The sequence below is a fragment of the Castellaniella hirudinis genome (genome assembly GCF_047468865.1).
Classification (GTDB): domain Bacteria; phylum Pseudomonadota; class Gammaproteobacteria; order Burkholderiales; family Burkholderiaceae_B; genus Castellaniella; species Castellaniella hirudinis_A.
The window spans coordinates 224474-282007 of sequence record NZ_JBLGTV010000002.1 but is presented as its reverse complement, the minus strand read 5'-3'; the positions used below and the strand labels follow the sequence as shown (position 1 = coordinate 282007).

Sequence of the window (57534 nt, the reverse complement as noted above, 5' to 3'; positions counted from 1 at the left end):
ACCCACAGCCCCGCGCCCACGTACAGCAAGGCCCACAGGCGCACCGCCAGCCAGGCCGCCGCCCCGGCACGTTCGCCGGCAGGGGAAAAAAGGATTTCCGCCCCCCCCGACAGCCACAGGCCGGCAGCCAGCGTCAGGCCGGCGGCCAGCAAGCGGACGGCAAACTGCGGCACCCCGACATACGCCAACACCCCCGCCCCCAGCACCACCGGCCAGCGCCAGGCCCGATCCGCCTCGGCCGCCATCAGGAACAGCGCGGCCGCCATGCACAGCAGCACGCCCAGCACCACCAGGACGGCCCCGATATCCCGCCCCCACACCCCACGCGCCCAGCGCGCCAGTCCCAGCCCGGCCAGCAGCGCGACCGCCCCCACGGCCAGCACATCGCCCGCCGAATCCAGCTCAAAGCTGAATGCCAGCCACACGCCCAGCAAGACCAGCGCCGGCAACAAGGCCCCCACCCGCAGCAGCGTGAAATACCAGGGCGGCGACACCAGCAACGCATTGGCCGCATCGCCCGCAGCCGCTGCGCGCGCCACAGCCACCGCCGCGCCCGCCATGTCCATCGCATCGGCCGCATCGGCCCGTGGAGCGGATCGGCCCTGGCGCAGCGCATGCAACAGGTAACGCCCCGCCAACGAGGCCAGCGCCAGCATCAGCAAGGCCACCCCTAGCACGCCTTCGAAGGTGTCCAGGTCATGCAGCAGCCACACCCCGACGATGCCGATGGCGGCCAGCAGGGCCAAGGCCACCACCGCCAAATCCTGCCGCCAATGGCGATATACCGCCGCCAGCACCAGGGCGGGCAGCCCACCGGCCAGCGCCCAAAGCCCCCCATGCGCCGGCTCGAAGGCCCAGGCCCCCTGCACCGCCAGCGCAAAAGCCCAGCCCAGCAGCAGCGCGACCAATGCCCGGCGCAGCAGATGCCAAGGATCCGTCCAACACGCGGCCACCCACTCCGCCAACACCAGCAAGCCGGCATTCAACCCCAGCAGTGCCAGCAGGCCCCACGACAACCCGTGCGACGCCGGCCAGAACCCGGTATCCATCCCCCCGCCAAAGGCCCACAGCCAGGCGGCCAGATTCAACAGCAACACCCACAACAAGGCCAGAAACACCGTGCGCAGCAGAGCCAGCCAAGGCAGAATCAAACCCGCCCAAAGCAGGAACATTTGCCAGCGATCCGCGCCGGTTTGATATATTTGACCCACGAGGGCCAACACCGCGCCTGTGGCCAGCGCGGCAAACCCAGCCCATGGGCCCGCCCAGCGACTGCCGCGCCCGGCCAGGCCAGCCGCCAGCAGCACCCCCAGCATCAACCCCCCTTGAGCCATCCACAAACGGGCCTGGGGGCCGATCCGGGGCCAGTTGGCGGCCACCCAGAACACCAGGGCGCAGCCCGCCAGCACGGCCGCCAACAGGCCGAGCGCCTGGGCCAGCTCACGGCCCCACCGGCTTGGATAAACCGCAGGCTGCCCTGCCGGACTGACTTGCATGGTACGGTGCCCCCTCGTATGATCCGCGCTATCGCGGTCAAAAAAATGGCCGCCACTGGAATCACATGACTAAAACTCTGATTATTGCCGAAAAACCTTCCGTGGCCCTGGATATCTCCCGGGCGCTGGGCGGCTTCACCCGCGAAGGCGACTACTTCGAAAGCGACCAATATGTGCTGTCGTCCAGCGTAGGGCACCTGCTCAGTCTGGTGGCCCCCAACGACCCGGTGCGCGGCAAATGGAGCTTCGCCCACCTGCCGGTGATTCCGCCCCAATTCGAACTCGGCCCCACCGACAAACGCTCGGCCGAGCGCCTGAAGCTGCTGGTCAAGCTGCTCAAGCGCAAGGACGTGAGCGGCGTCATCAACGCCTGCGACGCGGGGCGCGAGGGCGAGCTGATTTTCCGCTATATCGTGCAATACGCCGGGGTGAAAAAACCCATCCAGCGCCTGTGGCTGCGATCCATGACCCAGGCCGCGATCCGCGATGCCTTCGCCAACCTGCGCGACGACGATACCATGAAGCCCCTGGAAGCCGCCGCCCGCTCGCGCGCCGAGGCCGACTGGCTGGTGGGCATCAACGGCACCCGGGCCATGACCGCCTTCAACAGCAAGGATGGCGGGTTTTTCAAGACCCCCGTGGGCCGGGTGCAAACCCCCACGCTGGCCATCGTGATGGAACGCGAAAACCGCATCCGATCCTTCGTCAGCCGCGATTACTGGGAAGTCCACGCCACGTTCGTGGCGGCGGCGGGCCTGTACGAAGGCCGCTGGTTCGACCCCGAATTCAAGAAAAACGAGCAAGACCCCGATGCGCGGGATTCGCGCCTGTGGTCGGCCAGCGCCGCGCAAAGCGTGGTCAGCGCCTGCCGCGAACAGCCCGGCACGGTCACCGAAGAATCCAAGCCCAGCACGCAGCAGTCGCCCGCCCTGTTCGACCTGACCACGCTGCAGCGCGAGGCCAACTCGCGTTTCGGGTTTTCCGCCAAGACCACGCTGGCCCTGGCCCAGACCCTGTACGAACGCCACAAGGCCCTGACCTACCCGCGTACCGATTCGCGCTACCTGCCGCAGGATTACGTCGGCACGGTGCAGCACACCATGCAGGTGCTGGCCGACAGCGAATCCGGCGTGGCCGCCTCGGTCAAACCCTTTGCCGCCCAGGTGGTGGCGCAGCACTGGGTCAAGCCCAACCGCCGCATCTTCGACGACAAAAAAGTCTCGGATCACTTCGCCATCATCCCCACCCTGCAAGTGCCCCGGGATTTGTCGGACGCCGAATTCAAAATTTACGAACTCGTCGCGCGGCGCTTCCTGGCGGTGTTCTTCCCCGCCGCCGAATTCCGCGTGACCACGCGCATCACCCAGGTTTCGGGCCACCGCTTCAAAACCGAAGGCAAGGTGCTGGTGTCCCCCGGCTGGCTGGCCATCTACGGCCGCGAAGCCCAGGGCGACGAGGCCTCCCTGGCCGCCGTGGCCGAGGGCGAAACCGTGCGCACCGAAGACATCGAGGCCCGCGCCCTGGCCACCAAACCGCCCGCCCGCTTCAACGAAGCCACCTTGCTGTCCGCCATGGAAAGCGCGGGCAAGCTGGTGGATGACGAGGCCCTGCGCGAAGCCATGTCCGAACGCGGCCTGGGCACCCCGGCCACCCGCGCCGCCATCATCGAGGGCCTGATCAACGAAACCTATCTGCGCCGCGAAGGGCGCGACCTGATCCCCAGCGCCAAGGCCCGCCAACTGATGACGCTGCTGGCCGGCCTGGGCGTCAACGAGCTGACCTCGCCCGAACTGACCGGCGGCTGGGAACACCAGCTGAAACTGATCGAACAGCGCAAGCTGGACCGCGAGTCCTTCATGCGCGAAATCGCCCAGATGACCCAGGTGATCGTCAAGCGCGCCAAGGAATACGAACGCGACACCGTGCCGGGCGACTACGCCACCCTGGCCACGCCCTGCCCGAAATGCGGCGGCGTGGTCAAGGAAAACTACCGCCGCTACGCCTGCACCAGTTGTGATTTTTCCATCGGCAAACACCCGGGGGGCCGCACCTTCGAAGTACCCGAGGTCGAAACCCTGCTGACCGAGCGCACCCTGGGGCCACTGACAGGTTTCATCAGCAAGATGGGCCGCCCCTTTGCCGCCGTGCTGCGCATCACCGACGAGTTCAAGCTGGAATTCGACTTCGGCCAAAAAGAGGACGAAGACAGCGAACCCGTGGATTTTTCCGGCCAGACCCCGGTGGGCCAATGCCCCAAATGCCAGGGCCGCGTCTTTGAACACGGCATGAACTACGTCTGCGAACACACCGTGGGCCCCAACAAGACCTGCACCTTCCGCACCGGCAAGGTCATCCTGCAGCAGGAAATCCCCGCCGCCCAGGTCGGCAAGCTGCTGGAAACCGGCAAGACGGATCTTTTCGACAATTTCGTGTCCAGCCGCACCAACCGCAAATTCAAGGCCTACCTGGTGCTGCAGGCCGATGGCAAGGTGGGTTTCGAGTTCGAGGCACGCGCGCCCAAGGCCGGGGCTAAAGCAGCGGCATCCAAGGCGGCGGGCACGGGCAAGACCAGCGCCACCAAAGCCAGCGCAAAAACCACCGCCGGCAAAACAAGCACAACCCGTGCACGCAAGGCCCCCGCAACGGCATCCGACAAGGCGGGGGCGGCCGCAAAAACCACGGCGGCGACAAAACCCACCCGCAAAGCCCCGGCCAAAAAGGCCGCCGCGCCGACAGAAGACGACGGCCCGGCGTTTTAGCGTGCTGTCCGGTTAATCCATACATTTAAAATCGGACAGCACACTAAGGGCCTATCGGCCGCCCTTAAGTAGCGAAGGGCACCAGAATGTCATTCAAGTCGTCCAGCCCCGTCAGGCCGGCCAGCTGAATCAGCGTGTCGGCCGCCGTCAGGCCGCTGGTGCCGTCGCTTTGAAACACGTAGGTGTGGCCGTCATGCTCAAACGCCACGGCGGCCTGGCTGGTGGTCAGTTCATCGGCCAGGGCCTGCAGGATCGTGTCCAGTTCTCCGATATCGTTGGTGCCGACCACAATGCCTTTGTCATTGATCGCATAGATGTCGGAATCAACCGTAATACTGCCCGCCGTGACCACGGTATGGCCGTCCTCCAGCAGAAGATGATCCTGGTTCACCGTAAACCCGGTAATCACATCCCAGCCATTGTCGATGGCCGGAGATTCCGAAACGTCCCGGGCGTCCTCCGGGCATTTGGTGATGTCGATTGTCTCAAGCTGGTCGGACGTCGACGTCACGCTGAAGGCGCCAGCCAATCCAGCCTCCGCGGCGACCAACGTGATCCGGCCGCCGTCCAGATCAGCCGGGAAAAGGCCCACTATTTCAAGCACACTCCGCAGCGCTAAAGACGAGTTGATCGCGCCAGCTAAATCAACAAGGCTTTTGCCCATCCCCAATGGCGAAATTGGGCTGCTGACCGTGACGGCGGCAGCCAGGCCGCCGGCTTCAATGGTGAGACTCAGTTGATCCCCCACCACATAGTCGCCACCATCGGTGCTGAAACTCAGGGTGGTTTCCTGCGCGACGACCGGCCTGGCCCCGCCGACGATCACGATGTCCTCGCCGCCGCCCAGGGTGATCTGGTCGGCCCCGAGGCCGCCGGCGATGAAATTGGACGCACTGCCCGTCGTGCTCACCGTCAGGGTTTGCGCGCCATCGGAACCGAAGATTGTCGCATTGCCAGCGCCGGAAATCGGCCGACCATCCGCCTGGGCTGCAGTCAGGGTCAGGTGGTTTTCACTCCAGTCATAGGCATCCACCGCATCCAGCGTAGTATTGGCAGAAATATCCTGATTGGTCTTGCCCCGGGCTTCGACGGTCAGACTATCGGCCAAACCGGACAGATCGGAGTCGCTGGTCAGTGTCTGCACAGACACCTGGCCGTCCCCGACGACCTGGACACCCTTCAGGGCGACGGCCACCCTGAAATCCAAAGCGACATCATCCGGCACATGAAGGGTGGCCGTGCCCAGATGCACAGGCGCTGTCCCAGTTGAACGGACAAAAACCGTTTTAACGCCGCTGTCGCTATTATAGAAAAAGACCGAGGCCGAGCCCAACAGAGCCCCATTTGAGATGTCTCCATTCTGGGCGGCGTCATAATAAGCAGAAACCTGGGCAGTATCCAAGCCGCTGAGGTCGGCGTCCATAAAGCCATTGCCGGCCTTCTTCTCATGCAAATCACGAACCACGACACCGCCCGTGCCCGTGGCGGACATCCCACTGAGCACCACCGCCGTGCCGGACAGGCTGATGTCGTTGACGACCAGGCCGGCGACGTCCGTGACCGGCACGCGCACCGCCGTGCCCGTGGCCGGCGTAAAGACATAATCATCGCCATCCACGGTGATCACGACGTCGCCGTGCAGAACGCCCACGGTAAAGTGGCCGCTGCCGTCGTCCGTCACGGTAAAACCGGCGCCGCCACCTCCCCCGCCTCCGCCGGAATGATCCTGCTCGAACGTGTCGGGCAGCGGCAGCAGGTCATCCGGCACCACCACGCCGGGCGGCACCACCAGTTTGACGCCTGCGGGCGGCACGAAATCAACGGGAATCGGCGTGTCGGGCGCGGGCGTCCAGCCATCGGGCGGCTGAAAACCGGGCAAGAATGGCGCCACCGCCGCCATGCGCGCCAGCGCCAGGTCGTGGTTGCCAACGCCCAGCGCATCGGTGAACACGGGGTCGTTCTGGAAAATAGCCAGGTCGATGCCGTTGCCCAGATCGCGGCCTTCCAGCACGCCGTAGTTCATCAGGTGCTGCAGCGCGGTTAACTGCCCAGCGGCCACCGCGCCCGCCACATCGGGGTTGGCCGCCAGATACGCGGCCAGGTCGATAAAGGGCGAGATGGCGCGGGTTTCGTTGCTGCCGTACTGCAAAAAATGCTGCACCGCATTCAAATCCGCGCCCAGCACGGCGGCCACGTCGGGATTCAGCGCCAGATAATAGTCGGGATCGAAGATGATCAGTGGCGAACGGTCTTCCGGGATGCCATGCAGCAGGAAATGATCGTAGGCGGTGATCAGGCCGGCCAGCACGGCGTCGGCCACGTCCGGGTTGACGGCCAGGTAGTATGACGGATCGAACAAGGGGCCGGGGGCGCGGCCTTCGGCATTGCCGTACAGATTGAAGTGCTGTTCGGCGGTCAGGCCATTGCCCTGCAGGAGGGCGGCGGCCACATCCGGGTTATAAGTCAGGTAATAGTCTTCGTTGAACAGGTTGTATGCCATGGGTGGGTCTCCGGGTTGCGCAATGCCGCAGGGGGCAATCCAGGCCCACGGGGACCATCCGGGCAGCCTGTTGTTTGCCATTGAAACAATGACGGACGTCGCAGGTTGTCGTGTATTCCCAGATATTACAGGCTTACAACAAATATTTCATCCAATCGCCACCCGGCGGCGGGGCGCACAGAAAATAGGCAGCGGATTCCGCACGGCCCGGCGCGTACCGGCGCCACCGCACGGCAAAAGACGGGTTCAGCTGCTGGCCCGGGCTTTCAATTCAAAGCCCAGATCCAGCACGGAGCGGGCTACCGGCTTGCCGCGCATCATCTGCAGCAGCATTCGGGCGGCGGCTTCGCCGACCTCCCGGCGCGGGGTGCGCAAGCTGCTCAGGGGCGGCAGCATTTGCGCGTTGCCCGGCAGGTCATTGAAGCCCACCACGCTGACTCGGCCGGGAACGGCCACCCCCTGACGCAGGGCCTCCAGCAAACCGCCATGCGCCAGGTCGTCGTTGCAGAAAAACACGGCATCGACGTCCGGGTGTTCCCGCAGCAGCCGGCGAAAGATTTCCGCCCCCAGCGCGGCGGACGAGGGCCGCGCATCCAGGATTTCCAAGCTAGGGTCGTAGCAACCCGCCGCGCCCAGCGCGTGGCGAAACCCCGCCGCGCGCTCCAAGGTGCGGGGGTCCAGCTGGGCCCCCACGAACGCAATGCGCCGCCGTCCCCGATCCAGCAGGTGCCGGGCCACGGCGCGGGCCGCCTCGACCTGGGAAAACCCCACGCAATGCACCCCCGGTTCGTCGCGCAATTCCATCACGTGGACGCAGGGCGTGCGGCTGTCGGCGATCAGGCGGCGCGCGGCTTCATCCCGGTCGAAGCCGGTAAGAATCAGGCCGGCGGGCCGGTGCGACAGATAGTTTTCCAACAGCGCCGCCTCGCGTGCCGGCTGGTACTGCGTGATGCCGACAAAGATGGGATACCCGGCCTGCCACATGACTTCCTGGATCGCTTCCAGCAGTTCCGTGAACAGGGTATTGGACAGCAGGGGGATCAGCACCACGACGTGGTTGCTTTTGGCCGACGCCAGCGCCCGCGCCGACGGGTCGGGGCGATACCCCAGGCGCGCCACGGCATCGCGCACCCGATCCGCCAGCTCCGGCTTGACCGTGGTCTTGCCCGCCACGACGCGAGAAGCCGTGATCGGGCTGACCCGGGCCAGGGCCGCCACATCCGCCAGCGTGACCCGGCCGGTCGACCGGCTATGGCCTCGACCCGTCCGGTTCTGTCCAGCCCGTTTTGCCGGGACATCATGCGTCATACAGGAATTCCCTAATAGTCGTTCAACTAAAGATAGCGCTATCTTAACGCTTCATCAGGCACATCGAAAGCAATCCCCCACTTCAGCGGCCGCTGTGGCTTGCCGCCAACCCCACAAGCATTTCTTTTATACCAGACTTTTTTCCATGCAAAAGATAGCGCTATCTTCTTTCAGTACCGCCCCAGAGCCTCCGGCCTGTCCGCCCCAGGCCGTCGTCGTCATGGGCGTTTCCGGCAGCGGCAAATCCACTGTCGGCGACATGCTGGCCCAACGCCACCGCTGGGTCTTCGTGGAGGGCGATGCCTTCCACAGCGAACAGAACCACGCCAAAATGCGCACCGGCATCCCGCTGGACGACGAAGACCGTCACGCCTGGCTGGAAGCCCTGGGCCAGGAGCTGGTGCGCCACGCCGCCGACGGCGTCGTCCTCAGTTGCTCGGCCCTGAAACGCGCCTATCGCCAACGGCTGCGCGCCCACGTCCCCGACCTGGCCTTCATCTGGCTGGAAGTGGGGCGGGACGCCGCCCAACAGCGGGTGGCCGGGCGCGGCGCCAGCCACTTTTTCCCCGCCACCCTGATCGACAGCCAATTCGCCGCGCTGGAACCCCCGCTGGATGAAGCCGGGCTGCTGCATCTGGACAGCGAACAAGCCCTGGATCAGATTCTGGACAGCGCCAGCGACTGGCTGCAAAGGAGACCGCATGCATCCCGCTAACCCCACCGGCAAACCCCTGATGCGCAAAGCGGCCGAAGCCTTCATGGCCGTCACGCTGGCCCTGATGGTCGTGGCCGTTTTCAGCAACGTCGTGCTGCGCTATGCCTTTGGCACCGGCCTGGTGATCTATGAGGAACTGTCCCGCCTGCTGTTCGTCTGGCTGGTCTGCATGGGCACCGTCGTGACCGCCTACGAAAAAAGACACCTCAGCTTCGACCTGCTGATCGACCGCGTCGGGCCACGCATGCGGGTCGTCCTGGATGCGCTGGCCGCCCTCATCAGCGCTATCGTGCTGGGCATGGTGGTCAAAGGGGCGTGGGATCAAGTGATCGCCGGCCTGCACAGCCACAGCCCGGTCATGGGCTACCCCCTGTCCATCGCGGCCGCCGCCACATTGTTCATGGCCGCGGCCATGGAAGTCCTGCTGTTCAAGCAGGCCATTCTCGACCGCCTGCGCGGCTGAACAAGGACTCACACATGGAAACCACCCTGCTGTTCCTCGCCGTGCTGTTCGCCGCCATGGCCATCGGCATTCCCATCGCGGTCGCCCTGCTGGTCTCCGGCGTGGCCCTGATGTGGCAACTGGACTTTTTCAATACGCAATTGCTGGCGCAAAACCTGCAAGCCGGCTTCGATAGTTTCCCGCTGCTGGCGGTGCCGTTTTTCGTGCTGGCGGGCGAACTGATGAACGCCGGCGGCCTGAGCCAGCGCATCATCGACATGGCGCGCGCCTTCGTGGGCCACATCCCCGGCGGGCTGGGCTACGTCACGGTCTTCGCCGCCGTACTGCTGGCCTCGATGAGCGGCTCGGCCATCGCCGATACCGCCGCCCTGGCCACGATCCTGATCCCCATGATGCGCCAGCAGAACTACCCCATGGGATACAGCACGGGCCTGCTGGCCTCGGGCGGCATCATCGGCCCGATCATCCCGCCGTCGCTGCCCTTCATCATCTACGGCGTCACCACCAACACCTCGATCAGCAAGCTGTTCATCAGCGGCATCGTGCCCGGCATTCTGATGGGCGGCGCCCTGCTGATCGCTTGGCGCATCGTGGCCCGCCGCCGCCAGCTGCCGGCCGCGCCGCGCGCCACGGCCGCCGAGCGCCGCCAGGTCATCCTCGACGGCACCTGGGCCATTTTCATGCCGGTCATCATCCTGGGGGGCATCCGCTTCGGAGTCTTCACCCCCACCGAGGCCGCCGTGGTGGCCGCCGTCTACGCCTTCCTGGTGTCCCGTTTCATCTACAAGGCCCTGTCCTGGAAAGCCACCTACGACGTCCTGGTGGCGTCCAGCATCACGACGGCCGTGGTGATGTTCCTGTGCGGCGCCGCCACGGTGGCGGCCTATATGATCACGCTGGCCGACCTGCCCAACCAGTTGGCGGCGCTGTTCCAGCCGATCCTCGCGCACCCGACCCTGTTCATGGCCTGCATGGTGGTCTTCCTGCTACTGGTGGGGACGTCCATGGATTTGACGCCCATCATCCTGATCTTCGCCCCAGTCTGCCTGCCGTTGGCCATGAAGGCGCACATCGACCCCATCTACTTTGGCTTCATGTTCGTATTCACCGGCTGCCTGGGCCTGATCACGCCGCCGGTGGGCACCGTGCTGAACGTGGTGGCCGGCGTGGGCGGCGTGCGCATGGAGGAAGTCGTCAAGGGCATCGCCCCCTTCCTGCTGGCCTATATCCTGCTGCTGATCCTGCTGATCCTCTTTCCCCAAATCGTCATCGCCCCGGTCCGCTGGCTGGGCTGATACCCCCCACCGCCCCAAAACGGCACGATTCACCCCACCAAGGAGAACCCCCATGAAACTGAAAACACTCTTGCTCGCCGCCACGGTCGTGGCCGGCACCCTCAGCCTCTCGGCCCAGGCCGCCGACACCCGCCTGATCCGCTTCGGCTACGGCTTGAACCAGGATTCCAACCAGGGCCGAGCCGCCCAGGTCTTTGCCGACGAGGTCGCCCGGCTGTCGGATGGCAAGATGAAAATCCGCGCCATCGGCGCCGCCGCCCTGGGCTCGGACATCCAGATGCAGCAGGCGCTGATCGGCGGAGCGCAGGAAATGATGGTGGGCTCCACCGCCACGCTGGTCGGCATCACGCCCGAAATGGCCATGTGGGACACGCCCTTTCTGTTCAATTCCGGCGAGGAAGCCGATAAGGTTCTGGACGGTCGCGCCGGCCAGATGCTGATCGACAAGCTGGAGGAAAAGGGCCTGGTGGGCCTGGTCTACTGGGAAAACGGCTTTCGCAACCTGACCAACAGCCAAAGGCCCGTCACCCGCCTGGAAGACTTCGATGGCCTGAAACTGCGCGTGATGCAGAACAACGTCTTCCTGGAAACCTTCCAGCGCCTGGGGGCCAACGCCGTGCCCCTGCCGTTTTCAGAGCTGTTCACCGCCCTGGAAACCAAGACCGTGGACGGCCAGGAAAATCCCTACAACACCATCCTGTCCAGCAAATTCTATGAAGTCCAGAAATACCTGAGCATCACCAATCACGTCTACAGCCCCTGGATCGTCACGGCCAGCAAGAAATGGTGGGACAGCCTGAGCGCGGACGAGCGCGACGTGCTGATGCAGGCCGCCATCGCCAGCCGCGATTTCGAGCGCCAGGACACGCGCAAGGAAGCCGACGAAGCGCTGGCGCAACTGAAGGCCGATGGCATGCAGGTCAATGAGGTCGCGCCCGAGGAAGTCGAGCGCATGCGCGAAACGATCAAGCCCGTCAATGAGCAGATCAAGCAAGACGTCGGCGCCGCCGTCTGGCAAGCCGTGCAAAACCAGCTGAAAGCCATTCGCCAGGGGACGGACAAGCCGCGCGGTTAAGCGGCTGCGCAGGTGCCGCTCCAAGCCCTGGCTTGGGGCGGCAGGGCGGCGAATAGATCATCTCTTGTTGAAATTCACTAAAAAACACACTAGACTTGTACCATAAATAGGACAACTAAGCGGTGTTTTATCATGCGTATCGTCAGTTTCTCCGAAGCCCGAAAAAACCTGAAAAATGTCATCGACCAAGTGACTGACGATGCCACTTACACGGTCATTACCCGCCGTAACGCCCCAGACGCCGTTGTCATGTCGCTAGACAACTTCAACGGCCTGATGGAAACCGTACACTTACTCAAGTCTCCCGCCAATGCGGCCCACCTGGCGCGTTCCATCAGCCAATATCGCCAAAGGCTGGTCAAAACACAGGCACTGGTCGATGCCGACTGAGCCCCAATTACTTAATATCAGTTGGACCTTGGCAGCATGGGAAGACTATGAATACTGGTTGGGCCAAGACCGCAAAACGCTCAAGCGAATCAACAAACTGATCAAAGACTGTGTACGACACCCTTTCCTGGGAATCGGCAAACCGGAACCACTGAAAGAAAACCTGTCGGGCTTTTGGTCTCGCCGCATCGATGACACCCATCGGCTGGTATATTGTGTTGATGGGTCGGCCTTGGTCGTCATCGCGTGCCGCCACCATTATTAACCGATTCAGCTGAATGCAGCCGCTTCCACTGATAAAGGCCAAGACGTTTGCAGCCCCCGATCTGTCAGCGATACACCAAATCCCTGAAATACAGCGATAAATCGGGCCAGTAGGTAATCACCATCAGGCACATCAGCACCACCCCCACGAATGGCAGCAAAGGCCGCACCAGGCGCTCGATCGGCACCTTGGATACGGTGCAGGCGGCAAACAGGTTGACCCCGAAAGGCGGCGTCACCATGCCCAGCGCCAGGTTGACCACCATGATCACCCCAAAGTGCGCCGGATCCACCCCGAACTGCATGGCCACCGGCAGCAGCAGGGGGGCCAGCACCACGATGGAGGCCGAGGTCTCGATGAACATGCCGATGAAGAACAGGGCGATATTGACCCCCAGCAGGAACGTGAATTCGCTGCCGAACAGCTGCCCCAGCCATTGCCCCAGGGCCATGGGCACCCCGGCGCGGTTCAGCAGAAAGCCGAACACGCCCGCATTGGCGATGATGAACATGATGACGGCGGTGGACACCACCGAGCGATGGAAGGTTTGCCCCAGCGTGGCAAACGACAGGCGGCGATAGATGAAAACCCCCACGAACAGGGCATAGACCACCGCCACGGCGGAGGCCTCGGTGGGGGTGAAGATGCCGCCATAGATCCCGCCCAGGATGATCACCGGCATCAGCAGCGCCCACCACGCCCGCTTGAACGACGCCCACAAAGGCAGCCGGCCGTCGCCATCGTGCTTGCCCAGGCCATTGCGCCGGGCATACAGCCAGACGTAGATCATCAAAGCCACCACAATCAAAAGCCCTGGCCCGATACCGGCGATAAAGACCTCGCCCACCGAGGTGTCCGTGGACACGGCAAACAGAATCATGGGCACGGAAGGCGGGATGATGACGCCGAGTTCCGCCGCCGAGGCCTGCAGCGAGGCCGCAAACGGCGCGGGATAGCCGACCTTGACCATGGCGGGGATCAGGATCGCCCCCACGGCGAAAGTGGTGGCCACGCTGGAACCCGCCACGGCGGCAAAAATCATGCAGGTCAGCACGCAGCTGCAGGCCAGCCCGCCCTGCACCCCGCCCACCACGCTTTTGGCGAACTCGACCATGCGGTCGGAAATGCCGCCGGCTTCCATCAGGTTGCCGGCCAGGATGAAAAAGGGCACAGCCACCAAGGGGTATTTGTCCAGGGCGGCATACAGTTGCTGGGCGATCACCAGCCACGTCATGTGGCCATCGAAGCCCACCCCCGCCATGGTGGCCAGGCCGATGGACACCGCCACCGGCACCGTCAGGCCAAAAAACAGCAACATGGACACGACCATGAGTTGCGACATGATCTAGCCCCTAAACAGTTTCAACATAAGGCACGCGGGAATCCTCGGCCCAATAGGCCAGCGCGCCAAGCAAGGACAAGGCGGCCCCGATGGGGATGGATAGATAAATCCAGGAAATCGAGATCCCCAGGCTGGGGGTGGACTGGAAACGCACGCGCCACGTCATGTCGATGCCAATCCAGACCAAAAAGCCCAGGAACCCCACCACGATCAGCAAGACCAGGTGTTCGAGCAGCCGGGCACGGCGCGGGGCCAGCAGGTTATGCAAAAGATCGACCCCCAGCATGGCCCCCTGGCGAAACGCCAGCGATACCCCCAGCATCACCGCCCAGATGATGGCGGCGCGCGTCCAGGCCTCGGACCACGCCGACGGCGACTGCAGGACAAAGCGCGCCAGGACTTGGTAAAAACCCGCCGCCACGGCGGACCACAGCATGGCCTGGGCCACCCAGGACACCAAGCGCGACAGCCCCCGATCAATCCGCCCCAGCACGCGCATGATTATTACGTGTTCTGGATGGATTCGACCAGTTCCTGGCCGAACTGCTTGTAATACTGCGGATAGACGGGCTGCACGGCCTTGACGAAGGCGGCGTGATCCACCGTATTGACCTGCATGCCGTTTTCCTTAAGGGTTTCGAGGCCGTCTTTTTCGACCTTGTCGACAAACTGGCGCATGGCCACCGCCCCTTCGTGGGCGGCTTTTTTCAGGTTTTCCTTGTCGGTGTCGGACAGGCCGTCGTATACCGCGGGCGACATCAGGATCAAGGCCGGCGCATACACGTGGGCCGTCAGGGACAGGTATTTTTGCATCTGCCACATCTTGACCGACACGATCACGGACAAGGGGTTTTCCTGGCCGTCGATGGTGCCTTGCTGCAAGGCCGTGGCGACCTCGGGCCAGGCCATGGGGGTGGCCAGCACGCCCAGTTCGCGGAAGGCTGCGATGTGGATGGGGTTTTCGGTGGTGCGGATTTTCAGGCCCTTGATGTCGGCGGGCTCTTTAACCGGGCGCACGTTGTTGGTCAGGTGGCGGAAACCTTGTTCGCCCCAGGCCAGAGCCACCAGGCCGCGCTTGGGGAATTCGGCCAGCATGTCCTGGCCGATCTGGCCGTCCAGCACCTTGCGGGCGTGATCCAGGTCGCGGAACAGGAAGGGGATGTCGAACACGCCGGTTTGCGGCACAAAATTAAGCGTGGCCCCGGTGGACACGATGGCCAGGTCGATGGTGCCCAGTTGCAGGCCCTCGATGACTTCGCGTTCGCCGCCCAACTGGCTGTTGGGAAACTGCTGCACCTTGAATTCCGGGCTGCTGGCTTCCAGCGCTTTGACAAAGGCATCGGCCCCGGCCCCGTAATGCGAGTTTTCGGACAGCGCGTAGGCCATTTTCAGGGGGGTTTCGGCCTGGGCCGGAACGGCCGCACCAAAACCTGCGATGGCGACGGCCGCTAACCAGCCCGCCATTTTTTTGGATTGAAACATCTTGTCTCCCGATTGTCTTGAAACGCGAAACCATTATAAAGGGGGTCGAACCCGAATGGCGCTGCGTTAAGCGCCATTCGAAACGAAAGCCCACGCAGTGAGGGGCCGCACGGGGCGCTGTTGGAGACCGTCGGCCAGAGGATGCTCATTGGGGAGGCAAGTGAGCCACCGTTCAAGCGGGACGCTTGTGGACAGTCTAGTAGACTGTCCACCCCGCGCGTTTGGCGAACGCCCCAATGAGCATCCTCTGGCCGAGCAGTCCCGGCAAAGCCGGGACCGGCCGACCAGCGCCCCGTGCGGCCCCTCACTGCGTGGGCGTGTTTAGAACCCAAAAGTTAACGCAGCGCCATTCGGGTTCGACCCATTTATTCTTCAACATACCAGGTGTCTTCGGACAGCATCACCTGCTGGTGCCCGTAGCCGGCGGGCATCATGGGAAAGCAGTTTTGCAGCGGCACCACGGCCACATCCAGGAAATACGGGCCATCGTAGGCCATGCAGGCGGCCAGCGCGGCATCCAGCTCGTCCGGGTGCTCCACCCGGGCGCCGCCCCACCCGAAGGCGGCGGCCAGGGCGACAAAATCGGGGATGGACGCGTTATAGCTGTGGCTGTAGCGGCCTTCGTGGATGAGTTCCTGCCACTGGCGCACCATGCCCATGTGGCCGTTGTTGCACAAAATGACCTTGACCGGGGCCTTGTGCTGCATGGCGGTGGCCAGTTCCTGGATATTCATCAGCACCGAAGCATCGCCGCTGATGCAGACCACGGGTTTGTCGGGGTGGGCCACCTGGGCGCCAATGGCGGCGGGCAGGCCATAACCCATGGTGCCCGCGCCGCCGGACGTCAGCCAGCGGTTGGGGCGATCCAGCTGGATGTACTGGGCCGCCCACATCTGGTGTTGGCCCACGTCCGTGGCCACGACGGCATCGCGCCCGGCCAGCAAGCGATTGACGCGCTGCATTAAATCCTGCGGCAAGATGACATCCGGGGCGGGGGCCACCTTCAGGCAATCGCGCGCCTGCCACACCCCGATGCGCTGCCACCAGTCGTCCAGGCGATCGGCGGGCAGGGGGTATTGCCCCAGTTCTTTGTGCAAGGCCCGCAGCAGGGGATAGCAATCGCCCACCAGGGCCACGTCGGCGCGCACCACCTTGTCGATGGAAGCCGGGTCGATGTCCAGGTGGATTTTGTCGGCATGCGGGCAAAAGTCGGACAGACGCCCGGTGATGCGGTCGTCGAAACGCGCCCCCACACAGATGATCAGATCGGCGTGGTGCATGGCCAGGTTGGCCTGCAGGGTGCCGTGCATGCCCAGCATGCCCAGAAACTGATCATCGGCGGCGGGGTAGGCGCCCAGGCCCATCAGGGTCAGGGTGCAGGGCGCGGCGGTGGCCTGCACCAGGGATCGAAACGCATGGCAGGCATCCACGCCTGAATTGATCAGCCCGCCCCCGCCATAGAACACCGGGCGGCGGGCGCGGGCGATCAGGGCGGCGGCGCGCTTGATTGCCGCCTCGGTGTGCGGCGTGAAAGACTCGGCCTGGGGCTCGGGCTCCGGGGCCGCCGCAGCGTGTTCGGCGGGCACCGCCGCAATTTGCAGGTCTTTTGGAAAATCCAGCAGCACCGGGCCGGGCCGCCCGGATTGGGTCAGACGCAGGGCTTTGGCGGCCAGGTCGGCGATGTCCTCGGCGCGGCGCACCTGGGCATTCCATTTGGTGACCGGGCGGGAAATCCCCACCGCGTCGCATTCCTGGAAGGCATCCGTGCCGATGGCCCCGGTGGCCACCTGGCCGCTGATGCACAGCACGGGGATGGAATCGCACAGCGCATCCAGCAAGCCCGTGGTGGTGTTGGACATGCCCGGCCCCGACGTGACGAAGACGACGCCGGGCCGTCCCGTGGTGCGGGCATAGCCTTCGGCGGCGTGCATGGCGGCCTGTTCGTGGCGCACCAGAATATGGCGTATGCGGGGTTCGGCATACAGCGCATCGTACAGGGGCAGCACCGCCCCCCCGGGGTAGCCGAACACCGTGTCCACCCCCAGGGCCAGCAGCGTATCCAACAGGGTTTCGGCGCCATTGCGGGTGGCGGAGGCAACGGCGCGCACAGGCGCGAGGGAAGGGGCATTCACGGCGGAACCTGTCCATGGCAAAAGAGAAGTTTCAAGTGTATCCCTTTCCCGGCGCGCCTTCCCGTACCACGGGATGTCCCGTACAGGCAAAAAAGCCAATCCGCGCTAGTATCGGCAGGCTGTTGTCGATGTCGAATCCATTGTTCATGCCCGACCCTACGCCCCCCGACCTGGCCGCGATACTGGCCGACACAACCCCCGCCGATCCCCCCGTGCGGTTTTCCCTGCGCCTTGAAGACTGGCTCACGGTACTGAGCCTGGCGGTGCTGGCCGGCATCACCATGGCCAATGTCATCGTGCGCTATCTCACCGACGAATCCTTCGCCTGGACAGAAGAAATTTCGGTTTTCCTGCTGGTGGTTCTGACCCTCAGCGCGGGGTCTTCGGCCTTTGTGCGGCGGCTGCACATCCGCATCGAACAGCTGGCCGACGGCGGCCTGCCCGCCCGCCAGCGCCGCTTCGCGCTGGCGGGCGACGCGATCTGCCTGTTGTTTTTCGGTGTGCTCACAATCCTGTTGGGACGCATGGCGCTGGACGAATTCAACTGGGGGGATACCTCGCCCGCCATTGGCGTGCCCACCTGGTGGTATTCGATGTGGCTGCCGCTGCTGTCCGGGCTGATCACGCTGCGCCTGGCCGGCATGCTGCGCCGCACCTGGGGGGCTGCGCGATGATCGCCGCCCTGCTGTTCGGCCTGTTCACCGTCCTGATGGCCATCGGGGTGCCCGTGGCCGTGGCGCTGGGGGGCGCGGGCACCCTGGCCATCGCCCTGGCCAATACCGACACGCACTGGTTCGGCCTGATGGCGGTGGCCCAGAGCTTTTACGCCGGGCTGGCCAAATACCCCCTGCTGGCCATCCCCATGTTTGTGCTGGTGGGCTCGATTTTCGACCGCTCTGGCGTGGCGGCCAAGCTGGTGCGCCTGGCGCAATCCATCACCGGCAACGGCCCCGGCATGCTGGCCGTGGTAGCCATTACCGTGGCCATGTTCCTGGGCGGGATTTCCGGCTCCGGCCCGGCCTGCGCGGCGGCGGTGGGGGCCATCATGATCGGCGCGATGAACCGCGCGGGCTACCCGCGCGCCTATTCCGCCAGCGTGGTGGCGGCCGGGGCGGCCACCGACATCCTGATCCCGCCGTCCATCGCCATGATCGTGTATTCCGTCCTGGTGCCCCAGGCTTCGGTGCCCGCGCTGTTCGCCGCCGGCATGCTGCCCGGCATCCTGGCGGGCATCGGGCTGATCATCCCGGCGGTCTGGCTGGCGCGCCGCCACAAGATGGGCGCCGCAGCGCGCCGCGAGCCCCGCCCGCCCTTCTGGCGCAGCCTGTTCGAGGCCATTCCCGGCCTGGCCGCCCCGGTCATCATCCTGGGGGGCATGCGCATGGGGTATTTCACCCCCACCGAAGCCGCCGTGGTGGCCGTGTTCTACGGCCTGTTCATCGGTATTTTCGTACACCGCACCATGAAGTGGCGGGATTTGTTCCCCATTTTCCGCGAGGCGGGCGAGTTGTCCGCCGTCATCATGCTGATTGTCACCCTGGCGGGGATTTTCGCCTGGTCGCTGTCCACGCTGTCGATCATCGACCCCATCACCCACGCCATCGTCGGCTCGGGCCTGGGCGAATACGGGGTGCTGACCCTGCTGATCCTGCTGCTGATCGTGGCGGGCATGTTCCTGGACGGGATTTCCATCTTCCTGATTTTCGTGCCCCTGATCCAGCCCGTGGCCATGGCCTTCCAGTGGGATCTGGTCTGGCTGGGCGTGGTGCTGACCCTGATGGTGGCGGTGGGGCAATTCACCCCGCCCGTGGCGGTCAATCTGATGGTGTCCAGCAAAATCGCGCAAATCCCCATGGAGTCCACCGTGCCCTGGGTGCTGTGGCTGGTGGCGGGGATGCTGTGCACCCTGGTGCTGGTGGTGCTGTTTCCACAAATTGCGCTATGGTTGCCGCATTACCTGGGGTATTAGCGGATACTTCTTGAATCCATCATTTCACACAGGAGACTGACCATGCGCATCATGAAATTCATCGGGGCCGCCGCCCTGTCCGTCACGGCCTTGGCGTCCGCCTTTTCCGCCCAGGCCGCCGATTACAAATCCGAATACAAGCTGTCCATCGTCGTGGGCACCAACTTCCCCTGGGGCCAGGGGGCGGTGATCTGGTCCGACCTGGTGCGTGAACGCACCGATGGCCGCATCAACATCAAGGTCTACCCGGGGACATCCCTGGTGCAGGGCGACCAGACCCGCGAATTCACCGCCATTCGCCAAGGGGTGATCGACATGGCCATCGGCTCCACCATCAACTGGTCGCCGCAGGTCAAAGAACTGAACCTGTTTTCCCTGCCCTTTCTGATGCCGGACTACCCCGCCATCGACGCGCTGACCCACGGCAAGGTGGGCGAAGAACTCTTTGCCATCCTGTCCAAAAAAGGCGTGGTGCCCCTGGCCTGGGGCGAAAACGGCTACCGCCAGCTGTCCAATTCCGTGCGCGAGGTCAAGACCCCCGAAGACATCAAGGGCATGAAACTGCGCGTGGTGGGTTCGCCCCTGTATATCGACACCTTCACCACCCTGGGGGCCAATCCCACCCAAATGAGCTGGGCCGACGCCCAGCCGGCGCTGGCCAGCGGCGCGGTGGACGGCCAGGAAAACCCGCTGTCCATCTATGCGGGGGCCAAGCTGTATGACGTCGGCCAAAAATATCTCAGCCTCTGGAACTACGTGGCCGACCCGCTGATCTTCGTGGTCAACCAGGACGTCTGGGCATCCTGGTCGCCCGAAGACCAGAAAATCGTGCGCGAAGCCGCCATCGAAGCCGGCCAGAAAGAAACCGTGATCGCCCGCCAGGGCGTCACCAACACGGACGATTCCCTGCTGAAGGAAATCGAAAGCCACGGCGTCACGGTGACCACCCTGTCGCCCGAGCAAATCGGCGCCTTCGCCCAGGCCACCCAGCCGGTGTTCGACAAATGGGCCAAGCAAATCGGCCCGGATCTGGTCAAGCAGGCTCAGGAGGACATCGCCAAGCGATAATAAGACGCCAACGCCCATTACCCGCCCAAAAAGGAATCCCGCATGCCCATCGTCAAAGTCCTTGATACACATGTCGCGTATGCCGTCAACGGTCAGGGGCCGGCGCTGGTGCTGGTCGCGGGCACGGGCGGAAACCTGGAAAGCAACTGGGCGCACCTGGTCGCCCCCCTGGCCGCCCATCGCACGGTGATTCGGCTCGATTACTCCGGCTCGGGCGAAACCACCGACCCAGCCGGGGAACTGAGCCTGAATCTGCTGTCGGCTCAGGTGCTGGGGGCTGCCCAGGCGGCGGGCGCCGACCGATTCGACCTGGCCGGCTTTTCACTGGGTGCCTGCGTGGCGGCGCAACTCGCCGCCACGCACCCCGACCGCGTTCGATCGCTGACGCTGCTGGCGGGCTTTCCCCATGGCCAGAGCCCCCGCATGCGGATGCAATCCGAACTCTGGCTCAATCTCATCCGCAACGATCCGCACGACTTCGCCCGGCTGATTCTGCTGACCGGCTTCAGCCCCGCTTTTCTGGATCGCATGGACGAAACGCAACTGGCGCAATGGGCCGATGCCGTCGTTGTATCCAACCGCTGGGAAGGCATCACCCGTCAGATCATGCTCGATATGCGCCTGGACATCCGCGCGCTGCTGCCGCGCATCACGGCGCCCACCTTGGTCATTGGCTGCGCCCACGATGCCATGGTGCCCAAAGCGCATGCCCGCGCCCTGGCAGACGCCATCCCCGATGCCCGCTACGCCGAACTGGACAGCGGCCACCTGGCGCCATTTGAACAGCCCGAGGCATTCCTGGATCTGCTGACCACTTTCATTGATACCCCCCGGGGCTGATCAAACGGCCACGGCCCCATGGAAATCTCCTTCGACGTTGTCGTCTTGCTATTCTTCGCGGCCCTGATTGCCGGCACCATTGATGCCATTGCGGGGGGCGGCGGGCTGATCACCATCCCGGCGCTGCTGGCCGCGGGCCTGCCGCCCGGCGCGGCCATCGCCACCAACAAAGTCGGCGGGATCGCCGCATCGGCGGCCGCCACACTGCATTTTCTGCGCATGCGCCAGATCGACCTGAAACGCAGCCGATGGATGATGCTGGGCGCATTCCTGGGGTCGTTGGCGGGGGGCTTCGCCCTCACACGCATCGACAGCGGCATGCTGCGCCAATTGATTCCCATCCTGCTGATCTGTTTCGCCCTGTACTTTCTGCTGTCGCCGCGCGTCGGGGCCGAAGACCGCACCCAACGCATCACCTCCGCGCTGTACGCGGCCATCCTGGCGCCACTGATCGGGTTCTACGACGGTTTCTTCGGCCCCGGCACCGGCACATTCCTGGCGATCTCTTGTGTCACGCTGCTCGGCTTCAATCTGGTCAAGGCCACCGCGCACGCCAAGCTGCTGAACCTCTGCAGCAACTGCGCCGCCCTGATCTTCTTTGCATGGCACGGCAACATCGCCTGGGCCTTTGGGCTACCCATATTGGCCGGCCAATGGATAGGCGGCACCATCGGCGCACGCCTGGTGGTCAAACGCGGCCACCAGCTGATTCGGATTCTGATGGTGATCATGGCCACTGTTGTCTCAGTAAAAATGCTGCTGGAATAAGCTGTGTGCTTTGCTGGGCGATTTCGGGCGCTTATATTCGGACATCGTCCCGCAGCACGCGCACATCCAGACTGACATCGCCCTGATCGCAGGACACCCAGGCACTGGCGTCGGTGATATTGATGCTGAGATTCATATTGCGGCCGGCCAATGCCGCCAGGGCCTTGGTGGCCTCGGCATCCAGGGCGAACACCTGCAGATTATTGGCCCGGGCGACCTTATGCCGCACCCCGGCCCACCAGACATCCACCCCGCGCCCATAAGCCATGACCAGCACCTGATCGGCCCGGCCACAGGCCTTCAAAAGCCGTCGGTCATCCGGCAAGCCGACCTCTACCCACTGCTGCACCGCGCCGGTCAGATCCAGATTCCACAGATCGGGCTCGTCGGTATCGCTCAGGCCTTTAGTGAACACCAGCCGTTCGTCGGCCTGCACCCACAGGGCATAGGCCAGCAAACGCACCATCAGGCGTTCGTCGGTTTCAGACGGATGCCGCGCCACGGTGACGGCATGGCTGCCGTAATAGCCCCGGTCGTTGTCGGCGATGTTGAGGTCTGCTTTGTAGATGGTGGCACGCAAGGCCATAGGAAATCCCGGACGCGAAGACCGCGTGAAAACAATAGAAAAGGGTATGGTATCCCAAGCGGCTACTTGAACGCGGTTTCGATAAAACTACGCAATTTACGCGAATGCAGGCGTTCGCCGGGCATGTCGCGCAGACGCTCCAGCGCCCGGATGCCGATGTGCAGGTGCTGGTTGACCTGGGTGCGGTAAAACGCGCTGGCCATGCCGGGCAGTTTCAGCTCGCCATGCAGGGGCTTGTCGGATACGCACAGCAGCGTGCCATAGGGCACCCGGAAGCGAAAGCCATTGGCCGCGATGGTGGCCGATTCCATATCCAGCGCAATCGCCCTGGACTGCGACAGGCGTTGCACGGGCTCTTGCTGATCGCGCAGTTCCCAGTTGCGGTTGTCGATGGTGGCCACGGTGCCGGTGCGCATGATTTTTTTCAGTTCCCAGCCCGACAGCCCGGCGACCTCGGCCACGGCATCTTCCAGGGCCACCTGGACTTCGGCCAGCGGCGGCACCGGCACCCAGATGGGCAGGTCGTCGTCCAGGACATGATCTTCGCGCACATAGCCGTGCGCCAGCACATAATCGCCCAGGCGCTGGGTGGTGCGCAGGCCGGCGCAATGCCCCAGCATCAGCCAGGCCGACGGGCGCAGCACCGCCACGTGATCGGTGATGGTCTTGGCATTGGACGGCCCCACCCCGATGTTGACCAGCGTGATGCCCGTGTGGCCTTCGCGCTTGAGATGGTAGGTGGGCATCTGCGGGGTAAAGGCCAGGTCGGGGGCCCGCTGCGCGGCGGTTTCCCGGGTGACGATGTGGTTGCCGGGCCCGACCAGGGCGGTATAGCCGCCGCTGCCGGCCACCAGGGTGTCGCGCGCCCAGCGCACGAATTCGTCCACATAAAACTGATAGTTGGTGAACAGAACCAAATCCTGGAAATGCGTGGGCGAGGTGCCGGTGTAGTGCTGCAGGCGCTGCAAGGAATAATCAATGCGCGGGCCGGTGAACGGCGCCAGGGGCCGAGGCTGGCCGGGTCGCCCGCGCCAGGTGCCGTTGACGATGGCGTCATCGGTCACGGCCAGGTCGGGCACGTCGAAATGGTCGCGCAGCGTATGGCCGGGGACTTCGGAGTATTCCCCCTGGGCGTATTCGCCTTCGGGAAACGCGAAGTGCAGGGGGATGGGCAAATCGGATTCGCCGATTTCCACCGGCACGCCGTGGTTGCGCATCAGCAGCCGCACCTGTTCGCGCAGGTAGTCATGAAACAGCGTGGGCCGCGTGACCGTGGTCATGTAGGCGCCGGGCTCCACCAAGTGCCCGTAAGATAGACGGCTGTCGACTTCGGGATAGGTGTTGATGCGGATGCGGATGGCGGGGTAGCAGGCGCGCACCCGCTGGCCCATGGGCAAGGCGCCCGCGCCGTATTCTTTGAATGCCTCGCGGATAAAGGCCGTATTGCGCCGATACAGGTGAATCAGTTGATCGACGGCGGCATCGGCATCGTCAAAGCCGGCGAACGGCACCAGCGGCGGCAGGCGCGTGGGACGCGCGGGATCCATGAATTTTTCCATGCCTGATTATGGCAGGTCTTTGTGACGAATGGAGGTCACCTGGCAGCCCATCCCAAGGCTTCCATCTCAAAGGCACGCCAACAGATCTCGGCGCCCCCGTCACACCGGCAATTCAGTGGTGTACTTGACCTGCTTCAACGCAAAGCTGGACGAAGACGTCGCCACCGCCTCGTGGATCAGGAAATGCTCCATCAGCAAGCGCTCGTAGCCGCGCATGTCCTCGACGACCACCCGCAAAAGATAATCCCATTCGCCCGACATCGAATAGCATTCGATCACTTCTTCGTGGCTTTCGATGAAGTGTTCGAACTCTGTGCGGATTTGCCGATTGTGTTCTTTCAAGCGGATATGGCAAAAGACATTCAAGCCCCGTCCAACGGCGCCCGGGTCGACCAGCCGGACAGCGGGGCCCAGTATCCCGGCGGCTTCCAGCCGGCGGATGCGCCGCCAGCACGATGCCGGCGACGCGCCCACCTGTTCCGCCAACGCGGCCTGGCCGATATCGGCCTGACGTTGCAAGATGCGCACGATGCGGCGATCAATCGAATCCAGATTGGGGTTTTCCATAACTTTGCTTGGATATGAAATAAACGTTTCAATATTAACGAAAAACCTGCGGAAGTTGAATGATTTCAATCCGTTCATCATGATAGGATTTTCACCTATAAACCATTGATAAAAAAGGTGGAGACATGCTGCAGGCGCTATCCAAACAGGCCCCCGATCCCTCGCCCGCCACCGCGATCGAGTGGGAAAAGGTCGCCTACCTGACCTTGTTGTCACGCGAACTGGATCACCTCGAAGAAACCGAACTGATCCCGGGCAAACAGATGCTGTATCAGTTTTCGGCCCGGGGCCACGATATGGCGCAAATCCTGCTGGGCCTGCAGCTCACCGGCCGGCACGACGCCGCCAGTGGCTATTACCGCTCACGCCCGCTGCTGCTGGCGCTGGGCGTGGATCCCGCCGAAGCGCTGGGGTCGGCCCTGGGGCGCGCGGGCGGCTATTCCAACGGACGCGACATCGGCGTCGTCTTCAACTACCCCAACCCCCACGGCGCCAGCGCCTTGCCCATGTCGGGCGGGGTGGGCGCCCAGTACACGCCTTCAGCGGGCTGGGCCCAAGCCCTGACTTACTATGCGGATCAGCTGGGCCGCTTGGACTACGCCAGCGATATCGCGGTCGTCCTGGGCGGCGATGGCTCGGTCGCCAGCAACGGCTTTTGGTCGGCCTTGACCATCGCCACCACCCAGCAGCTGCCCATGCTGTTCTACATCGAAGACAACGGCTATGGCATTTCCGTCCCGTCCACCACCCAAACCCCCGGTGGCAATATCGCCGCCAATCTGGCCGGCTGGCAGGGCCTGACGCTTTACGATGGCGACGGCACCAGTCCCCCAGAAGCCGCGCACCTCATTCAGACCGCCGTTCAGCACGTGCGCGAACGCCGCGCGCCCGCCCTGCTGCGGCTGACTGTCCCGCGCCTGCAGGGCCATAGTTTTCAGGATACGCAAGGCTATAAAGACGCCGATACCCTGCAAAAAGAATGGCAGCGCGACCCTTTGCCCAAGCTCAAAGCGCACCTCGTCCCTCATGTGCTGTCCGAATCCGCCTGGCAAGCCCTGGCCGACCGCGCCCTGGCCGACGTCAAGCGCGCCCGCACACAAGCCGAAGCCCGCCCCCTGGCCGAGCCTGAAAGCGTGCTGCAGCACCGTTTCCATGACGGCGACCTGCAAAAAATGGGCGGGCAATATCCCCAAGGCTATGTGGCTCCACCCACCACCCAACACGCGCAAACAGGCGGCCAGCGCATCAATATGGTCACCGCCATCCGCAAGACGCTGGATCACGAACTGTCCATCAATGACCGGGTCGTGCTGCTGGGCGAAGATATCGGCCCCAAGGGCGGGGTACACGCCGTCACCTTGGGCCTGCAACAAAAACACGGCGCCAGCCGCGTCTTCGATACGTCGCTGTCCGAAGAAGGCATCATTGGCCGGTCTGTCGGCATGGCCCTGGCCGGCTTGGTGCCCGTGCCGGAAATCCAGTTCCGCAAGTATGCCGAACCGGCCACCGAGCAACTGAACGACTGCGGCACCATCCGCTGGCGCACCCACAACCGCTTCGCGGCCCCCATCGTGGTGCGCATCCCGGGCGGCTTCTTCAAATGCGGCGATCCGTCGCACAGCCAAACCAACGAAGTGGCCTTCATCCACCAACCGGGCTGGAAAGTCGCCGTGCCCTCCAACGCCGCCGATGCGGTGGGCCTGCTGCGCAGCGCCCTGCGCGGCAATGATCCCGTCATCTTTTTTGAACACCGCGCCATGCTGGATCACAGCTGGGCGCGCCGGCCGTACCCCGGCGACGACTACGCGCTGCCGTTTGGCCAGGCCCATCGGTGCCGCGAAGGCGAGGACATCACGATCGTCACGTGGGGGGCGATGGTGCCGCGCTGCGAAGAAGCGGCCGAGGGCTATGGCGCCGATATCCTGGATTTGCGCACCTTGATGCCCTGGGATCGCGATGCCGTGCTGGCGTCAGTCCGCAAAACGGGGCGTTGTCTGATTGTGCACGAAGACCTGGGGACGGCGGGTTTTGGGGCGGAAATCGCCGCCGTCGTGGCCGACGAGGCCTTTATGGCGCTGGACGCCCCGGTGTCCCGACTGACGATGCCGGATGTTCCCAGCCCCCACACCCCGGCCCTGTTGGATTGGGTAGTGCCGTCGGTGCCCCGCATCCGCAAAAAAATAGCCGAACTGCTGGGGTTTTGACATGGATCGCCTGATCGACATCATCGCCCCCACCGAACAAGAAGGCACCAAGGCCATCGTGGCCCATTGGGTCAAGCAGGTGGGCGACACCATCACCTTGGACGAACCCTTGCTCGAACTCGAAACCGACAAGGTCACCCAAGAAATCCCCTCGCCCGCGACGGGCCGATTGGCTGAAATCCTATTGGCGGTGGGGGCGGATGTCCCCACCGGGGCCGTTTTAGGGCGCATCGACACCGCAGCCGGCGACACCGCAGCCGGCGACACCGACAGCCAATCCGGCGCCGACGCCCCCAAAACCCCTGACGCCGTCCACGCGGTTTCCCCGGACACAAGCGGCCCAGACCCGACCTCAAAAAGCACCGTCCAGCCCGCCGTTGCCGGGGCCGCATCGGCCCCGCCACACACGCCATCTCCTTCGGCAGCCGACCCGTTCAGCCATCGGGCCTTGGCGCGCTATTCGCCCGCCGTCCGCCAAGCGGCCCAGGCACTGGGCATCGACCCGGCGACCGTCCAGGGCACCGGACGCGGGGGCCGGGTGACCCGCGCCGACATGCAGGCCGCCGCTGCGCGGCAGACGGACTCAAGCATTGCGCTACCCATTGACGCAACCGTGGCGCCGGCAGCCCCTGCTGCACGGATAGCCCCGGCATCGGACGGGGCCACCGCCCCCCCGTCCGGCCGGTCGCATATCGTGCCGCACACCGCCATGCGGCAAGCCATCGCCCGGCACATGGCGGCCTCTGTCGCCACGGCCCCCCATGTGACCGCCGTATTCGAGGCTGATTTCACCCAGGTCATCCGCCACCGCGAACACCACAAAGCAGCCTTCGCGGCCAATGGCATCCCGCTTTCGTATACCGCATATCTGGTGGCCGCCAGTGTGGCCGCCATGCGCGCAGTCCCCGCCATCAACAGCCGTTGGCACGACGACGGCCTGGAAATTTTCGATGATGTCCATATCGGCATCGGGATTGCCCTGGACAATGACGGCCTGATCGTCCCCGTCATCCACCGCGCCCAAGAAGCCTCTCTGGCCGGCATCGCCCGCCGCTTGCAGGACATCACCCACGGGGCGCATCACGGCACATTAAGCCGTCAAGACGTGCAAGGGGGCACGTTCACGATTTCCAACCATGGCACGTCCGGGTCTTTATTCGCCGCGCCCATTATCATCAACCAGCCACAATCGGCCATTCTGGGCGTGGGCAAGATCGAAAAACGCGCAGTCGCGCGTGAAATCGACGGCATCGACACCCTGCAGATTCGCCCCATGGCGTATGTGTCCCTGACCATCGACCACCGGGCGCTGGACGGCCAGCAAACCAATGCCTGGCTGACGCGTTTCGTCCAGGAAATCGAACACTGGCCGCTCTAGTGTCCTGTTTGGTTAGTTCGTGTATTCAGATTCGGATGCATGGGCTTGCCAGACAAGGCGCAAACCGCAGCGATAGCCAGTGCTATCGCGAGGATTTGCAACGCAGTATGGCGAGCCCAGGCGCCGAAGATGAGTATTTGAATTAGCCAAACAGGACACTAGGCAACACCCCGTGCTGCTTAGAGCGGCCAGTCCCCGGCGCTTAAACCCTTACTGAACCGCCCCGCGCCGATGCACTTCGCGCCCCGCCGCATACGTCGCGGCAATGGCCCGGTCGTCCCCCAGCATGGCCAGGGCAAACAGCAATTCTTCCAGCGATTCGGCGCGGGCGCTGCGGCGTTCCAGCAGCGGCGTGGCCTGGGGATCCAGCACGATGAAGTCGGCTTCGGCGCCGGCCTCCAGGGTGCCGATCTGGCCGGTCAGGCCCAGGTGCTTGGCCGCCCCCTGGGTGGCCTGCCAGAACATGCGCCGGGCGGTCAGGTGGTGGCCGGACAGGCGCGCCACCTTGTGCGCTTCGTTCATGGTCTGCAGCATGGAAAACGACGACCCGCCGCCCACGTCGGTGGCCAGCGTCACCGGCATGCTGAAATCGCGCGCCGAGGCAAAATCAAACAAGCCGCTGCCCAGGAACTGGTTGGACGTCGGGCAATGCGCCGCCACCGCCCCGGCATCGCGCATGCGCCGGCGGTCATCGTCGTCCAGCCAGACGCAGTGGCCGTACACCGCGCGCGGGCGCAGCAGGCCGTAGTCGTCGTAGATATCCAGGTAGCTGCGATGGCCGGGGAACAGGCTCATCACCCACTTGACCTCGTCCTGGTTCTCGGACACATGCGACTGGATGAACACATCCTGATAGCGCTGCGCCAATTCGCGGCAGCGGCCCAGCTGTTCCGGGGTAGACGTGGGCGCAAAGCGCGGCGTCAGGGCATACAGCTGGCGACCCGTGCCGTGCCAGCGCTGCAGCAGCATTTCGCTGTCGCGCGCGCCGGTCTCGGCCGTGTCGCGCAGGTATTCCGGGCAATTGCGATCCATCATCACCTTGCCCGCCACCATGCGCAGGTTGCGGGCGTGGCTTTCCTCGAAAAACGCCTGGGCCGACCCCGGGTGCACGGTACAGTACACCAGCGCGGTCGTCGTGCCGCAGCGCAGCAGTTCGTCCAGGAAAAACTTGGCGACTTCTTCGGCATAGGCCGGATTTTCAAAGCGCCGCTCGGTCGGGAAGGTGTAGGTTTCCAGCCAGGGCAGCAGGCCCGGGGCGGGCGACGCAATCATGTCCGTCTGCGGGTAGTGGATGTGCGTGTCAATGAAGCCCGGGGTGATCAGGCGGCCGCGCCAGTCATGCACGGCAATGCCCGTCGGCAAGTCCTTGATCAATTGGTCGTACTCGCCACACTGCTCGATCTTGCCATCGCGCACCACCAGCAGGCCGTCGCGCAGCCATTCGCAGGCTTCATCCTCGGCCTTGGGGGTATCGCGGAAATACAGCAGCTGGGCGCGGTAAGCCTGCACATCAGGCACAGCGGGGGCGTTTGACGTCGAGGTCATGGGTGTCTCCTGGTGGGTTTTTATGGCTGGCCAAGCGCCAGCGAAACAAGATTTAAAAGGTGGCCGCGACGGGTTCATCCTGCGCCGCCGCAGCGGCCCGATGCGCCATCTGGGTACGCAGCCGCATCAGTTGCGCGGCCACCGACACGGCGATCACCGCCGGCTGCTTGCCTTCGATGCCCGGTTCGCCAATCGGACAGGTAATGCGGGCATAGCGTTCGGGCGCGATGCCACGCAGGGCAAAGCGCTGCTTGAATTTGTGCCATTTGGTGACGGATCCGATCAGGCCGATATACGCCGTATCGTCGCGCTTCAGCAGGTATTCGCACAGGTGCTGATCCAGCGCGTGATCATGCGTCATCACCAGATAGCAGCTATCGGGGGGCGCCTGGTCGATCACCGCTTCGGGGGTGTCGGTTGCTTCGATGGCGACGTTGGGCGCCACTTGATTCGGAAACAGATCATCCCGCGCATCGACCCAAACCACCCGGCAGGGCAAGGTGCCCAGGATGTTGACCAGTGCGTGGCCGACGTGACCCGCCCCGAACACCACCACCTGCAAGGCATCGGGCATGAGCGGCTCGGTCAGCACCGGGCAGCCGCGGGCATCGGCCTTGTCCAGCAAGCGATTGACCTGGAAGCGGTCGGGCGGCGGCAGACCCGCCGGGCTATCCCGCAAACACACCCAGGCGGCCACCCCGGGCCCGCCCACGCCGACTTCGCGCAGGAAAGACTGCTGCCGGCGCAGGCGCTCCTGGGCCTGCAGCAGCCACGCCCGGTCGGTTTCGCGCAGGCGCTCAAACAGCAAAGTCACCAGGCCGCCGCAGCACTGGCCCAGCGACGCGGCCAGCGGCATGTCCCGCACCCAGCGGTCGGCATGGCCGGCATCCCGCAGATGGGTGCGCGCCAAGTGCATGGCCTGCCATTCGAGCTGCCCGCCCCCAATGGTCAGCCACTGATGGCCGGCCGACACCAGCATCTTGGCACCGGCCTCGCGCGGGGCCGAGCCCCGCACCGACGCCACGCTGATCAGCACCACGGGCTGCTGCCGATCCAGGCACCAAAGGGCCTGTGTAATCCAGGCTGTGCTCATGACGGCACCTCGTTATGCGGCGTTGCGGCGACGCAAGCCTTCAACGGCCTTGAGGATGGCTTCGGGGGTGGCGGGCGCATCCAGATCGGGGGATTGCGACCCGTCGCCCACCGAAGACACCGCATCGGCAATGGCATTGAACACGCTGACCCCATGCACCAGCGGCGGCTCGCCCACGGCCTTGGAATGGTGAACGGAATCCACGTGGTTGCGGGCCTTGAACAACTGCACCCGGAAGTCGCGCGGGCAATCGCTGATGGCCGGGATTTTGTAGGTGGACGGCGCGTGCGTGGTCAGGCGGCCATCGCTCTCGCGCCAGACGAGTTCTTCGGTGGTCAGCCAGCCCATGCCCTGGATGTAGCCGCCCTCGATCTGGCCGATGTCGATGGCCGGATTGATGGACGCCCCCACATCATGCAGAATGTCGGCGCGCAGCAGCTTCCACTCGCCCGTCAGGGTATCGACCACGACTTCGGACACCGAGGCCCCGAAGGCATAGTAGAAGAACGGATTGCCTCGGCTGGTGGCCTTGTCCCAAGTAATGCCCGGAGTCTTGTAGAAGCCGTCCGACCACAGTTGCACCCGATCCCAATAGGCTTCCTCGACCAGTTGGGCGAAGGGCAGGGTCTTGCCATTGACGCTGACCTGGCGCCAAGCGAAGGTGACGTCATCGGCCTGGCCGCCGTATTTGCGGGCGGCGAAATCGGCCAGGCGCGCGCGCAACGTCAGGGCCGCGTCTTCGGCGGCCTTGCCGTTCAGGTCGGATCCCGTGGACGCCGCCGTGGCCGATGTATTGACGACCTTGTAGGTATCGGTGGCGGTGACCCGCACGCATTCCAGATCCAGCCCCAGGGTATTGGCCACGATCTGCGCGACCTTGGTGTTCAGGCCCTGGCCCATTTCGATACCGCCGTGATTCAGCAGAACCGAGCCGTCACGATAGATGTGCACCAGGGCCCCGGCCTGGTTGAAGGCCGGCACATTGAAGGAAATACCGAACTTGACCGCGTTGAGGGAGAGCCCTTTCTTGAGCACCGGGCTGTTGGCATTGAATTCGCGCACGGCCTGGCGGCGGGCCCGGTAATCCGAACTGGCTTCGAGTTCCTGGATCATCGGCTGCAGGACATTGCCGGCGACGACTTCGCCATACGGCGTGGTATTGCGGGTGTCCGTCCCGTACAGATTGATATAGCGGATGTCCAGCGGATCCTTGCCCAATTGGCGCGCCACGCGATCCAGCAGCATCTCGGTGACCAGCGCGCCTTGCGGGGCGCCGAACCCCCGGAAGGCCGTGGCCGACTGGGTATTGAGCTTGCCGCACATGGTATGGATATCGGCGGCCGGAATGTAATAGGCATTATCGAAGTGCGCCAAGGCCCGGCTGGCCACGGCTTCGGACAAATCGGCCGAATAGCCGGAATGCAGCGTCATGTCCAGCTTGACGCCCAGAATGTGGCCTTCCTGGTCGAAACCGACGTCGTATTCATAATAGAACCCGTGGCGCTTGCCGGTGATCATCATGTCGTCGTCGCGGTCGACGCGCAGCTTGACCGGACGCTGCAGATGGCGGGCGCACACGGCGGCCACGCAGGCAAACAAGGCGGACTGGGATTCTTTGCCGCCAAAGCCGCCGCCCAGGCGGCGGCATTCGATTTCGACCTGGTGGCGCGACCAGCCCAAGGCATGCGAGACCGCGTGCTGCATCTCGGTGGGATGCTGGGTGGAGCACAAGACCAGCATGCCGTCTTTTTCGCGTGGAATGGCGTAGGAAATCTGGCCTTCCAGGTAGAACTGCTCTTGCCCGCCGCAGGAAAACGCGCCCGTCAGGCGCACCGGGGCATTGTCCAGGGCTTTTTGCACATCGCCCTGGATCAGGCGCAATTCATCGGTGGTGCCCGCCCCCGCGGCCTTGGCCTGCTTGGGGTGCAGCATGAAGGGCAGTTCTTCGTAGCTGATCTTGCCCTGGCGCGCCGCGCGGCGCGCCTGCTCCACGGTCTTGGCCACCACCACGAACAGGGGCTGGCCGACGTACTGCACCAGGCCATCGGCCAGGATGGGGTCGTCGGCGATCACCGGCCCGCAATCGTTCACACCGGGGATGTCGTTGGCCGTATACACGGCCAGCACGCCGGGCGCCTGGCGCACGGCATCCAGATTCATGGCGGTGATCCGCGCATGGGGTTTGTCCGACAGGCCCAGCGCGGCATACACCGTATTGCGCAGTTCGGGGATGTCGTCGGTATAGACGGCTTCGCCGCTGACGTGCAGCACGGCGGATTCGTGCGGGCTGGCGGCCCCGGCGGCGGGTTCGCCCACCACGGGACGCGGGATACGGTCGTTGGCAATGGCCAGACGATCGAGTTCGACAGGGATATTGACACGCATGTTCATGTCGGCCTCCTCAAGCAAGTTCGGCCAGATTGGCCGTATTCACCTGATGCGTCGCCAACGGCGCCCCAGGGGCGGTTTCCAGATAAAAGCGATACAGCAGATTTTGCGAGGCCAGTTGGCGGTAGCCGCTGCTGGCGCGCATGTCGGTCAGGGGTTTGAAGTCTTGCGCCATGGCCGCCATGGCGGCCCGCACGTGGGCTTCGTCCCAAGGCTGGCCCTGGACGGCGGCTTCGACCGCGCGCGCGCGGCTGGGCGTGGCCGCCACCCCGCCAAAGCCCGTGCGCAGGCTGCACACCCCGCCGGACGCGTCCAGCTGCACGGCAAAGGCGGCGCACACGGCGGAAATATCCTGGTCGAAGCGCTTGGACAGTTTGTACGTGCGGAACTGGCGGCCTTCGACCCGCACCGGCACCCGCATGCCCTGGACGAATTCGCCCGGCTCGGCGGCGTTTTTCTGGTAGGCCAGGTAGTAGTCTTCGAGCGGCATCTCGCGCACGCGGTCGCCCCGGCGCAGAATGATGGCGGTGCCCAGGGCGATCAGGGCGGGCATGGAATCGCCGATGGGCGAGCCATTGGCCACATTGCCCCCCAGGGTGCCGGCATTGCGGATCGGGAAGGACGCAAATCGCTGGCGCAATTCGGTCAGCTCGGGCAGGTGTTCGATCAGGGCGTCGAAGGCGTCATTCAGCAAGGCGCCGGCCCCGACGATCAGGTCGTCGCCATCCAGATGGATATCGCGCAATTCATGCACCTGGCCGATGTAGATCAGGTGCGGCAGGTCGCGGTGCTGCTTGGTGACCCACAGGCCCACGTCGGTGCTGCCGGCCAGAATGCGCGCATCGGGGTGGTCCAGCCGCAACTGCGCCAACTGGGCGAGGGTGCGCGGCGCATGGAAGGTGTGGCCGTCGTGGGTATAGGAAAACGTGTCGTCGCGCCGCAGGGTGGACAGGATTTTCGCCAGGGCGGCGCGGTCGAAGTCCACGGCGGGATACTGGTACATTTCGGCGGCGGCATGCACAATGGGCTGATAGCCGGTGCAGCGGCACAGGTTGCCCGACAGCGCGTCGTCGATCTGGGTGCGGGTCGGGGCGGGGTCCTGCGGCCCATGAGCCAAATACATGCCCCACAGAGACATGACGAAGCCCGGGGTGCAAAAGCCGCATTGCGACCCATGGCAGTCCACCATGGCCTGCTGCACGGGATGCAGCGCCCCATCGGGCTGGCGCAGGTCTTCGACCGTGTACAGCGCCTTGCCGTCCAGCGTGGGCAGGAACTGGATGCAGGAATTGACCGCGCGCATCGTGACGCCGCCCTGGCCATCGGGTTCGGCCACCATGACGGTACAGGCCCCGCAGTCGCCTTCCGCGCAGCCTTCTTTGGTGCCCATGCAGTTCAGGTCTTCGCGCAGATACTGCAGCACGGTGCGCGTGGTGGGCTGGTCGGTGACCTCGTGGACCTGCCCGCGGTAATGGAAGCGAATGGCGGATGTCTCCATGGTGTTCCCTTTTTGTATGAATGCCGGTGATGAGACCCAAGATAGCACCAAGCGGCCAACCGGGGTATTCGCTATTGATGATGGCGAGTATCAGGGTCTTTGATCATGGACGCCACCGCCCCGCGCAGGAATAATGCAGGCATGAGCAAAACCCGAGAATCCATGGATACCCACCTGCTGCGCATCCTGCAAATCCTGCTGACCGAGCAAAGCGTGTCGCGCGCGGCGATCAAGCTGGGGCTGTCGCAGCCCGCCATCAGCAATTCTTTGCGCCGTCTGCGCGACATCACGGGCGACCCGATCCTGGTGCGCAGCAAGACCGGCATGGTGCCCACCCAGCGCGGGCTGGATCTGCTGGCCCACGCCAACGAGGCCCTGACGGCCATTGCGCACATCACCCAGCCGCCGGGGGCCTTCGACCCGGCCACATCCACCCGGGAATTCCACCTGGGGGCGCCCGACTACCTGGACGCCATGTTCCTGCCCAACATTGCCGAAATCCTGCGCCGCGAGGCCCCGCACGCCAAGTTCATCGTACACCCGATCAACTCGGACTACGACTACACCAGCGGGCTGGAAGACGGCGGGCTGGATGTCGTCATCGGCAACTGGCTGGAACCCCCGCCACAAATGCACATGGCCCGCCTGTTCGACGACGAGGTCGTCTGTATGGTGGGCAGCCAGAACCCCATTGCCCGGCGCGACATCAGCCTGAAGCAATACCTGGAACTGCCCCACCTGGCCCCGTTTCCCTATGTCTCCGAGCGCCAGAGCTTCATCGACGGCTACCTGGCCTCGCAGGGCCTGCGGCGCAATATCCAGATGACGATCCCGTACTTCGGCCAGGTGGCGGGCATGCTGCTGCGCACCGACCTGATCTTCACCACCGGGCGGCAGTTCGCCCAGCACTACGCCCGCTACCTGCCCATCACCATCCTGCGCTCGCCGTTCGACTTCCCGGCCATGCGCTTCTACCTGCTGTGGCACCGGCGCTGCCACGGCGCCACCGAAGTCATCTGGCTGCGCCAGTGCATCGTGCGGGTGGCCGCCATGCTGCAGGCCAGCCTGGGCGCGCCGCCCACGGGCGGCGTATAGGGGCCGCGCACGCGCGAGAACATCAGCCCGGCTTGATAATTATCATCAGCCGTCGGCGCGCACAGCCCAAAACCTTGTCCCTAGAATGAATCAGGCCGGTCAATCCGTGATCGTGCATCGACACCATAAAACCAGCGAACAAACTGGCAACCATTCAGGAGACAAGGCTCATGAGCGAGCAGGAAACCGTATTGCCTGCGGGGTTCGACCCCATTGCCCCCCAGGCACACCCCCCCACCCCCACCGGCTGGCTTGAGCGGCGCTTCCAGCTGCATGCCCGGGGCACCAATGTCCGCCAGGAAACCCTGGCCGGCCTGACCACTTTTCTGGCCATGGTGTATTCCGTCTTCGTCGTCCCGGCCATGCTGGGCAAAGCCGGGTTCGACACCTCATCGGTATTCATCGCGGTCTGTCTGACCAGCGCTTTCGGATCCCTGCTGATGGGCCTGTGGGCCAACCTGCCCATCGCCGTGGGCTGCGCGATCTCGCTGACCGCCTTTACCGCCTTCGACCTGGTGCTGGGCCAGGGCCTGTCGCCCGCCGTGGCGCTGGGCGCCATCTTCCTGATGGGGGTGATCTTCACCGGCATTTCCGTCACCGGCGTGCGCACCTGGATTCTGCGCAACCTGCCGGCGGGCATCGCGCACGGCACCGGCATCGGGATCGGCCTGTTCCTGCTGCTGATCGCCGCCAACGAAGTCGGCCTGGTGGTCAAGAACCCGGGGCCGGGCCTGCCGGTCTCCCTGGGCACCCTGAACGCGATGCCCGCCCTGCTGTCCGTCCTCGGGCTGGCCGCCATCTTCGGCCTGGAACGCCGGCGTGTGCCGGGGGGCATTCTGCTGGTCATCCTGGCCCTGTCCATCGTCGGCCTGATCTGGGATTCATCCGTCACCTTCAACGGCTTGTTCGCCCTGCCTTCGTTCGGCGGCGAGACTTCGCTGATCGGCACCATGGATGTGGGCGGGGCGCTCAGTGCCCTGGTCATCCCCAGCGTGCTGGCCCTGGTCATGACGGCGGTGTTCGACGCTACCGGCACCATCCGCGCCGTGGCGGGCCAAGCCGGGCAGCTGGATGAAAACGGCCAGATCATCAATGGCGGGCGCGCCCTGACGGCGGACTCGGTCAGCTCCATCGTGTCGGCCGGCCTGGGCGGCGCGCCGGCGGCGGCCTACATCGAATCGGCCGCCGGCACGGCGGCGGGCGGCAAGACCGGCCTGACCGCCACCATCGTGGGCCTGGGCTTTCTGGCGCTGATCTTCCTGTCGCCCCTGGCCGCCCTGGTGCCGGCCTATGCCACGGCCCCCGCCCTGATGTACGTGGGCCTGCTGATGCTGGGCGGCGTGCGCCACCTGCGCATGGACGACACCGTGGACACCATGGCCGGCATGGTCTGCGCCGTGTTCATCGTACTGACCTGCAACATCGTCACCGGCATCATGCTGGGCTTCACCACCCTGGTGATCGGCCGGGTGTTCGCGGGCGAATGGCGCAAGCTGAACATCGGCACGCTGGCCATCGCCATCGCCCTGGCGGTGTTCTACCTGGGCGGCTGGGCCATCTGAGGCCGATCCGCGGCCGGGGCCTGCATGGCCCGGCCGCAATCCCCCAGCAAATGCCTCAACCACTGATGAGAAGGCGCATGATGATTGCGAGCATGCCACAGCTGGTAGAACCGCATGGGCGGGAAATCAATGGGCGATTCGACGATCGCCAGCGGCAGCAGCCCGGCGTAGTAACGCGCAAAATGCCGGGCCGTGGTAAAGACCAGATCGGTGCCGGGCAGCAGATACGGCGCCAGCATGAAGGACTGCACTTCGATGCATTCTTCGCGCTGGATGCGCAGCGCGGTCAGCTCGGTGTCGATCATGCCGCGCTGCGTCATGGAGTACGGCGTGGGCACCACGTGCTGCATGCGGCGGAAATCATCCATCGTCAGGCGACGCGCCGCCAGCGGGTTGTCCGCCGACATCAGGCACACGATGGGGTCTTCCAGCAATACCGACAAATGCATGCGGTCCGGGGGTTCGGGCCAATTGCCGATCACGACGTCCAGGTCGCCCTCGGCCAGGGATTGCTCGAAATCGAAATCCGGCCCCAGGGCATGCAAGACCAGCCGCGCATAGGGGGCCTCGCGGCGAAACCGCGCCACGGCCGATGCCGCGAAAGCCGGCGCCAGGTAGTCGGGCGAACCGATCCGAAACACCTGGCGGCTGCTGGCGGGATCGAAATCGTCGCCGGTCTCCAGCATGTTGTCGATGGCCCCCAGGGCGGCCTTGGCGTGTTCGAGTATCGCCTGGGCGCGGTCGGTGGGCACCATCCCGCCTTTTTCGCGCACCAGCAAAGGGTCCTGGAAAATCAAGCGCAGGTTTTTCAGGGCAACGCTGATGGCGGGCTGCGATTGATTCAGCTTCAGCGCGGTGCGGGAAACGCTGCGCTCCGCCATCAGGATGCAGAATACCTTTAGCAAATAGGTATCCAGCGTGGCATTACTGCGTCGTGTGGCCATGGCTTCGGGTTCCTTCTTGCATGAATGCGTTCAAGCTTATACCACTTATACATTGCAGCACCCTTCTTTTAGTCGCGGATACCCCGTAGACTTTCTCTTATGATGCACTCAATGATTTCCGCCATGACACTCACCCAGCTCTCCGCCTTGTCCCAAGCCGACTTCACCCGTACCCTGGGGGATATTTTCGAGCACTCCCCCTGGATTCCCGAACGCGCCTGGGCCGCGCGGCCCTTTGCCGACGTGGAATCCCTGCACCGGGCCATGGTCCAGGTCGTCCTGCAGGCCAGCCCGGAAGAACAGCTGGCCCTGATCACCGCCCACCCGGAACTGGCCGGCAAGGAAGCCGCCGCCGGCACCCTGACCCAGGCCTCCACCGGCGAGCAGCGCGGCGCGGGGCTGGATCAATGCAGCGCCGAAGAACTGCAGCGCCTGCGCAGCCTGAACGCCCGCTACCAGGAAAGCTTCGGTTTTCCGTTCGTCATCGCCGTCAAGGGACGCAACCGCTACCAGATCATGGATGCCATCGAAACGCGGCTGCAAAACGACCACGACACCGAACGGGCCACCTGTCTGGATCAAATCGCACAGATCGCCCGGTTCCGGCTGGACGCCCAGTTTGCCTGACGGCTGCCCGGGATATCATAGGGACGGTCGGCAACCGTCCGATGCCCCGTTGTTTTAGGAAGAAAACCCCATGACTACCGAAGTTCCGGTCAAACTGACCATCGAAACATTGGCCCGCGAGACCTTTGCGCCGTTCGGCGATGTGATCCAGGCCGACGACGCGGCCAAGCATTTCACCATCAACGAAGGCAATACCGAACGCTACCACGACCTGGCCGCCATCGACCCGGGCGCGGATGGCCGCGCCATTGTGTCGATTTTCCGGGGCAAGCCGCGCAGCCTGCCGTTCACCATCACCCTGATGGAGCGCCACCCCAAAGCCAGCCAGGCCTTCATCCCGCTGTCCGGCAAGCCCTACCTGGTGGTGGTGGCCAAAGCCGAAACCGCCCCCGCCGTGCAAGACCTGCGCGTGTTTCTGTGCCATGGCGACCAGGGGGTGAACTACGCCCCGGGCGTGTGGCACCATCCGCTGCTGGCGCTGGAATCGGTCTGTGATTTCCTGATCATCGACCGCGCCGGGCCGGGGGACAACTGCGATATCGTGCAGATGGACGCCCCCAGCATCATCCCCGCGCTGGGCTGACGCGGCCCCGCACCAAGGCCCCACCCGCGCCCCGGCGGCGCAGCGCACGGGGTCATCGGCTTTACCTGGCGGCCGATCGCAGGCTGATCACCACCAGCGCCACCGCAATCAACAGCATCCCGGCCAGTTCCATCGCGCCGGGCTGCTCGCCCAGCTGCAGCCAGCCGGCCAGCACCCCCACCACAGGCACCCCCAGGGCGGACATCCCCGCCACCCCGGCGCTCAGGTGCTGCAAGGCAAACAGCCACAAGAACCACGCCAGCGCCGTGGCGATCACGGCGTTGTACAGCAAGGCCCCATAGAAATACGGCGTCGGGTCAATGGGTTTTTCCGGCACCAGCCAGGCGGCCAGGCACAGCGACAACGCCCCGAACAGCATTTGCCAGGCCGTCAGCGGCAGGGCCTCCATGGGATAGTCGCGCTTGATCCACTTGGCCACCATCGTGGCCAGCGCCCAGCACAGGCCCGCGCCCAGGGCCAGCAATTCGCTGGCGATGTCCGCATGCAGGCGCCAGGGTTCGAGAATCAGCACCAGCCCTCCGGCGGCCAGCGCCAGCGCCAGCCATTGCCAGCCGCGAATGCGTTCGCCAAAGGCAAACCACGCCATGGGGATCACCCAGAAGGGCATGGTGTAGACCAGAATGGACGTTTTGCCCGCGCCGCCGTGCAGCAGGGCCACTTGGATCAGGGCGGAAAACACCCCGGTCTGCAAGACCCCCAGCAGCGCGACCCGCCCCCAGGCGCGCAGCCCCATGGGCTTGCGCAGCGCCAGCAGAACCCCCAGCAGGACGACCGCCCCCAGCAGCGTGCGCAAGGCGGAAAAATCGAACGGCCCGACATACGCCAGGACGGATTTCATCACCACCCAGTTATAGCCCCAGCCCAGCGCCATGCCCGCCAGGGCCAGCAAGGCCAGGCGTTCGTTGCGCCGCGCGGCGGCGTCTTTTGCCGCGGCGGCCGGGGATGTTTTCTGGTTTGCGGCGGCGGGCACCGCAGTATCAACGTGTTTTTTTGTCAAGATGCTCTCTGTCCTTCCCAGTAAGCAGGGGCCTGATAATGGTTTCTCAGGTCATCAATAAAATAGCGCACTTTGGCGGGCAGGTAGCGCTGCTGCGGATAAACGGCCTGGATGTCGTAGGCGGGCAGCGCATATTCGTCCAGCACGGTCACCAGCTCGCCGCGTTTCAGTTCGCGCTGGATTTCCCAGGTGGATCGCCAGCCGATGCCCAGGCCCTGGCGCACCCACTGATACAGCAGCTCGCCATCGTTGCAGGCCAGATCTCCCCGCACGCGCACGGCGAACGGCTTGCCCTCGCGCACGAACGTCCAGCCCCGATGCTGGCCGCCCTGCAGGTTAAAAGCCAGGCAGTTGTGGCGCGCCAGGTCTTCCGGCACCCGCGGCACCCCGTGCGAATCAAAATACGCCGGCGTGCCGCACACCACCCGGCGGTTGGGAAACAGGCGCACCGCCACATAATTGGGATCGGTGACCTCGCCAATGCGGATCGCCATGTCATAGCCTTCGCGCACCAGATCCACCACACTATCAGTGAAATTGAAGGACAGGGCCAGGTTCGGGTAGCGCGCCCGGAACGCCAGCGCGTGGGGGGCGACGTGCTGGCGGCCAAAAGCGGCGGGCGCCGATACCACCAAATGGCCGCTCAGGCTGCGGCGGCGCGCCATGATGCTGGCATCGGCATCGTCAAAATCCTGGATCAGCTGTTGGCATTGTTCCAGATAGCGTTCGCCCAGCTCGGTCAGCACCAGCCCGCGGGTGGAACGGTGCATCAGCTGCACGCCCAGGCGCTTTTCCAGCGCCGTCAGGCGCCGGCCCATCACCACCGGGGTCACCCGCTCGGCCAGGGCCGCCGCCGCAAAGCTGCCTTTCTCGGCAATCAATACAAAACTGCTGATGTCGGTATAGCGCCCCATGTCTGCCTCCTTTGCCTGACGCTGGCCGCCAACCCGATACATATCAAGGATATCGGCCTGCTTCACACAGTCTGATGTTTCAAAAATTCTACCTTAGTTTTTTCTTATCAGATACTTTTAGTATCGACAGAAACGAGGTTCGCAGGGATTCCTGTTCGTTCCCGCAAGCCGTATTCTGGTTCCAATCGCCACACGCCCCATCCGCCGTCCCTGCGCCGGTCCGGCCCAACGCCCTGCGGATGCGTGCACACCACTTATCCATCTCGACACACCAAGGAGTAATCACATGGCTCGAATGAGAGCAGTAGACGCCGCCGCCGCCGTCCTGCAAAAAGAAGGCATCACCACCCTGTTCGGCGTGCCCGGCGCGGCCATCAACCCCCTGTACTCGGCCTTGCGCAAGAACGGCAACTTCAAGCATGTGCTGGCGCGCCACGTCGAAGGCGCCTCGCACATGGCCGAAGGCTACACCCGCGCCCAGCCCGGCAATATCGGCGTGTGCCTGGGGACATCCGGCCCGGCCGGCACCGACATGATCACCGGCCTGTACTCGGCCCTGGGAGACTCGATCCCCATTCTGTGCATCACCGGCCAGGCGCCGCGCTCGCAGCTGCACAAAGAAAGCTTCCAGGCTGTGGACATCGAAACCATCGCCAAGCCCGTCACCAAATGGGCCGTGATGGCGCGCGAACCCGAACTCGTGCCGCGCATCCTGCAGCAGGCCTTTCACATCATGCGCTCCGGCCGTCCCGGCCCCGTGCTGGTGGATCTGCCCTTCGACGTGCAGATGGCCGAGATCGAATTCGACATCGACACCTACGAGCCGCTGTCCGTCTACAAGCCGTCCGCCACGCCGGCGCAGGCCGCCAAGGCCGTTGAAATGCTGAATGCCGCCGAGCGCCCCCTGCTGGTGGCCGGCGGCGGCATCTTCAGCGCCGACGCCGCCCCCCTGCTGCAGGAATTCGCCGAACTCACCGGCGTGCCGGTGATCCCCACCCTGATGGGCTGGGGCGTGATCCCCGACGACCACCCGCTGATGGCCGGCATGGTGGGCCTGCAAACCGCCCACCGCTACGCCAACGCCAGCCTGCTGGCCGCCGACTTCGTCATGGGCATCGGCAACCGCTGGGCCAACCGCCACACGGGCTCCACCGCCGTCTACACCGAAGGCCGCACCTTCGTGCACATCGACATCGACCCCACCCAGATCGGCAAGGTCTTCGGGCCGGACTTCGGCATCGCCTCGGACGCCGGCGTGGCGCTGACGCTGATGATCGAAGAAGCCAAGCGCCTGAAAGCCGCCGGCAAGCTGCGCGACCGCAATGCCTGGGCCCAGGAATGCCGCACCCGCAAGGGCGAGAAATCCATGCAGCGCAAGACGCACTTCGACCAAGTGCCCCTGAAGCCGCAGCGCGTATACGAAGAAATGAACAAGGCCTTTGGCCGCAACACCCGCTACGTCACCACCATCGGCCTGTCGCAGATCGCCGCCGCCCAGCTGCTGCACGTCTACGGCCCGCGCCACTGGATCAACGCCGGCCAGGCCGGCCCCCTGGGCTGGACGGTGCCGGCCACCCTGGGCGTGGTGGCCGCCGACACCGGCGACGAAATCGTGGCGCTGTCGGGCGACTACGACTTCCAGTTCATGATCGAAGAACTGGCCGTGGGCGCGCAATTCAACCTGCCCTACATCCACGTGGTGGTGAACAACGCCTATCTGGGCCTGATCCGCCAATCGCAGCGCGGCTTCGACATGGACTACTGCGTGCAGTTGGCCTTCGACAACATCAACGCGCCTGAAACCGATGGCTATGGGGTGGATCACGTCAAGGTCGCCGAAGGCCTGGGCTGCAAGGCCATCCGCGTGAAAAAGGTCGAGGACATCCAGCCCGCCATTGAGCAGGCCCGGGCCTGGATCAAGGAATTCAAGGTGCCGGTTGTGGTTGAATTCATCCTGGAGCGCGTCACCAACATCTCCATGGGCAACGACATCAACGCCATCAACGAGTTCGAAGAACTGGCGGAACGCGGCGAGGACGCCCCCACCGCCATCACCCTGCTGGATTAAGGCGCTTCAAAGCCCGTCGGCTTGTCTGCCTCCGGTGTCCGCCTGCGGCGCGCCGGCACACAGACAAGCCCCCTTTGAACCTACCGGAGTCATCACATGCCAAAATTTGCCGCCAATCTGTCGATGCTGTTTACCGAAATCGACTTCCTGGATCGCTTCGCCGCCGCCGCCAAGGCCGGTTTCCAGGGCGTCGAGTACCTGTTCCCCTATGCCTACGCCAAGGAAGACCTGATCCAGCGCCTGAAGGACAACGGCCTGGAACAAGTTCTGCACAATCTGCCCGCCGGCGACTGGGCGGCCGGCGAACGCGGCATTGCCTGCCACCCCGACCGCGTCGAGGAATTCAAGCAAGGCGTGGCCCAGGCCATCGACTATGCCACGGCCCTGAATTGCCCGCAGGTCAACTGCCTGGCCGGCATCGTGCCGGAAGGCGTGGATCACGCCACGGCCCACCGGACGTTCGTCGACAATCTGCGCTACGCCGCCGCCGAGCTGAAAAAGGCCGGCATCCGCCTGGTGATCGAGCCCATCAACACCTTCGACATCCCCGGGTTCTTCCTGAGCCGCACCGACCAGGCCCTGGCCATCCTCGCCGAAGTCGGATCCGACAACCTGAAGGTTCAGTACGACATCTACCACGCCCAGCGCATGGAAGGCGAACTGGCCAACACGATCAGCAAGCAACTGGCCGCCATCGGCCATATCCAACTGGCCGACAACCCGGGGCGCAACGAACCGGGCACCGGCGAAATCAATTACCAATGGCTGTTCCGCCATATCGACGGCACCGGCTACAACGGCTGGATCGGCTGCGAATACAAGCCGGCCGCCCGCACCGAAGACGGCCTGGGCTGGATAAAGGCCCTGGCCTGAACCGCCGCCGCGCGGCAAAACATCGACACACCCTATCGGGGCGGGCCTACCCCGCCCCCATGCCAACGCAATAAGGAGCATTCTCATGGCTAACATCGGATTCATCGGTCTGGGCATCATGGGCACCCCCATGGCGGCCAACCTGATCAAGGGCGGCCACTCCCTGGTCACCTACACCGTGGGCAACACCCCGCAAAGCCTGCTGGACGCCGGCGCCAAGCAAGCAGCCAACAGCACCGAAGTCGCCCAGGCGTCCGACATCATCATCGTGATGGTGCCCGACACGCCCGACGTCGAAGCCGTGCTGTTCGGTGAAAACGGCGTCGCCGCCGGCCTGTCCAAAGGCAAGATCGTCATCGACATGAGCTCGATCTCGCCCGTCGCCACCAAAGAATTCGCCAAGAAGATCAACGACCTGGGCTGCGAATACCTGGACGCCCCGGTGTCCGGCGGCGAAGTCGGCGCCAAGGCCGCCAGCCTGACCATCATGATCGGCGGCAGCCAGGCCGCATTTGATCAGTGCGAATCCATTTTTGCCCTGATGGGCAAGAACATCACCCTGGTGGGCGGCAACGGCGACGGCCAGACCACCAAGGTCGCCAACCAGATCATCGTGGCCCTGACCATCGAAGCCGTGGGCGAAGCCCTGGTGCTGGCCTCCAAGGCCGGGGCCGACCCCGCCAAGGTGCGCCAGGCCCTGATGGGCGGCTTCGCCAGCTCGCGCATCCTCGAAGTGCACGGCGAACGCATGGTCAAGCGCACCTTCGATCCGGGCTTCCGCATCAACCTGCACCAGAAGGATCTGAACCTGGCGCTGACCACCGCCCGCCAGTTGGGCCTGTCCCTGCCGAGTACGGCGGTCGCCCAGGAACTGTTCAACGCCTGCGTGGCCCACGGCGGCGCGGCCTGGGATCATTCCGGCATGGTGCGCGCCCTGGAAATCCTGGCCAACCACGAAATCGGCCAGTAACCTGTTCGGCAACCTGCCCGGCGTGCATTCACCGGAGTCCGAATGCACCAGCCCGCCGGGCAGGCGGCCAACCCGCCAAAGGAGAGGGCCTGAACCCCCAGACCCTGTCCTTTGGTCGCTGCCGGCCGCCCGCTTGCCGCCGGCCCTTGATCATTGAACGCAAAACCTGACCAGAGAAGCCCATGACCGATCCCCGCGAACTGTTGACCCGCATGTTTCAGGCGGCCGTGCGCGCCGCCCAGCCGGAACACTGCATCCCCGCCTTTCTGCCGTCGCGCCCCAAGGGGCGCACGATCGTCATCGGGGCGGGCAAAGCCTCCGCCGCCATGGCCCAGGCGTTTGCAACACACTGGGACGGCCCCCTGGAAGGCGTGGTGGTCACGCGCTACGGCTATGCCGTGCCCTGTGAGCGGCTCGACATCATCGAAGCCGCCCACCCCGTGCCCGACGAAGCCGGCGAACGCGCCGCGCAACGCCTGTTCGAGCAAGTCCGCGGCCTGACCGCCGACGATCTGGTGATCTGCCTGATCTCCGGCGGCGGTTCGTCGCTGCTGCCCGTGCCCGGCCCCGGGATCAGCCTGGCCGACAAGCAGGCCATCAACCGCGCCTTGCTGAAATCGGGCGCCACCATCGCCGAAATGAACTGCGTGCGCCGCCACCTGTCGGGCATCAAGGGCGGCCGCCTGGCTGCCGCCTGCGCCCCGGCGCGGGTGGTCAACCTGCTGATTTCCGACGTGCCCGGCGACCAGCCCTGCGACATCGCATCCGGCCCCACGGTGGCCGACCCCAGCACCTGCGCCGACGCGCTGGACATCGCGCGCCGCTACCGCATCGACCTGCCCGACGGCGCCCGCCGCCTGCTGGAATCCGGCGAGGGCGAAACCCTGAAACCGGGCGACCCGGCGCTGGCCCGCGTGGAAACCCACCTGATCGCCACCCCCCAGCTGGCGCTGGAAGCCGCCGCCGCCGTGGCCCGGGACGCGGGCGTCACCCCCGTGCTGCTGGGCGACCGCATCGAAGGCGAAGCCCGCGACGTGGGCAAGGTGCTGGCCGGCATTGCCCTGCAGGTGCGCGCCCACGATCAACCCGCCCCCGCCCCCTGCGTGCTGCTGTCCGGCGGCGAAACCACCGTCACCGTGCGCGGCCAGGGGCGCGGCGGGCGCAACGTCGAATGCCTGCTGTCCGCCGCCATCGCCCTGGACGGCGCGGATCAGGTCTACGGCCTGGCGGGCGATACCGACGGCGTCGATGGCCAGGAGGAAATCGCCGGGGCGCTGATCACCCCCGACACCCTGAACCGCGCCTGGGCCGCGGGCATGCCGCCGCGCGCACACCTGGACGACAACGACGGCCACGGCTTTTTCGAACGGCTGGGCGATTCCCTGGTGACGGGCCCCACGCTGACCAACGTCAACGATTTTCGCGCCTTCCTGATTCTTTAGTTCGCACACCACCCGCGCTGCCGGACGCCGCCCCGAAGGGATGGACGCCCCGACAGCCAGAAGGAGACTTGACATGAAAACAATTCGCGTCCTGACCCTGGACGACGCCCGCCGCATGGCCCTGGCCGCCGAGGCCGAAGCCCGCAAAAACGACTGGAACGTCAGCATCGCCATCTGTGATGCGGGCGGCTACCCCCTGTGGCTGCAGCGCATGGATGCCGCCAATATCATGAGCGCCCTGGTCGCCCCGGAAAAAGCCCGCGCCTGCGTGCTCAGTGGCAAGCCCAGCAAAGTCTACGAGGACATGGTCAATCAGGGCCGCATCGCCGCCCTGTCCATGCCCGTCGTGCCGCTGGAGGGCGGCGAACCCATTTACTACGACGACCAGGTCATCGGGGCGGTGGGCGTATCGGGCGTGCAAGCCGGCCAGGACGCCCAGGTGGCCCGCGCCGGGGTGGCGGCGCTGGACGGCCCCGATCACCTGAGCGAACACCTGTATCAAGGGAAATCCGCATGAGCACCGAACGCCGCGCCCGCATCCTGGCGACCCTGGGCCCCGCCACCTCGACCCCCGAACAAATCCGCGCCCTGGTAGAGGCCGGCGCCAATGTGTTCCGGCTGAACTTCAGCCACGGCAGCCACGAGGATCACGCCGAACGCTACCGCATCATCCGCCAGCTCGAAGCGGAAATCGGCCGCCCTATCGGCATCCTGATGGACTTGCAAGGCCCCAAACTGCGCGTGGGTAAAATCGCCGGCGGCAAAGTCGCGCTGACGCCGGGCCAGGCGTTCCGGCTGGATCTGGATCCCGCCGAGGGCACCAGCCAGCGCGCCCACCTGCCCCACCCGGAAATCTTCGCCGCCTTGGAAGACGGCACCGACCTGTTGCTGGATGACGGCAAACTGCGCCTGAAAGTCAACCGCCACGGCCCGGATTTCGCCGACACCACCGTCGTGGTGGGCGGCCCGCTGTCGGATCGCAAAGGGGTAAACGTGCCCGGCGTGATCCTGCCGATCTCCCCGTTGACCGAAAAAGACCGCGCCGACCTGGCCTTCGGCCTGTCGCTGGGCGTGGACTGGGTGGCCCTGTCCTTTGTGCAGCGCCCCGAGGACATCATCGAAGCTCGCAGCCTGATCGGCGACCAGGCCTGGATCATGGCCAAGCTGGAAAAACCCGCCGCCATCGAGCACCTGGACGCCATCATCGCGCAGGCCGATGGGATCATGGTGGCGCGCGGCGACCTGGGGGTCGAGCTTCCCCCGCAGCGCGTGCCGGTGCTGCAGCAGCGCATCGTGCGCCACGCCCGCGCCGCCGGCAAGCCAGTGGTCGTGGCCACGCAGATGCTGGAATCCATGATTACCGCGCCCGTGCCCACCCGGGCCGAGGCCTCGGACGTGGCCACCGCCGTCTACAGCGGGGCCGACGCCGTCATGCTGTCGGCTGAATCCGCCTCCGGGCAGTACCCGGTGGAAGCCGTCACCATCATGAGCCGCATCATCCGCGAAGTCGAAGCCGATCCGTCCTGGCGCAGCAACCTGGACGCCACCCACAGCCCGGCCGAAGCCAACATCCCCGACGCCATCTGCTGCGCGCTGCGCCGCGTGGCCGGCCTGTTGCAGCCTGCGGCCACCGTGGCCTACACCGCCTCCGGCTTCAGCGCCTTGCGCGCCAGCCGCGAGCGGCCCACCACGCCGATCCTGGCCCTGACGCCGGAACCGCGCACCGCCCGCCGCCTGGCCCTGGCCTGGGGGGTGCGCCCCGTGCACTTCCCCGAGCAGCTGCACGAATCCAGCGAGATGATCGCCTGCGCCAGCCAGGCCGCCCAAGCGGCCGGCCTAGCCGTCGGCGGCGACACCCTGATCGTGATCGCCGGCCTGCCTTTTGGCCTCAGCGGCAGCACCAATCTGCTGCACATCACCCAGGTCTGACCGGGATGCGCCGCGCACACCGCCAACACGGACAAGCCGCCGGCACACGCCGGACGGCATCTCCGTCCCCGCAATCCGTATAAGCAGTATCCAGCCTCGCATATAGCCGGCCCGCTTTCTTTGAAGCGGGCCTTTTTTCTGTGTGGCGGCAATGCCTTAGCCTGTCTTCCGGCCGCAATCCGCGACCGGGCCAAGACTTTAACTCTTATAGAAGACTGCCTATAATTATGGATTGACAGATAGAATCCCCAAGGACCATCATGACCGATCGCATTTCCAGCCATGGCCTGCAGGTGGCAGGCGTACTGCACCAATTCCTGGAACAAGAAGCCCTGCCGGGCACCGGCGTGCAAAGCGCCGCCTTCTGGGAAGGCCTGGCGGCCATCGTGCATGATCTGGCCCCGAAAAACCGCGCCCTGCTGGCCGAGCGCGATCGCCTGCAGGCCGACCTGGACGCCTGGTACAAGCAGCACCCCGGCCCCGTGGCCGACCCGGCCGCCTACCGCGCCTTTCTGCAGGAAATCGGCTACCTGAAACCCGTGCCCGCGCAGGTCAAGGTCACCACCGCCCACGTGGATACCGAAATCACCCGGCAGGCCGGCCCCCAGCTGGTGGTGCCGGTGATGAACGCCCGCTATGCCCTGAACGCCGCCAACGCCCGCTGGGGCAGCCTGTACGACGCCCTGTACGGCACTGACGCCATCCCGGACACCGACGGGGCCGCCCGCGGCAAGGGCTACAACCCCGTGCGCGGCCAGCGCGTCATCGCCTTCGCCCGCCAGTTCCTGGACAGCAGCATCCCCCTGGCCCAGGGCGCGCACCGCGACGCCACCGGCTACGCCGTGGTGGACGGCACGCTGCAGGTCACCCTGAACACCGGCGCCACCACCGGCCTGGCCCGGGACGACGCCTTCCTGGGCCACCGGGGCGATGCCGCCGCCCCCGAGGCCCTGGTGTTCCAGCACCACGGCCTGCACTTCGAAATCCAGTTCGACGCCCAATCACCCATCGGCCAGGCCGACGCCGCCCACATCAAGGATGTGGCCATCGAATCCGCCCTGACCACCATCATGGACTGCGAAGACTCCGTGGCCGCCGTCGATGCGGACGACAAGGTCGTGGCCTATCGCAACTGGCTGGGCCTGATGAAGGGCGATCTGACCGAGGATCTGGTCAAGGGCGGCAAGACCATCACCCGCCGGCTGAACCCCGACCGCGACTACATCGCCCGCGACGGCAACGCCGCCAGCCTGCATGGCCGCGCCCTGATGTTCGTGCGCAACGTCGGCCACCTGATGACCAACCCGGCCATCCTCGACCGCGACGGCCACGAAATCCCCGAAGGCATCCTGGATGCCGTCTGCACCGTGCTGATCGCCCTGCACGACCTGAAGCTCCGCAAGAACTCGCGCACGGGGTCCGTGTACATCGTCAAGCCCAAAATGCACGGCCCCGACGAAGTCGCCTTCGCCAGCGAAATTTTCGGCCGCGTCGAGCAGCTGCTGGGCCTGGCGCCCAACACCGTCAAGATGGGCATCATGGACGAAGAACGCCGCACCAGCGTCAACCTGAAAGCCTGCATCGCCGCCGCCGCCGAGCGCGTGGTCTTCATCAACACCGGCTTTTTGGACCGCACCGGCGACGAACTGCATACGTCCATGTACGCGGGCGCCATGGTGCGCAAGGGCGACATGAAGTCCCAGGCCTGGATTCAGGCCTACGAACTGAACAACGTGCAGACCGGCCTGGAATGCGGCCTGCGCGGCCACGCCCAGATCGGCAAGGGCATGTGGGCCATGCCGGATCTGATGGCCGCCATGCTGGAAAAGAAAATCGAACACGTCAAGGCCGGCGGCAACACTGCCTGGGTGCCCTCGCCCACCGCCGCCACCCTGCATGCCCTGCACTATCACCAGGTGAATGTGGTGGACGTGCAGAAATCCCTGGAAGACCGCCACGAAGACTACACCGGCCGCATCCTGACCGTCCCCGTCACCGCCGCCCCCACCTGGACGCCCAAGCAAGTCCAGCAAGAGCTGGACAATAACTGCCAGGGCATTCTGGGCTATGTGGTGCGCTGGATCGACCAGGGCGTGGGCTGCTCCAAGGTGCCCGACATCCACGACGTGGGCCTGATGGAAGACCGCGCCACCCTGCGGATTTCCAGCCAGCACATCGCCAATTGGCTGCTGCACGGCATCGCCACCCCGACCCAGGTCGAGGAAACCCTGCGCCGCATGGCCGCCGTGGTCGACAAGCAAAACGCGGACGACCCGGCCTACGAGCCCATGGACGGCCATTTCGATACGTCCTGCGCCTTCAAGGCCGCCAGCGATCTGATCTTCAAGGGCCTGGAACAGCCCAACGGCTACACCGAGCCCCTGCTGCACCACTGGCGCCAGGTGAAAAAAGCGGCGCTGGCCCGGGCATAAACGCAACCCGGGGGTCGCCAAGGGCGGGCGGATCGCTGGGCCGCTGTGTTGCTGTGTTGCGCAGGCGATGTCCAACGGCCCGGCGGCAAAACCCAGACGCCGCTTCGGGCCGGCACTGGAAAACCGGGCCTACGCCCGATCCGTCAACAAGGTCAGCAGCCGGGCCGGTTGGGCCTCGTCCAGATCCGGCCGATCCGGTTGGCCCAGCGCGGCCACGGCCTGCCGAAGCTGTCGGCTGCGCACGCGCGGGCGCTGTAGCCCGGATCTTCGGCCAAGACGACGGCCTGGCCCAGGCGCGCGATCTCGGCATCTTGCAGGGCCGCCCCCGTGATCCCGGCGACCCCCAGGTCGCCATGCCGCAAGGCGGATGCCACGGCAAAGGGCAGGCTGTACTGCGCGGCTTCGGTGGTGGCCGGATGGCGGGTCGCCAGGCGCGCGGCTTCATGGAAAGTCGACACGCGTATCGAAACAATACCCTCGGACGGCACCGCATACGCCCTGGCCAATGACAAGGCCGCTTCGACGGCGGGCTGCGCCCAGCGGCAAACCGGGTAAGGCTTGAAATACTGTTCCATGATGGCCCAGCGCCGCCCCAGATCCTGCCAGAGAGAGGCAACGGCAGAGTTCTCCAGCAGCACGGCCGGCGCCCCCGTGAAGCCATCCGCCGCCAACAGGGCGGCCGATACGCCGGTCATGGCCCCCCAGCCCGATCCGTCCTTGACCATGGTCGGGTGCTCAATGCAGCGCATCATCTGGCTGCGGGGCGCGAAGTATTCCGCAATGCCCAGCGCCTCGCGGGTCTTGTCCACCGCCAGCCCAAGGGCCCGCGCCGTCAGTGCGGCGGCGGCCAGGCTGTTCCAGGCCCCCGAGGTGTGATAGTCGCAGGCGGTGGCATGCAGCGCCACGCCGGCGCGGGTGGCGACCTCATACCCCAGCACCAGGGCCGCCAGCAAGGCCCGGCCCGAAAGGATCAAACCGGCATCCGCCAGCGCCAGCACCACAGGCAGCACCGTCACCCCCACATGGCCCTTGGTCAGCACATGGCCGTCATGGGCATCGACACTGTCGATGCTCGCCGCCCCCGCCAGCACCATGCCGGGCAGGCTGACGCGCCGACCATCGAACAGCATCCTGGCGCCCAGCCCCGATGCGCCATAGTGCAGGGCGGCGTGATCCCGGACGATGCGCGACAGCCGGGTCGTGCCGCCGGCGGCGGCCACACCGCACAGATCCAGCAAGCAGCGACGCGCCTGCCGGATCACGGGATCCGGCAGCGCGTCAAAGTCCAAGGCATGGATGAATTGCAAGACATCCGAAGTCGGGTTCGGCATGGTCGGGCTCCTGATTTTTCCGGCGCAGCCCCCCTGCGCGGCGGGCGGCGGCCTCATGCCGACGATGATGGTGACGATGACGACAACGGCGGCGATGGCGATGGCGGCGATGGCGGCGGCGCATACTGCCTGAGCAATTCGTGCTTGACCACCTTGCCGCTGGGGTTCAGCGGCAACCGATCCGTGAAGAACACCTGGCGCGGGCGCTTGAACGCCGCCAGCAGGCCGCTGCCCCGGCAGAAAGCATCCACATCCACCGCCCGCAGACCCGGATCGGCGCGAACGATGACCGCCGCGACCACCTGCCCCCAACGGGGATCCGGCAGGCCGATGACGGCGGCCTCGCGCACGCCCGGGCAATGGTAAAGCGCCTCCTCGACTTCCCGGGGATAGATGTTCTCGCCCCCCGAGACAATCATGTCGTCGGTCCGCCCCTGGAAGGTGTAGTAGCCCGCCTCATCCTGGCTGAACAGATCCCCGGTGTACAGCCAACCCTGTTTCAGCCGGCGCGCCGACTCCGCGGGGTTGTTCCAATAGCCGGCCATCATCTGCGGCCCTTGCACGATCAACTGGCCCACTGTGCCGGGGGAAACGACTTCGTCCGGCCCGACCTCCCGCTGCGGGTCGTGGCGGATGACCCGCGCCTGCGACACCAATGTGGGCTTGCCGCACGACCCCAGGCGCGTCAAGGCGTCTTCGGGATGCAGCAGCAGGGTCAGGCTGGCTTCCGTCATGCCATAACCGTTGAACAGGCCGCCGCAGAACTCGCGCAGCACGCGCGCCATGGTCGCGGCGGCGATAGCGGCCCCGCCGGTGGTGATCATCCGCAGGGACGACACGTCAAAGTCCTTGAAACGCGGGTGAAACAGCATTTGCTGGATCTGGGTGGGCACGGCAAACAGTGTCGTGATCCGTTCGCCCTCGATCATCCGCAGCGTATCGCCGGCTTCATAGCGGCCCATGATGACATTGGCGCCCCCCACCAGCACATGGGGCAAAAAATACGCCTGCATGCCGCCCACGTGGTAAAGCGGCGCAATATGCAGCGCCCGATCCGCCATGACCAAGCTGTATTCCATGGTGCAATTCATGGCGATGGCGACGTCATTGGCGTGCGTGTGCATGACCCCCTTGGCGCGGCCCGTCGTGCCGGAGGTATACACCAGCGCGGACAACTGGCCGGATGCGGGCGCGTAATCCGGCGCGTCCGCGCAGCCCTGGCCGGCCAGGGTTTCGTAATCATGATGCCCGGCCGGGATCGTCGCCCCGCCGGGGGCCACGGCGATGAAATCGTGGAGGCCGCGCACGTCCCGCGCCGCCGCATCGACCGTGGACGCCAGGGCCTGGCTGTAGGCCAGCACGCGCGCCCCGGAATCCCGCAGGATGTGGGCGACCTCGGCCGCCGCCAGGCGAAAATTCATCGGCACGGCCACCGCGCCGATTTTCTGGCAGGCGAAATAAATCGTCGCCGAGGCTTCATCCGTGTGCAGATACAGCGCCACGCGATCCAGCGGGCGCACACCCAGAGCGGCCAAGGCATGCGCCACCCGGTTGATCCGGGCATCCCAGGCGGCATAGGTCCAGCGCCGTTCGCCGAACACCAGCGCTTCTTTGGCCGGATAGCGATCCACCGTGCGGGCAAGAATCGAGGAAACATTCATGCGATGGCCGTCAAAGATTGGGTTTGAGGGAAGGCAGGTCGCTGCAGGCGATCAGGTACTTCACCATTTCCGAAGTCCCTCCGACGATGGTCAATGCCCGGGCATCCCGATAGAGTTGTTCGGCGCGGCCGTATTCCTTGGTCAGGCCATCGCCCCCCAGGATCTGCACCGCCGCGTCGGCGCAGAAAATCGCTGTCTCGGTCGATACCAGCTTCGCCATCGACGCGGGCTTCATCAGCGCCTTGGGACTCAACCGGCCCGCGTCATACAGCCGCGCCGCCCGGTAGGTCAGCAGCTCGGCAGCGTCGATGCGCCAGCTCATTTCGGCGATCCGATCCCAGATCAGCTGCTTGCAGCCCAGCTTTTGGCCAAAGCTCTCGCGCCGCTGCGCGTGATCCGCCGCAATCCTGAATGCCGCCCGCGCCTGCCCCAGGCCCGAGCCACCGAGGATGATCCGCTCGAAATTGAACATGGCCAGCATGATGCGGAATCCCTCGTCGCGCTGGCCCAGCAAATGATCCGCCGGCACCCGGCAATCCTCGAACACCACTTCGCCGACGACGCAGCCGCGCCGCCCCATGAAGGTGTAGCAACGAGGGAAATGAATACCCGGCGTTTCCTTGGGCACGACGACGGCGCTCATGCCTTTCCGGGACGGCACCGCCGGGTTGCTGATGCCATAGACGATATAGGTATCCGCGACGGAAGCATTTGAAATGTAGCGCTTGAAGCCGTTGATCACCCATTCGTTGCGGTGCGCATCGAACTCGATCCGGGTGGCCATCCCGGCACTGTCGGATCCGACCTCGGGCTCGGTCACACAGATGGCCCCGACCTCCCGGCCACCGACGATGCCGTCCAGATAGCGCGCCCGCACCGCCGGCTGGGCATAGCGATGCAAGGGGTAGGCGCAAGACGTCGCCGTGGCGATGGTCGTTTCAAACGCATAATTCACCGCCGCCGCTTCCTCGGACAGGATCGTCGCATGCACCAGGCCGGGCGCCGACAAGGCCCCCGCGTACAAATCCGGGAACATCAGAGTCAGGTAGTGCGCCTGGCCCAGTGCGCGGACTACCGCCTGCACAGCCGCCCAATCCTGCCGGTCTTCGATGGCTTCGGCCCGGGGAACGAGTTCCCTTTGCAAGAAATCCCGCACATCGGCACGAAACCGGCGCGCCTCATCATCCAGAAGATAGTCCTCCATCACCGCTCCTTATTGGCTATCCGGTTCCCGCGCGCAGCGCCGCCCAGACCAGGCCGGTCGTCGGGCAGATCGAGAATGCGCCGCAGTTCTCTCAGGTTGCCCACGGGATCGCTGTCGCGCACCGTGGGCAGGTTGAAACGGGCCTGACGCACGGCTTCGTAATCCAGCGCAGCCCAGGCCAGGCCGCTTTCCCCTTCGGGAACCTGGGCCACGACCTGGCCCAGGGGGTCCAGTATCCTGGATCCGCCCCAGAACTCGCGCCGCCCCTCCCCGCCCGTCCGATTGGCCATCACGATGGGCGTGCCGTACATCATGGCGTAGAAGCGCAGGGCCAGATCCCAGCCCTGGGGGTTGGAAAACCCGCCGCCGACCACCCCCAGCGCCGAGCTGATGGGGGCCAACAGCACCGTCGCCCCCTGCAGCATGGCCAAGTGAACCAGCGCCGGATTCCACAGATCCGCGCAAATCAACAGGCCCGCGTCCCACGGCCCCCGGACGGGACAAATATCCACCCGCCGGCCCGCCGTATACCGCTTGCCCTCCTCCAGCTGGCCATACGTGGGCAGGTTGATCTTGCGATGGACAAACCGCACGACGCCGTCGCGCACCCACAGCATGCTGTTGTAGAAGCGGGCCGCCCTCGCCTCCTCGACCATGCCGAACACGACATCGATCCCCCGGGCGGCCTCGGCGATCCGGCGGACCAGCGCGTCGTCCCGGCGCCGCGCCAGCGCCGGCACCGTTTCGCCCAAGTCGTACCCGGTCAGGGAAAGCTCCGGGAACAGCAGCAGCTGAATCCGCTGCGCCCGCGCCGTCCCGACCAGGGCCAGGTGCTGATCCAGGTTATGGGCCGGATCACCCAGGCGGCCCTGGGTCTGGGCCACGCCGATGCGCAGCGCGTTCATGTCACGGCTCATCATTCCGCCCCGTTCAGATCAATCCCTTTTCCTTCAGAAACGCCTGGCATACCGCGTCGATCGACTGGTGATCGACATCGACCCGGGCGTTCAGGCTGGCCATCGTCTGGTCATCCAGGACGGCGGACAAGCGATTCAGGTCATCCGCCAGCGTGGGCTGTTTGTCCAGCACGGCCTGGCGCACGACCGGCGTCAAGGCATAGGAGGGAAAGAAGCCCTTGTCATCCTGCAAGACGACAAAATCAAACGCGGGTATGCGCCCATCCGTGGCGAACACCAGGGCCACGTCCACTTGCTTGTCGCGCAGGGCCTGATAGGTCAGGCCCGTATCCATCCGCTTGATGTCGGCCCGCTTGAACTCGAAGCCATAGGTTTCCTGCAGGGGCTTCAGGCCATCGGCGCGCGCGTAGAACTCGGCATTCACGGCAAACGACAGGTTTTTCCCCTGGTTGACGGCGCCGGCCAGGTCGCTGATCGTCGCCAACCCCAGGTCGTCGGCCGCTTGCTTGCGCATGGCCAGGGCATAGGTATTATTGGCCTTGGAAGGATCCAGCCAGACCAGGCCCTTGGCCGCGTCCAATTGCTTGACCCGGTCGTACACGGCCTGGGCCGACAACGGCTCGGTCACTTTGTTGTAGACGATCAGCGAGGTGCCCGTGTATTCCCAGTAGACATCCACCAGGCCGCTTTCCTGAGCCTTGCGCAGCACCGCGCTGCCCATGCCGGCCCGGGTGTCGACCGAATAACCCTTGGCCCGCAGAAGCTGGCTGGTCATCTCCGCCATGATCTGCTGCTCGGTGAAATTCTTGCCCCCCACCACGATGGCATCGGCCGCCGCCGCTTGGCCGGAAAAGGCCAGGACGGCCGTTGCGGCGCACACTTGAGCGAATTTGAGGAATTTCATTTGTCTGCTCCTTTGGTATGGATACCCGTGCAAAGAGGTCTGCCCTATCGCAGCGGATTCACGCCCCGGGGAATCAGGGCATAGGTCGCCATGCCCATCAGGGCATCGACAAGAATGGCCAGCAGCGCGGTCGGGATCGCGCCTGCCAGCATGGTGCCGGTATCGTTGAGGTCGATCCCGGTGAAAATGAGTTCGCCCAAGCCCCCGCCGCCCACCAGGAAAGCCAGGGGCACCGTGCCCACATTGATCGCCAGCGCCGTGCGGATGCCGGCAAAGACGACATACAGCGCATTGGGTATTTCCACGCGCCACAGCACCTGCCAGGAATCCATGCCCACGCCGTAGGCGGCCTCCAGCAAATACTGCGGCACGGCG

48 protein-coding genes (2 of these 48 only partly in view) are annotated in these 57534 nt (G+C 65.0%); 25 read left to right on the top strand and 23 right to left on the bottom strand.

What is annotated here, in order from left to right; translation table 11 throughout:
- On the bottom strand, positions 1-1496 hold the 5' portion of the coding sequence (locus ACMHYJ_RS04885) for a GDYXXLXY domain-containing protein (protein WP_414245079.1). The gene continues 1195 nt to the left of window position 1, outside the view; only the first 1496 of its 2691 coding nucleotides appear in the window; the start codon lies at positions 1494-1496; its stop codon lies off the left edge, out of view.
- 65 nt (positions 1497-1561) lie between these two features.
- Between ACMHYJ_RS04885 and ACMHYJ_RS04880 the strand changes: the two genes are divergently transcribed.
- Positions 1562-4255, top strand: coding sequence for a DNA topoisomerase III (locus tag ACMHYJ_RS04880; protein ID WP_414245078.1), 2694 nt, complete (start codon positions 1562-1564; stop codon positions 4253-4255).
- Positions 4256-4319: 64 nt separating this feature from the next.
- Here ACMHYJ_RS04880 and ACMHYJ_RS04875 read toward each other — a convergent pair whose 3' ends face one another.
- Positions 4320-6755 carry a hypothetical protein gene (locus tag ACMHYJ_RS04875; protein WP_414245077.1) on the bottom strand — a complete coding sequence of 812 codons (2436 nt, stop codon included), beginning with the start codon at positions 6753-6755 and terminating at the stop codon, positions 4320-4322.
- A 246-nt stretch (positions 6756-7001) separates the two neighbouring features.
- The gene (locus ACMHYJ_RS04870) at positions 7002-8063 is read right to left on the bottom strand and encodes a LacI family DNA-binding transcriptional regulator (RefSeq protein WP_414245076.1); all 1062 of its coding nucleotides are present in this window, start codon (positions 8061-8063) and stop codon (positions 7002-7004) included.
- Positions 8064-8208: 145 nt separating this feature from the next.
- Between ACMHYJ_RS04870 and ACMHYJ_RS04865 the strand changes: the two genes are divergently transcribed.
- From ACMHYJ_RS04865 to ACMHYJ_RS04840, 6 genes are all read left to right on the top strand, one after another.
- The gene (locus tag ACMHYJ_RS04865) at positions 8209-8778 is read left to right on the top strand and encodes a gluconokinase (RefSeq protein WP_414245075.1); all 570 of its coding nucleotides are present in this window, start codon (positions 8209-8211) and stop codon (positions 8776-8778) included.
- Positions 8765-9241, top strand: coding sequence for a TRAP transporter small permease (locus tag ACMHYJ_RS04860; RefSeq protein WP_414245074.1), 477 nt, complete (start codon positions 8765-8767; stop codon positions 9239-9241). Before ACMHYJ_RS04865 ends, ACMHYJ_RS04860 begins: the two co-directional genes overlap by 14 nt.
- A gap of 14 nt (positions 9242-9255) precedes the next feature.
- A complete protein-coding gene (locus ACMHYJ_RS04855; protein ID WP_414245073.1) occupies positions 9256-10536 on the top strand; it encodes a TRAP transporter large permease in 1281 nt (426 codons plus the stop codon).
- Between the two features lie 52 nt (positions 10537-10588).
- Complete coding sequence (locus ACMHYJ_RS04850; protein WP_414245072.1) at positions 10589-11611, top strand: TRAP transporter substrate-binding protein; 1023 nt, start codon at positions 10589-10591, stop codon at positions 11609-11611.
- A 132-nt stretch (positions 11612-11743) separates the two neighbouring features.
- Positions 11744-12001: a type II toxin-antitoxin system Phd/YefM family antitoxin gene (locus ACMHYJ_RS04845; RefSeq protein ID WP_414245071.1), complete on the top strand. Its 258-nt coding sequence runs from the start codon at positions 11744-11746 to the stop codon at positions 11999-12001.
- Entirely contained in the window at positions 11991-12266 is a 276-nt protein-coding gene (locus tag ACMHYJ_RS04840; RefSeq protein WP_414245070.1) for a Txe/YoeB family addiction module toxin, read from the top strand. The genes ACMHYJ_RS04845 and ACMHYJ_RS04840 overlap by 11 nt, the downstream gene beginning before the upstream one ends.
- A gap of 64 nt (positions 12267-12330) precedes the next feature.
- On the opposite strand, the gene ACMHYJ_RS04835 is transcribed toward ACMHYJ_RS04840, so the two are convergent.
- From ACMHYJ_RS04835 to ilvB, 4 genes are all read right to left on the bottom strand, one after another.
- Positions 12331-13608 (bottom strand): TRAP transporter large permease, encoded by a 1278-nt coding sequence (locus tag ACMHYJ_RS04835; protein WP_414245069.1) that lies wholly within the window; start codon positions 13606-13608, stop codon positions 12331-12333.
- Positions 13609-13618: 10 nt separating this feature from the next.
- Positions 13619-14107: a TRAP transporter small permease gene (locus tag ACMHYJ_RS04830; protein ID WP_414245068.1), complete on the bottom strand. Its 489-nt coding sequence runs from the start codon at positions 14105-14107 to the stop codon at positions 13619-13621.
- 5 nt (positions 14108-14112) lie between these two features.
- Positions 14113-15090 carry a TRAP transporter substrate-binding protein gene (locus ACMHYJ_RS04825; protein ID WP_414245067.1) on the bottom strand — a complete coding sequence of 326 codons (978 nt, stop codon included), beginning with the start codon at positions 15088-15090 and terminating at the stop codon, positions 14113-14115.
- Between the two features lie 365 nt (positions 15091-15455).
- Complete coding sequence (ilvB, locus tag ACMHYJ_RS04820; protein WP_414245066.1) at positions 15456-17222, bottom strand: biosynthetic-type acetolactate synthase large subunit; 1767 nt, start codon at positions 17220-17222, stop codon at positions 15456-15458.
- A gap of 128 nt (positions 17223-17350) precedes the next feature.
- Between ilvB and ACMHYJ_RS04815 the strand changes: the two genes are divergently transcribed.
- Genes ACMHYJ_RS04815 through ACMHYJ_RS04795 form a run of 5 tightly spaced genes read left to right on the top strand, consistent with a single transcriptional unit; the run spans position 17351 to position 21867 of the window.
- Positions 17351-17896: a TRAP transporter small permease gene (locus tag ACMHYJ_RS04815; RefSeq protein ID WP_414245065.1), complete on the top strand. Its 546-nt coding sequence runs from the start codon at positions 17351-17353 to the stop codon at positions 17894-17896.
- Positions 17893-19191, top strand: a complete 1299-nt coding sequence (locus ACMHYJ_RS04810; protein ID WP_414245064.1) for a TRAP transporter large permease — start codon at positions 17893-17895, stop codon at positions 19189-19191. Before ACMHYJ_RS04815 ends, ACMHYJ_RS04810 begins: the two co-directional genes overlap by 4 nt.
- A gap of 42 nt (positions 19192-19233) precedes the next feature.
- Positions 19234-20259 carry a DctP family TRAP transporter solute-binding subunit gene (locus ACMHYJ_RS04805; protein ID WP_414245063.1) on the top strand — a complete coding sequence of 342 codons (1026 nt, stop codon included), beginning with the start codon at positions 19234-19236 and terminating at the stop codon, positions 20257-20259.
- Positions 20260-20301: 42 nt separating this feature from the next.
- Positions 20302-21099, top strand: a complete 798-nt coding sequence (locus ACMHYJ_RS04800; RefSeq protein ID WP_414245062.1) for an alpha/beta fold hydrolase — start codon at positions 20302-20304, stop codon at positions 21097-21099.
- A gap of 18 nt (positions 21100-21117) precedes the next feature.
- Positions 21118-21867 carry a TSUP family transporter gene (locus ACMHYJ_RS04795; protein WP_414245061.1) on the top strand — a complete coding sequence of 250 codons (750 nt, stop codon included), beginning with the start codon at positions 21118-21120 and terminating at the stop codon, positions 21865-21867.
- A 31-nt stretch (positions 21868-21898) separates the two neighbouring features.
- Here the strand turns inward: ACMHYJ_RS04795 and ACMHYJ_RS04790 are convergent, their stop codons facing one another.
- From ACMHYJ_RS04790 to ACMHYJ_RS04780, 3 genes are all read right to left on the bottom strand, one after another.
- The gene (locus tag ACMHYJ_RS04790) at positions 21899-22453 is read right to left on the bottom strand and encodes a YaeQ family protein (protein ID WP_414245060.1); all 555 of its coding nucleotides are present in this window, start codon (positions 22451-22453) and stop codon (positions 21899-21901) included.
- 62 nt (positions 22454-22515) lie between these two features.
- Positions 22516-24012 carry an AMP nucleosidase gene (locus ACMHYJ_RS04785; RefSeq protein WP_414245059.1) on the bottom strand — a complete coding sequence of 499 codons (1497 nt, stop codon included), beginning with the start codon at positions 24010-24012 and terminating at the stop codon, positions 22516-22518.
- A gap of 99 nt (positions 24013-24111) precedes the next feature.
- Entirely contained in the window at positions 24112-24579 is a 468-nt protein-coding gene (locus tag ACMHYJ_RS04780) for an Lrp/AsnC family transcriptional regulator (RefSeq protein WP_414245058.1), read from the bottom strand.
- 125 nt (positions 24580-24704) lie between these two features.
- Between ACMHYJ_RS04780 and ACMHYJ_RS04775 the strand changes: the two genes are divergently transcribed.
- Entirely contained in the window at positions 24705-26783 is a 2079-nt protein-coding gene (locus tag ACMHYJ_RS04775) for a transketolase C-terminal domain-containing protein (RefSeq protein ID WP_414245057.1), read from the top strand.
- A gap of 1 nt (position 26784) precedes the next feature.
- Positions 26785-28161 carry a dihydrolipoamide acetyltransferase family protein gene (locus tag ACMHYJ_RS04770; protein WP_414245056.1) on the top strand — a complete coding sequence of 459 codons (1377 nt, stop codon included), beginning with the start codon at positions 26785-26787 and terminating at the stop codon, positions 28159-28161.
- Positions 28162-28371: 210 nt separating this feature from the next.
- Here ACMHYJ_RS04770 and guaD read toward each other — a convergent pair whose 3' ends face one another.
- From guaD to xdhA, 4 genes are read right to left on the bottom strand one after another with little or no spacing between them, the layout of a single operon-like run.
- Positions 28372-29706 (bottom strand): guanine deaminase, encoded by a 1335-nt coding sequence (guaD, locus tag ACMHYJ_RS04765; RefSeq protein WP_414245055.1) that lies wholly within the window; start codon positions 29704-29706, stop codon positions 28372-28374.
- A gap of 52 nt (positions 29707-29758) precedes the next feature.
- Positions 29759-30799 (bottom strand): xanthine dehydrogenase accessory protein XdhC, encoded by a 1041-nt coding sequence (gene xdhC / locus ACMHYJ_RS04760; protein WP_414245054.1) that lies wholly within the window; start codon positions 30797-30799, stop codon positions 29759-29761.
- 12 nt (positions 30800-30811) lie between these two features.
- Complete coding sequence (xdhB, locus tag ACMHYJ_RS04755) at positions 30812-33184, bottom strand: xanthine dehydrogenase molybdopterin binding subunit (protein ID WP_414245202.1); 2373 nt, start codon at positions 33182-33184, stop codon at positions 30812-30814.
- Positions 33185-33200: 16 nt separating this feature from the next.
- A complete protein-coding gene (xdhA, locus tag ACMHYJ_RS04750; RefSeq protein ID WP_414245053.1) occupies positions 33201-34685 on the bottom strand; it encodes a xanthine dehydrogenase small subunit in 1485 nt (494 codons plus the stop codon).
- Between the two features lie 141 nt (positions 34686-34826).
- On the opposite strand from xdhA, the gene ACMHYJ_RS04745 reads away from it, so the two are divergent.
- Together ACMHYJ_RS04745 and ACMHYJ_RS04740 are read left to right on the top strand one after the other, a co-directional pair.
- On the top strand, positions 34827-35780 hold the full coding sequence (locus ACMHYJ_RS04745) for a LysR family transcriptional regulator (protein WP_414245052.1): 954 nt from the start codon (positions 34827-34829) through the stop codon (positions 35778-35780).
- 170 nt (positions 35781-35950) lie between these two features.
- Positions 35951-37342: an NCS2 family permease gene (locus tag ACMHYJ_RS04740; protein WP_414245051.1), complete on the top strand. Its 1392-nt coding sequence runs from the start codon at positions 35951-35953 to the stop codon at positions 37340-37342.
- Here ACMHYJ_RS04740 and ACMHYJ_RS04735 read toward each other — a convergent pair.
- The gene (locus ACMHYJ_RS04735) at positions 37318-38286 is read right to left on the bottom strand and encodes a LysR family transcriptional regulator (protein WP_414245050.1); all 969 of its coding nucleotides are present in this window, start codon (positions 38284-38286) and stop codon (positions 37318-37320) included. The genes ACMHYJ_RS04740 and ACMHYJ_RS04735 overlap by 25 nt on opposite strands.
- 123 nt (positions 38287-38409) lie before the next feature.
- On the opposite strand from ACMHYJ_RS04735, the gene uraD reads away from it, so the two are divergent.
- Positions 38410-38913 carry a 2-oxo-4-hydroxy-4-carboxy-5-ureidoimidazoline decarboxylase gene (gene uraD, locus ACMHYJ_RS04730; RefSeq protein WP_414245049.1) on the top strand — a complete coding sequence of 168 codons (504 nt, stop codon included), beginning with the start codon at positions 38410-38412 and terminating at the stop codon, positions 38911-38913.
- Positions 38914-38983: 70 nt separating this feature from the next.
- Positions 38984-39496, top strand: a complete 513-nt coding sequence (locus tag ACMHYJ_RS04725) for an ureidoglycolate lyase (RefSeq protein WP_414245048.1) — start codon at positions 38984-38986, stop codon at positions 39494-39496.
- Positions 39497-39557: 61 nt separating this feature from the next.
- Here the strand turns inward: ACMHYJ_RS04725 and ACMHYJ_RS04720 are convergent, their stop codons facing one another.
- Positions 39558-40514: a DMT family transporter gene (locus ACMHYJ_RS04720; RefSeq protein ID WP_414245047.1), complete on the bottom strand. Its 957-nt coding sequence runs from the start codon at positions 40512-40514 to the stop codon at positions 39558-39560.
- On the bottom strand, positions 40511-41428 hold the full coding sequence (locus tag ACMHYJ_RS04715) for a LysR family transcriptional regulator (protein WP_414245046.1): 918 nt from the start codon (positions 41426-41428) through the stop codon (positions 40511-40513). Before ACMHYJ_RS04715 ends, ACMHYJ_RS04720 begins: the two co-directional genes overlap by 4 nt.
- A gap of 286 nt (positions 41429-41714) precedes the next feature.
- On the opposite strand from ACMHYJ_RS04715, the gene gcl reads away from it, so the two are divergent.
- From gcl to ACMHYJ_RS04680, 7 genes are all read left to right on the top strand, one after another.
- A complete protein-coding gene (gene gcl, locus ACMHYJ_RS04710; RefSeq protein WP_414245045.1) occupies positions 41715-43496 on the top strand; it encodes a glyoxylate carboligase in 1782 nt (593 codons plus the stop codon).
- A 96-nt stretch (positions 43497-43592) separates the two neighbouring features.
- Positions 43593-44369: a hydroxypyruvate isomerase gene (gene hyi, locus ACMHYJ_RS04705; protein ID WP_414245044.1), complete on the top strand. Its 777-nt coding sequence runs from the start codon at positions 43593-43595 to the stop codon at positions 44367-44369.
- A gap of 85 nt (positions 44370-44454) precedes the next feature.
- Positions 44455-45339 carry a 2-hydroxy-3-oxopropionate reductase gene (locus tag ACMHYJ_RS04700; protein ID WP_414245043.1) on the top strand — a complete coding sequence of 295 codons (885 nt, stop codon included), beginning with the start codon at positions 44455-44457 and terminating at the stop codon, positions 45337-45339.
- Positions 45340-45521: 182 nt separating this feature from the next.
- Entirely contained in the window at positions 45522-46781 is a 1260-nt protein-coding gene (locus ACMHYJ_RS04695) for a glycerate kinase type-2 family protein (protein ID WP_414245042.1), read from the top strand.
- Positions 46782-46854: 73 nt separating this feature from the next.
- Positions 46855-47298 (top strand): GlcG/HbpS family heme-binding protein, encoded by a 444-nt coding sequence (locus tag ACMHYJ_RS04690; protein WP_414245041.1) that lies wholly within the window; start codon positions 46855-46857, stop codon positions 47296-47298.
- Entirely contained in the window at positions 47295-48710 is a 1416-nt protein-coding gene (gene pyk, locus ACMHYJ_RS04685) for a pyruvate kinase (RefSeq protein WP_414245040.1), read from the top strand. The genes ACMHYJ_RS04690 and pyk overlap by 4 nt, the downstream gene beginning before the upstream one ends.
- A gap of 260 nt (positions 48711-48970) precedes the next feature.
- Positions 48971-51142: a malate synthase G gene (locus ACMHYJ_RS04680; protein ID WP_414245039.1), complete on the top strand. Its 2172-nt coding sequence runs from the start codon at positions 48971-48973 to the stop codon at positions 51140-51142.
- 152 nt (positions 51143-51294) lie between these two features.
- On the opposite strand, the gene ACMHYJ_RS04675 is transcribed toward ACMHYJ_RS04680, so the two are convergent.
- The 6 genes in view from ACMHYJ_RS04675 to ACMHYJ_RS04650 are tightly spaced (at most 53 nt apart) and all read right to left on the bottom strand, a layout consistent with a single transcriptional unit that may run on beyond the window.
- Positions 51295-52473 (bottom strand): MmgE/PrpD family protein, encoded by a 1179-nt coding sequence (locus tag ACMHYJ_RS04675; RefSeq protein WP_414245038.1) that lies wholly within the window; start codon positions 52471-52473, stop codon positions 51295-51297.
- A gap of 53 nt (positions 52474-52526) precedes the next feature.
- A complete protein-coding gene (locus ACMHYJ_RS04670; RefSeq protein ID WP_414245037.1) occupies positions 52527-54134 on the bottom strand; it encodes an AMP-binding protein in 1608 nt (535 codons plus the stop codon).
- Between the two features lie 10 nt (positions 54135-54144).
- Positions 54145-55338 carry an acyl-CoA dehydrogenase family protein gene (locus ACMHYJ_RS04665; protein WP_414245036.1) on the bottom strand — a complete coding sequence of 398 codons (1194 nt, stop codon included), beginning with the start codon at positions 55336-55338 and terminating at the stop codon, positions 54145-54147.
- Positions 55338-56243, bottom strand: a complete 906-nt coding sequence (locus ACMHYJ_RS04660; RefSeq protein WP_414245035.1) for a nitrilase-related carbon-nitrogen hydrolase — start codon at positions 56241-56243, stop codon at positions 55338-55340. Before ACMHYJ_RS04660 ends, ACMHYJ_RS04665 begins: the two co-directional genes overlap by 1 nt.
- Before the next feature lie 25 nt (positions 56244-56268).
- On the bottom strand, positions 56269-57159 hold the full coding sequence (locus tag ACMHYJ_RS04655; RefSeq protein WP_414245034.1) for a glycine betaine ABC transporter substrate-binding protein: 891 nt from the start codon (positions 57157-57159) through the stop codon (positions 56269-56271).
- 44 nt (positions 57160-57203) lie between these two features.
- Positions 57204-57534: the end of an ABC transporter permease gene (locus ACMHYJ_RS04650; protein ID WP_414245033.1), read on the bottom strand. It continues 413 nt past the right edge of the window; only the last 331 of its 744 coding nucleotides appear in the window; the start codon falls outside the window, past its right edge; the stop codon is at positions 57204-57206.

Excerpts from the sequence above, each read along its gene's own strand:
- ACMHYJ_RS04880 (WP_414245078.1), top strand. The coding sequence starts at position 1,562 with ATGACTAAAACTCTGATTATTGCCGAAAAACCTTCCGTGGCCCTGGAT.
- ACMHYJ_RS04875 (WP_414245077.1), bottom strand. The coding sequence starts at position 6,755 with ATGGCATACAACCTGTTCAACGAAGACTATTACCTGACTTATAACCCG.
- ACMHYJ_RS04870 (WP_414245076.1), bottom strand. The coding sequence starts at position 8,063 with ATGACGCATGATGTCCCGGCAAAACGGGCTGGACAGAACCGGACGGGT.
- ACMHYJ_RS04865 (WP_414245075.1), top strand. The coding sequence starts at position 8,209 with ATGCAAAAGATAGCGCTATCTTCTTTCAGTACCGCCCCAGAGCCTCCG.
- ACMHYJ_RS04860 (WP_414245074.1), top strand. The coding sequence starts at position 8,765 with ATGCATCCCGCTAACCCCACCGGCAAACCCCTGATGCGCAAAGCGGCC.
- ACMHYJ_RS04855 (WP_414245073.1), top strand. The coding sequence starts at position 9,256 with ATGGAAACCACCCTGCTGTTCCTCGCCGTGCTGTTCGCCGCCATGGCC.
- ACMHYJ_RS04850 (WP_414245072.1), top strand. The coding sequence starts at position 10,589 with ATGAAACTGAAAACACTCTTGCTCGCCGCCACGGTCGTGGCCGGCACC.
- ACMHYJ_RS04845 (WP_414245071.1), top strand. The coding sequence starts at position 11,744 with ATGCGTATCGTCAGTTTCTCCGAAGCCCGAAAAAACCTGAAAAATGTC.
- ACMHYJ_RS04840 (WP_414245070.1), top strand. The coding sequence starts at position 11,991 with ATGCCGACTGAGCCCCAATTACTTAATATCAGTTGGACCTTGGCAGCA.
- ACMHYJ_RS04835 (WP_414245069.1), bottom strand. The coding sequence starts at position 13,608 with ATGTCGCAACTCATGGTCGTGTCCATGTTGCTGTTTTTTGGCCTGACG.
- ACMHYJ_RS04830 (WP_414245068.1), bottom strand. The coding sequence starts at position 14,107 with ATGCGCGTGCTGGGGCGGATTGATCGGGGGCTGTCGCGCTTGGTGTCC.
- ACMHYJ_RS04825 (WP_414245067.1), bottom strand. The coding sequence starts at position 15,090 with ATGTTTCAATCCAAAAAAATGGCGGGCTGGTTAGCGGCCGTCGCCATC.
- ACMHYJ_RS04815 (WP_414245065.1), top strand. The coding sequence starts at position 17,351 with ATGTCGAATCCATTGTTCATGCCCGACCCTACGCCCCCCGACCTGGCC.
- ACMHYJ_RS04810 (WP_414245064.1), top strand. The coding sequence starts at position 17,893 with ATGATCGCCGCCCTGCTGTTCGGCCTGTTCACCGTCCTGATGGCCATC.
- ACMHYJ_RS04805 (WP_414245063.1), top strand. The coding sequence starts at position 19,234 with ATGCGCATCATGAAATTCATCGGGGCCGCCGCCCTGTCCGTCACGGCC.
- ACMHYJ_RS04800 (WP_414245062.1), top strand. The coding sequence starts at position 20,302 with ATGCCCATCGTCAAAGTCCTTGATACACATGTCGCGTATGCCGTCAAC.
- ACMHYJ_RS04795 (WP_414245061.1), top strand. The coding sequence starts at position 21,118 with ATGGAAATCTCCTTCGACGTTGTCGTCTTGCTATTCTTCGCGGCCCTG.
- ACMHYJ_RS04790 (WP_414245060.1), bottom strand. The coding sequence starts at position 22,453 with ATGGCCTTGCGTGCCACCATCTACAAAGCAGACCTCAACATCGCCGAC.
- ACMHYJ_RS04785 (WP_414245059.1), bottom strand. The coding sequence starts at position 24,012 with ATGGAAAAATTCATGGATCCCGCGCGTCCCACGCGCCTGCCGCCGCTG.
- ACMHYJ_RS04780 (WP_414245058.1), bottom strand. The coding sequence starts at position 24,579 with ATGGAAAACCCCAATCTGGATTCGATTGATCGCCGCATCGTGCGCATC.
- ACMHYJ_RS04775 (WP_414245057.1), top strand. The coding sequence starts at position 24,705 with ATGCTGCAGGCGCTATCCAAACAGGCCCCCGATCCCTCGCCCGCCACC.
- ACMHYJ_RS04770 (WP_414245056.1), top strand. The coding sequence starts at position 26,785 with ATGGATCGCCTGATCGACATCATCGCCCCCACCGAACAAGAAGGCACC.
- guaD (WP_414245055.1), bottom strand. The coding sequence starts at position 29,706 with ATGACCTCGACGTCAAACGCCCCCGCTGTGCCTGATGTGCAGGCTTAC.
- xdhC (WP_414245054.1), bottom strand. The coding sequence starts at position 30,799 with ATGAGCACAGCCTGGATTACACAGGCCCTTTGGTGCCTGGATCGGCAG.
- xdhB (WP_414245202.1), bottom strand. The coding sequence starts at position 33,184 with ATGCGTGTCAATATCCCTGTCGAACTCGATCGTCTGGCCATTGCCAAC.
- xdhA (WP_414245053.1), bottom strand. The coding sequence starts at position 34,685 with ATGGAGACATCCGCCATTCGCTTCCATTACCGCGGGCAGGTCCACGAG.
- ACMHYJ_RS04745 (WP_414245052.1), top strand. The coding sequence starts at position 34,827 with ATGAGCAAAACCCGAGAATCCATGGATACCCACCTGCTGCGCATCCTG.
- ACMHYJ_RS04740 (WP_414245051.1), top strand. The coding sequence starts at position 35,951 with ATGAGCGAGCAGGAAACCGTATTGCCTGCGGGGTTCGACCCCATTGCC.
- ACMHYJ_RS04735 (WP_414245050.1), bottom strand. The coding sequence starts at position 38,286 with ATGGCCACACGACGCAGTAATGCCACGCTGGATACCTATTTGCTAAAG.
- uraD (WP_414245049.1), top strand. The coding sequence starts at position 38,410 with ATGACACTCACCCAGCTCTCCGCCTTGTCCCAAGCCGACTTCACCCGT.
- ACMHYJ_RS04725 (WP_414245048.1), top strand. The coding sequence starts at position 38,984 with ATGACTACCGAAGTTCCGGTCAAACTGACCATCGAAACATTGGCCCGC.
- ACMHYJ_RS04715 (WP_414245046.1), bottom strand. The coding sequence starts at position 41,428 with ATGGGGCGCTATACCGACATCAGCAGTTTTGTATTGATTGCCGAGAAA.
- gcl (WP_414245045.1), top strand. The coding sequence starts at position 41,715 with ATGGCTCGAATGAGAGCAGTAGACGCCGCCGCCGCCGTCCTGCAAAAA.
- hyi (WP_414245044.1), top strand. The coding sequence starts at position 43,593 with ATGCCAAAATTTGCCGCCAATCTGTCGATGCTGTTTACCGAAATCGAC.
- ACMHYJ_RS04700 (WP_414245043.1), top strand. The coding sequence starts at position 44,455 with ATGGCTAACATCGGATTCATCGGTCTGGGCATCATGGGCACCCCCATG.
- ACMHYJ_RS04695 (WP_414245042.1), top strand. The coding sequence starts at position 45,522 with ATGACCGATCCCCGCGAACTGTTGACCCGCATGTTTCAGGCGGCCGTG.
- ACMHYJ_RS04690 (WP_414245041.1), top strand. The coding sequence starts at position 46,855 with ATGAAAACAATTCGCGTCCTGACCCTGGACGACGCCCGCCGCATGGCC.
- pyk (WP_414245040.1), top strand. The coding sequence starts at position 47,295 with ATGAGCACCGAACGCCGCGCCCGCATCCTGGCGACCCTGGGCCCCGCC.
- ACMHYJ_RS04680 (WP_414245039.1), top strand. The coding sequence starts at position 48,971 with ATGACCGATCGCATTTCCAGCCATGGCCTGCAGGTGGCAGGCGTACTG.
- ACMHYJ_RS04675 (WP_414245038.1), bottom strand. The coding sequence starts at position 52,473 with ATGCCGAACCCGACTTCGGATGTCTTGCAATTCATCCATGCCTTGGAC.
- ACMHYJ_RS04670 (WP_414245037.1), bottom strand. The coding sequence starts at position 54,134 with ATGAATGTTTCCTCGATTCTTGCCCGCACGGTGGATCGCTATCCGGCC.
- ACMHYJ_RS04665 (WP_414245036.1), bottom strand. The coding sequence starts at position 55,338 with ATGGAGGACTATCTTCTGGATGATGAGGCGCGCCGGTTTCGTGCCGAT.
- ACMHYJ_RS04660 (WP_414245035.1), bottom strand. The coding sequence starts at position 56,243 with ATGAACGCGCTGCGCATCGGCGTGGCCCAGACCCAGGGCCGCCTGGGT.
- ACMHYJ_RS04655 (WP_414245034.1), bottom strand. The coding sequence starts at position 57,159 with ATGAAATTCCTCAAATTCGCTCAAGTGTGCGCCGCAACGGCCGTCCTG.